The 52,961-nt window shown below is 59.4% G+C and carries 51 protein-coding genes; 20 read left to right on the top strand and 31 right to left on the bottom strand.

Annotated features, from left to right (window positions below; genetic code table 11):
* Positions 1-261: 261 nt before the first annotated feature.
* Positions 262-1,887, top strand: a complete 1,626-nt coding sequence (locus AC07N8_RS27155) for a methyl-accepting chemotaxis protein (RefSeq protein ID WP_493146732.1) — start codon at positions 262-264, stop codon at positions 1,885-1,887.
* A 62-nt stretch (positions 1,888-1,949) separates the two neighbouring features.
* Here the strand turns inward: AC07N8_RS27155 and AC07N8_RS27160 are convergent, their stop codons facing one another.
* The 5 genes from AC07N8_RS27160 to AC07N8_RS27180 all read right to left on the bottom strand — a co-directional run bounded on the left by AC07N8_RS27160 (position 1,950) and on the right by AC07N8_RS27180 (position 5,402).
* On the bottom strand, positions 1,950-2,348 hold the full coding sequence (locus tag AC07N8_RS27160; protein WP_027924177.1) for an HvfA family oxazolone/thioamide-modified RiPP metallophore: 399 nt from the start codon (positions 2,346-2,348) through the stop codon (positions 1,950-1,952).
* 320 nt (positions 2,349-2,668) lie between these two features.
* Positions 2,669-3,967: an NAD(P)/FAD-dependent oxidoreductase gene (locus AC07N8_RS27165; RefSeq protein WP_483842956.1), complete on the bottom strand. Its 1,299-nt coding sequence runs from the start codon at positions 3,965-3,967 to the stop codon at positions 2,669-2,671.
* Positions 3,968-4,027: 60 nt separating this feature from the next.
* Positions 4,028-4,201, bottom strand: a complete 174-nt coding sequence (locus AC07N8_RS27170) for a DUF3094 domain-containing protein (RefSeq protein ID WP_032833555.1) — start codon at positions 4,199-4,201, stop codon at positions 4,028-4,030.
* Positions 4,202-4,251: 50 nt separating this feature from the next.
* Positions 4,252-4,779: an MOSC domain-containing protein gene (locus tag AC07N8_RS27175; protein WP_493146734.1), complete on the bottom strand. Its 528-nt coding sequence runs from the start codon at positions 4,777-4,779 to the stop codon at positions 4,252-4,254.
* A complete protein-coding gene (locus AC07N8_RS27180) occupies positions 4,776-5,402 on the bottom strand; it encodes a DUF1780 domain-containing protein (protein WP_007942303.1) in 627 nt (208 codons plus the stop codon). Before AC07N8_RS27180 ends, AC07N8_RS27175 begins: the two co-directional genes overlap by 4 nt.
* Positions 5,403-5,540: 138 nt before the next feature.
* Here AC07N8_RS27180 and AC07N8_RS27185 point away from each other — a divergent pair, with 138 nt between their 5' ends.
* On the top strand, positions 5,541-6,230 hold the full coding sequence (locus AC07N8_RS27185; RefSeq protein ID WP_483842954.1) for an energy-coupling factor ABC transporter permease: 690 nt from the start codon (positions 5,541-5,543) through the stop codon (positions 6,228-6,230).
* A 63-nt stretch (positions 6,231-6,293) separates the two neighbouring features.
* Positions 6,294-6,509, top strand: coding sequence for a hypothetical protein (locus AC07N8_RS27190; protein WP_027924171.1), 216 nt, complete (start codon positions 6,294-6,296; stop codon positions 6,507-6,509).
* A 3-nt stretch (positions 6,510-6,512) separates the two neighbouring features.
* On the opposite strand, the gene yacG is transcribed toward AC07N8_RS27190, so the two are convergent.
* The 5 genes from yacG to pilB are packed head-to-tail and all read right to left on the bottom strand — an operon-like array spanning position 6,513 to position 11,124.
* Positions 6,513-6,713 carry a DNA gyrase inhibitor YacG gene (yacG, locus tag AC07N8_RS27195; protein ID WP_094470598.1) on the bottom strand — a complete coding sequence of 67 codons (201 nt, stop codon included), beginning with the start codon at positions 6,711-6,713 and terminating at the stop codon, positions 6,513-6,515.
* A complete protein-coding gene (coaE, locus tag AC07N8_RS27200) occupies positions 6,710-7,333 on the bottom strand; it encodes a dephospho-CoA kinase (RefSeq protein ID WP_493146737.1) in 624 nt (207 codons plus the stop codon). The genes yacG and coaE overlap by 4 nt, the downstream gene beginning before the upstream one ends.
* A complete protein-coding gene (locus AC07N8_RS27205) occupies positions 7,330-8,202 on the bottom strand; it encodes a prepilin peptidase (RefSeq protein WP_493146739.1) in 873 nt (290 codons plus the stop codon). The genes coaE and AC07N8_RS27205 overlap by 4 nt, the downstream gene beginning before the upstream one ends.
* 1 nt (position 8,203) lies before the next feature.
* Positions 8,204-9,421 carry a type II secretion system F family protein gene (locus AC07N8_RS27210; RefSeq protein WP_483842951.1) on the bottom strand — a complete coding sequence of 406 codons (1,218 nt, stop codon included), beginning with the start codon at positions 9,419-9,421 and terminating at the stop codon, positions 8,204-8,206.
* A 2-nt stretch (positions 9,422-9,423) separates the two neighbouring features.
* Positions 9,424-11,124: a type IV-A pilus assembly ATPase PilB gene (gene pilB / locus AC07N8_RS27215; protein WP_483842950.1), complete on the bottom strand. Its 1,701-nt coding sequence runs from the start codon at positions 11,122-11,124 to the stop codon at positions 9,424-9,426.
* Positions 11,125-11,349: 225 nt separating this feature from the next.
* Between pilB and AC07N8_RS27220 the strand changes: the two genes are divergently transcribed.
* Positions 11,350-11,772: a pilin gene (locus AC07N8_RS27220; RefSeq protein WP_483842949.1), complete on the top strand. Its 423-nt coding sequence runs from the start codon at positions 11,350-11,352 to the stop codon at positions 11,770-11,772.
* Positions 11,773-12,085: 313 nt separating this feature from the next.
* Complete coding sequence (locus AC07N8_RS27225; protein WP_483842948.1) at positions 12,086-12,439, top strand: BON domain-containing protein; 354 nt, start codon at positions 12,086-12,088, stop codon at positions 12,437-12,439.
* 290 nt (positions 12,440-12,729) lie between these two features.
* On the opposite strand, the gene AC07N8_RS27230 is transcribed toward AC07N8_RS27225, so the two are convergent.
* The 16 genes from AC07N8_RS27230 to dksA all read right to left on the bottom strand — a co-directional run bounded on the left by AC07N8_RS27230 (position 12,730) and on the right by dksA (position 33,539).
* Positions 12,730-13,026: a DUF2845 domain-containing protein gene (locus tag AC07N8_RS27230; RefSeq protein WP_493146774.1), complete on the bottom strand. Its 297-nt coding sequence runs from the start codon at positions 13,024-13,026 to the stop codon at positions 12,730-12,732.
* A complete protein-coding gene (locus AC07N8_RS27235; protein ID WP_493146743.1) occupies positions 13,026-15,977 on the bottom strand; it encodes a DUF748 domain-containing protein in 2,952 nt (983 codons plus the stop codon). The genes AC07N8_RS27230 and AC07N8_RS27235 overlap by 1 nt, the downstream gene beginning before the upstream one ends.
* Before the next feature lie 93 nt (positions 15,978-16,070).
* Entirely contained in the window at positions 16,071-17,087 is a 1,017-nt protein-coding gene (locus AC07N8_RS27240) for a class I SAM-dependent rRNA methyltransferase (protein ID WP_493146745.1), read from the bottom strand.
* Positions 17,088-17,229: 142 nt separating this feature from the next.
* Entirely contained in the window at positions 17,230-18,102 is an 873-nt protein-coding gene (locus AC07N8_RS27245) for an oxygenase MpaB family protein (RefSeq protein WP_483842945.1), read from the bottom strand.
* Between the two features lie 50 nt (positions 18,103-18,152).
* On the bottom strand, positions 18,153-20,090 hold the full coding sequence (acs, locus tag AC07N8_RS27250; protein WP_483842944.1) for an acetate--CoA ligase: 1,938 nt from the start codon (positions 20,088-20,090) through the stop codon (positions 18,153-18,155).
* A gap of 170 nt (positions 20,091-20,260) precedes the next feature.
* Positions 20,261-21,925 (bottom strand): glucose-6-phosphate isomerase, encoded by a 1,665-nt coding sequence (gene pgi / locus AC07N8_RS27255; protein ID WP_493146748.1) that lies wholly within the window; start codon positions 21,923-21,925, stop codon positions 20,261-20,263.
* Positions 21,926-22,155: 230 nt separating this feature from the next.
* The gene (gene panD / locus AC07N8_RS27260; protein ID WP_003228271.1) at positions 22,156-22,536 is read right to left on the bottom strand and encodes an aspartate 1-decarboxylase; all 381 of its coding nucleotides are present in this window, start codon (positions 22,534-22,536) and stop codon (positions 22,156-22,158) included.
* 194 nt (positions 22,537-22,730) lie between these two features.
* Positions 22,731-23,591: a pantoate--beta-alanine ligase gene (gene panC / locus AC07N8_RS27265; RefSeq protein ID WP_493146750.1), complete on the bottom strand. Its 861-nt coding sequence runs from the start codon at positions 23,589-23,591 to the stop codon at positions 22,731-22,733.
* On the bottom strand, positions 23,588-24,388 hold the full coding sequence (panB, locus tag AC07N8_RS27270; protein WP_483842941.1) for a 3-methyl-2-oxobutanoate hydroxymethyltransferase: 801 nt from the start codon (positions 24,386-24,388) through the stop codon (positions 23,588-23,590). The genes panC and panB overlap by 4 nt, the downstream gene beginning before the upstream one ends.
* Before the next feature lie 363 nt (positions 24,389-24,751).
* Positions 24,752-25,237 (bottom strand): 2-amino-4-hydroxy-6-hydroxymethyldihydropteridine diphosphokinase, encoded by a 486-nt coding sequence (folK, locus tag AC07N8_RS27275; protein WP_493146752.1) that lies wholly within the window; start codon positions 25,235-25,237, stop codon positions 24,752-24,754.
* Between the two features lie 3 nt (positions 25,238-25,240).
* Complete coding sequence (locus AC07N8_RS27280; protein WP_170219149.1) at positions 25,241-26,641, bottom strand: polynucleotide adenylyltransferase PcnB; 1,401 nt, start codon at positions 26,639-26,641, stop codon at positions 25,241-25,243.
* Positions 26,642-27,352: 711 nt separating this feature from the next.
* Complete coding sequence (locus AC07N8_RS27285; protein ID WP_493146754.1) at positions 27,353-28,789, bottom strand: sigma-54-dependent transcriptional regulator; 1,437 nt, start codon at positions 28,787-28,789, stop codon at positions 27,353-27,355.
* Between the two features lie 22 nt (positions 28,790-28,811).
* Positions 28,812-31,766 carry a sensor histidine kinase gene (locus AC07N8_RS27290; protein WP_027924152.1) on the bottom strand — a complete coding sequence of 985 codons (2,955 nt, stop codon included), beginning with the start codon at positions 31,764-31,766 and terminating at the stop codon, positions 28,812-28,814.
* Complete coding sequence (locus AC07N8_RS27295) at positions 31,750-31,926, bottom strand: hypothetical protein (RefSeq protein WP_003176118.1); 177 nt, start codon at positions 31,924-31,926, stop codon at positions 31,750-31,752. The genes AC07N8_RS27290 and AC07N8_RS27295 overlap by 17 nt, the downstream gene beginning before the upstream one ends.
* Before the next feature lie 77 nt (positions 31,927-32,003).
* Positions 32,004-32,900 carry a tRNA glutamyl-Q(34) synthetase GluQRS gene (gene gluQRS / locus AC07N8_RS27300; protein ID WP_493146756.1) on the bottom strand — a complete coding sequence of 299 codons (897 nt, stop codon included), beginning with the start codon at positions 32,898-32,900 and terminating at the stop codon, positions 32,004-32,006.
* A gap of 198 nt (positions 32,901-33,098) precedes the next feature.
* Positions 33,099-33,539: an RNA polymerase-binding protein DksA gene (gene dksA / locus AC07N8_RS27305; RefSeq protein WP_027924150.1), complete on the bottom strand. Its 441-nt coding sequence runs from the start codon at positions 33,537-33,539 to the stop codon at positions 33,099-33,101.
* 332 nt (positions 33,540-33,871) lie between these two features.
* Between dksA and AC07N8_RS27310 the strand changes: the two genes are divergently transcribed.
* Positions 33,872-35,044: a pyridoxal phosphate-dependent aminotransferase gene (locus tag AC07N8_RS27310; RefSeq protein WP_483842937.1), complete on the top strand. Its 1,173-nt coding sequence runs from the start codon at positions 33,872-33,874 to the stop codon at positions 35,042-35,044.
* Positions 35,044-35,757, top strand: a complete 714-nt coding sequence (gene sfsA / locus AC07N8_RS27315; RefSeq protein WP_483842936.1) for a DNA/RNA nuclease SfsA — start codon at positions 35,044-35,046, stop codon at positions 35,755-35,757. Before AC07N8_RS27310 ends, sfsA begins: the two co-directional genes overlap by 1 nt.
* On the opposite strand, the gene AC07N8_RS27320 is transcribed toward sfsA, so the two are convergent.
* Positions 35,754-36,071 carry a Rieske (2Fe-2S) protein gene (locus AC07N8_RS27320; protein WP_194940741.1) on the bottom strand — a complete coding sequence of 106 codons (318 nt, stop codon included), beginning with the start codon at positions 36,069-36,071 and terminating at the stop codon, positions 35,754-35,756. The genes sfsA and AC07N8_RS27320 overlap by 4 nt on opposite strands.
* A 165-nt stretch (positions 36,072-36,236) precedes the next feature.
* On the opposite strand from AC07N8_RS27320, the gene AC07N8_RS27325 reads away from it, so the two are divergent.
* From AC07N8_RS27325 to AC07N8_RS27340, 4 genes are read left to right on the top strand one after another with little or no spacing between them, the layout of a single operon-like run.
* A complete protein-coding gene (locus tag AC07N8_RS27325; protein ID WP_483842935.1) occupies positions 36,237-37,109 on the top strand; it encodes a heme/hemin ABC transporter substrate-binding protein in 873 nt (290 codons plus the stop codon).
* A 50-nt stretch (positions 37,110-37,159) separates the two neighbouring features.
* Complete coding sequence (locus AC07N8_RS27330) at positions 37,160-38,143, top strand: FecCD family ABC transporter permease (RefSeq protein ID WP_483843064.1); 984 nt, start codon at positions 37,160-37,162, stop codon at positions 38,141-38,143.
* On the top strand, positions 38,143-38,910 hold the full coding sequence (locus AC07N8_RS27335) for a heme ABC transporter ATP-binding protein (protein WP_493146759.1): 768 nt from the start codon (positions 38,143-38,145) through the stop codon (positions 38,908-38,910). Before AC07N8_RS27330 ends, AC07N8_RS27335 begins: the two co-directional genes overlap by 1 nt.
* Before the next feature lie 19 nt (positions 38,911-38,929).
* Positions 38,930-39,781, top strand: coding sequence for a ChaN family lipoprotein (locus AC07N8_RS27340; RefSeq protein WP_493146761.1), 852 nt, complete (start codon positions 38,930-38,932; stop codon positions 39,779-39,781).
* Between the two features lie 238 nt (positions 39,782-40,019).
* On the opposite strand, the gene AC07N8_RS27345 is transcribed toward AC07N8_RS27340, so the two are convergent.
* The 3 genes from AC07N8_RS27345 to AC07N8_RS27355 all read right to left on the bottom strand — a co-directional run bounded on the left by AC07N8_RS27345 (position 40,020) and on the right by AC07N8_RS27355 (position 42,505).
* Complete coding sequence (locus AC07N8_RS27345; RefSeq protein ID WP_007948654.1) at positions 40,020-40,292, bottom strand: TfoX/Sxy family protein; 273 nt, start codon at positions 40,290-40,292, stop codon at positions 40,020-40,022.
* A 221-nt stretch (positions 40,293-40,513) separates the two neighbouring features.
* Complete coding sequence (locus AC07N8_RS27350; RefSeq protein WP_493146763.1) at positions 40,514-40,858, bottom strand: pentapeptide repeat-containing protein; 345 nt, start codon at positions 40,856-40,858, stop codon at positions 40,514-40,516.
* Between the two features lie 90 nt (positions 40,859-40,948).
* Complete coding sequence (locus AC07N8_RS27355; RefSeq protein WP_493146765.1) at positions 40,949-42,505, bottom strand: bifunctional aminoglycoside phosphotransferase/ATP-binding protein; 1,557 nt, start codon at positions 42,503-42,505, stop codon at positions 40,949-40,951.
* A gap of 118 nt (positions 42,506-42,623) precedes the next feature.
* On the opposite strand from AC07N8_RS27355, the gene mrcB reads away from it, so the two are divergent.
* From mrcB to AC07N8_RS27370, 3 genes are read left to right on the top strand one after another with little or no spacing between them, the layout of a single operon-like run.
* The gene (gene mrcB, locus AC07N8_RS27360) at positions 42,624-44,948 is read left to right on the top strand and encodes a penicillin-binding protein 1B (protein ID WP_493146767.1); all 2,325 of its coding nucleotides are present in this window, start codon (positions 42,624-42,626) and stop codon (positions 44,946-44,948) included.
* A gap of 16 nt (positions 44,949-44,964) precedes the next feature.
* Positions 44,965-45,705: a tetratricopeptide repeat protein gene (locus tag AC07N8_RS27365; protein WP_483842929.1), complete on the top strand. Its 741-nt coding sequence runs from the start codon at positions 44,965-44,967 to the stop codon at positions 45,703-45,705.
* Complete coding sequence (locus AC07N8_RS27370) at positions 45,705-46,040, top strand: YqcC family protein (RefSeq protein ID WP_493146769.1); 336 nt, start codon at positions 45,705-45,707, stop codon at positions 46,038-46,040. Before AC07N8_RS27365 ends, AC07N8_RS27370 begins: the two co-directional genes overlap by 1 nt.
* 18 nt (positions 46,041-46,058) lie before the next feature.
* Here the strand turns inward: AC07N8_RS27370 and AC07N8_RS27375 are convergent, their stop codons facing one another.
* Positions 46,059-46,475: a DUF4124 domain-containing protein gene (locus AC07N8_RS27375; protein ID WP_483842927.1), complete on the bottom strand. Its 417-nt coding sequence runs from the start codon at positions 46,473-46,475 to the stop codon at positions 46,059-46,061.
* A gap of 400 nt (positions 46,476-46,875) precedes the next feature.
* Between AC07N8_RS27375 and AC07N8_RS27380 the strand changes: the two genes are divergently transcribed.
* The 6 genes from AC07N8_RS27380 to msrQ all read left to right on the top strand — a co-directional run bounded on the left by AC07N8_RS27380 (position 46,876) and on the right by msrQ (position 52,859).
* On the top strand, positions 46,876-48,600 hold the full coding sequence (locus AC07N8_RS27380; protein WP_483842926.1) for an acetolactate synthase 3 large subunit: 1,725 nt from the start codon (positions 46,876-46,878) through the stop codon (positions 48,598-48,600).
* 2 nt (positions 48,601-48,602) lie between these two features.
* Complete coding sequence (gene ilvN / locus AC07N8_RS27385; RefSeq protein WP_003176102.1) at positions 48,603-49,094, top strand: acetolactate synthase small subunit; 492 nt, start codon at positions 48,603-48,605, stop codon at positions 49,092-49,094.
* A gap of 48 nt (positions 49,095-49,142) precedes the next feature.
* Positions 49,143-50,159 carry a ketol-acid reductoisomerase gene (ilvC, locus tag AC07N8_RS27390; RefSeq protein WP_007948647.1) on the top strand — a complete coding sequence of 339 codons (1,017 nt, stop codon included), beginning with the start codon at positions 49,143-49,145 and terminating at the stop codon, positions 50,157-50,159.
* A gap of 145 nt (positions 50,160-50,304) precedes the next feature.
* On the top strand, positions 50,305-51,162 hold the full coding sequence (gene pssA, locus AC07N8_RS27395; RefSeq protein ID WP_007948646.1) for a CDP-diacylglycerol--serine O-phosphatidyltransferase: 858 nt from the start codon (positions 50,305-50,307) through the stop codon (positions 51,160-51,162).
* Between the two features lie 63 nt (positions 51,163-51,225).
* Positions 51,226-52,239 carry a protein-methionine-sulfoxide reductase catalytic subunit MsrP gene (msrP, locus tag AC07N8_RS27400; protein WP_493146771.1) on the top strand — a complete coding sequence of 338 codons (1,014 nt, stop codon included), beginning with the start codon at positions 51,226-51,228 and terminating at the stop codon, positions 52,237-52,239.
* Positions 52,239-52,859 carry a protein-methionine-sulfoxide reductase heme-binding subunit MsrQ gene (gene msrQ / locus AC07N8_RS27405; protein ID WP_493146773.1) on the top strand — a complete coding sequence of 207 codons (621 nt, stop codon included), beginning with the start codon at positions 52,239-52,241 and terminating at the stop codon, positions 52,857-52,859. The genes msrP and msrQ overlap by 1 nt, the downstream gene beginning before the upstream one ends.
* Positions 52,860-52,961 lie beyond the last annotated feature (102 nt).

A 52,961-nucleotide genomic window follows, 5' to 3' on the forward strand; every position in this document is an offset into this window, starting at 1 on the left:
GGGGTATAGCGCAGTCCGGTAGCGCGCCTGCTTTGGGAGCAGGATGTCAGGAGTTCGAATCCCCTTACCCCGACCATATTAAAAATCCTCGTATCGAAAGATACGGGGATTTTTTTTGTCTGCCGCTTTTTATCTACCGCTTTTTGTTTACCGAAAATGCGATTCCCTTCAAGTCATCGTACAACTTGCCGATAGCGAAGCGACGGGGTTCTGCCGACACACGCCCCTTATCCAGGCCATTACAAGAAAAGGGCGTTCGTTATGTTGCTTCGTCAGTTGAATATTGCTCCTCGGGCGGCCTTGGGGTTTGCCCTGATTGCCGTGTTGGTCGCCTTGCTCGGCGTGTTTGCGCTGGGGCAGATGTCTAGCATTCGCGAGAGTGAGGTGGCGGTGGAGAAGCAATGGTTGCCGAGCATTCGCGGTGGCGACGAGATCCGCGAGCTCATGCTGCGCATCCGCACCATTTCCCTGCGCATGGCCCTGGATCAGGACCCCAAGAACATTCCTCAATACCGCAGCCAGATGGATACCCGGGACAAGGAACTCAGCGATCGGATCGCCGCGTACGACAAGCTTGTAAACACTGCCGAAGGCAAGGCGTTGTATGACCAGTTCAAAACCACCTTCGCGGCTTACCGTTCCGGTATTGCCCAATCGTTTTCCCTCGCGGAACAAGGTCGCCGTGACGAGCTGACCAAACTGCTGCTGATCGACATGAAAACCGTGGTCGATGGCTCCGGCAAACAACTTACTGACCTGGCGGACCTGTTCGCCAGGCAAGTCGCCGCCGAAAGCGAGAAATCTGCTGCGCATTACGATACCTCGCGAATGATCGTCAGCTTGTTCATCGCGTTGGCGGCACTGGCCACCGTCGGCCTGGCCATGTTGCTGACCCGCAGCATCGTCAAACCCTTGAGCGAAGCGTTGCAGGCTGCGGAAAACGTGGCCCGTGGCAACCTCACGCGTCCGATCGAAACCCATGGCAACGACGAAGTCAGCCGCTTGCTCAAGGCGCTGGCGACCATGCAGCAGAACCTGCGCGAAACCTTGCAAGGCATCAGCGGCTCGGCGGCGCAACTGGCCACGGCAGCGGACGAGTTGAACGCGGTCACCCTCGACAGCACGCAAAACCTGCAGCAGCAGAACAATGAGATCGAACAGGCCGCCACCGCCGTCAACGAAATGACCACGGCAGTGGAGGAGGTTGCTCGCAATGCGGTGTCGACGTCCGACGCTACCCGCCAATCCAGCGAATCCGCCCATGCCGGTCAGGCGCGCGTCAGCGAAACGGTCACGGCCATCGGTGCGCTGGCCAGTGATGTGCAAGTGACGGGAGGTCTGGTGCAGTCCTTGGCCAACCAGTCGCAAGACATTGGCAAGGTGCTGGATGTGATTCGCGCGATTGCCGAGCAGACCAATCTGCTGGCACTTAATGCGGCCATCGAAGCGGCACGCGCCGGGGAAAGCGGTCGAGGATTTGCGGTGGTGGCTGATGAAGTTCGCGCACTGGCTTATCGCACGCAGCAATCGACCCAGGAAATCGAACAAATGGTGCAAGGCATGCGCAGTGGCTCGACCCAGGCGCTGGATTCGATGCAGGCGAGCTCAACTCGCGCAGCGACGACTCTGGCCCTGGCCGAGCGTGCAGGCGAGGCGTTGCAGACGATCACGGACTCGGTTCACCAGATCCATGAACGCAATCTGGTGATCGCCAGCGCGGCTGAAGAACAAGCCCAGGTGGCGCGAGAAGTGGACCGCAATCTGGTGAACATTCGCGACCTGTCCGTGCGCTCCGCTGCCGGGGCGAATCAGACCAGTGCCTCCAGCCATGAGCTCTCACGCCTGGCCAATTCGTTGAGCACCATGGTGCAGCGCTTCCAGGTGTAAATTCGCCAGACGAAAAAAGCCCCGCTTCTCGGTGGAGAAAGCGGGGCGTGGTGCTCAGAGGCTTAGGCGCCGTCTTGGTCTTTCAGGTGTTCGAACAAACCTTTTGGCATTTTCTTGCCGTTGGCTTCGTAGTTGGCTTTCACGTTATCGAACGCTTCTTGCTCGTCGATGAAGCCATCGTGGTTGGTGTCGATCTTGTCGAAGTTGGACTTCGGCGCGACAGCCTGGAATTCAGCGCGGGAGACCTTGCCGTCGCCATCAGTGTCGGTCTTGGCCATCGACGCATCGCCACACTTGCCTTCGCCACATTTGCCTTCAGGGGTTTTCACCACCTGTTCAGCCGAGGCCAGCAGATAACCTTGAGTCAGCGGCTGCGAAGCGAATACAGAGCCGGTCAACATCATGCCGCCTGCCAGAACAGCGCCAAGCAGACCGATAGTGTTTTTGGTAGTACGGGACATTTCAATTCTCCTGGGTTGCACGACACAACCACTTGATAAAGGGTTGCCACGTAAGTGCGGCGACAACCGAAGCGGGCGGGTTGCCTTGCTCGGGTGTGGCCATTTAGCGGGATGGGTGTATCGCTACTGTGTCGCGCAAGGGGGGAGTTTGTAAGCGAAGGGGCGAAACGCGGGGCGGGATACAGTGAGACACAGATTTACAGGGCACTGAATAACAAATGTGGGAGCGAGCCTGCTCGCGAAAGCGGTGTAACAGTCAACATAGAGGTTGAATGTAATGGCCTCTTCGCGAGCAGGCTCGCTCCCACAGGGGATGTGTATCAGTGCAATTTGAGTCGCGGCTCAGTCCCGCGCCCGATTTTGCTGCCCAGCATCAGCATCGCCGTACGGAACGCGCCATACAGCGCCATCTGGTGCATGCGGTACAGCGACACGTAAAACATCCGTGCCAGCCAGCCTTCCAGCATCACGCTGCCCGTCAGGTTACCCATCAAGTTACCCACAGCCGAAAAACGCGACAGCGAGATCAACGAGCCGTAATCGGTGTACTTGTACTCCGGCAACGCCTTGCCTTCGATCCGCAGCTTCAGCGATTTGGCCAGCAACGACGCCTGCTGATGCGCCGCCTGAGCGCGCGGCGGCACATTGCGATCGGTACCCGGTTGCGGGCAGGCCGCGCAATCGCCGAACGCGAAGATGTTCTCGTCGCGGGTGGTTTGCAGGGTCGGCAGCACTTGTAGCTGGTTGATGCGGTTGGTTTCCAGGCCATCGATATCCTTGAGGAAGCCCGGTGCACGAATCCCCGCAGCCCAGACCTTCAGGCTAGCGTTGATCACTTGGCCATCGGCGGTGATCAGGCTGTCGGCCGTCACTTCACTGACCGCCGCATTGGTCATGACGTTGACCCCGAGTTTCTCCAGGGTTTTATGCACAGGCCCGCCAATACGTTCCGGCAGGGCCGGCAATACCCGAGGACCGGCTTCGATCAAGGTAATGTGCATGTTTTCCGGTTTGATCCGGTCAAGACCGTAAGCGGCCAATTCATGCGCCGCGTTGTGCAGCTCGGCAGCGAGTTCGACACCAGTGGCACCGGCGCCGACGATGGCCACGCTGATCTGTTCGACCTTGTCGGTCTGCCCGGCATGGGCACGCAGATAATGGTTGAGCAGTTGCTGGTGGAAACGCTCGGCCTGTTTGCGGGTGTCGAGGAACAGGCAATGCTGCGCCGCGCCCTGGGTGCCGAAATCGTTGGTGGTGCTGCCGACCGAGATCACCAGCGAGTCGTAACCCACTTCACGGGCGGGCACCAATTCCAGGCCTGCTTCGTCGTAAGTGGCGGCCAGCTGGATTTTTTTCTGCGTGCGATCGAGCCCGCTCATGCGCCCCAGCTGGAACTCGAAGTGGTTCCATTTGGCTTGGGCAACATAGTTGAGTTCGTCTTCGGAAGAGTTCAGCGACCCGGCCGCCACTTCGTGCAGCAGCGGTTTCCAGATGTGGGTCAGGTTCGCGTCGACCAGCATCACACTGGCCGTGCCACGCTTGCCCAGAGTCTTACCCAGACGGGTAGCCAACTCCAGACCGCCGGCGCCGCCGCCGACAATAACAATACGATGGGACATGGGGATAACTCGCAAGGCTAAAAGAAATCGGTACGGTTATCCGAGCGAGCGCAAGGCAGCTCATAGCGTCAGATAACTGATAAATCGGCTCAACAGGCCCAGGCCTATGGTCACTGCCAACACCACCACCAGGAGCATCCACGGCCGGAAAGGCCGGCGCTCGACTTGGTGCTGGGACAAGTGCAGGTACTCTTCGACATGCTTTTGGTCGTCGGGGTTCAGGCGGCTGGTCATAAAGGCCTCGTCAGTAGACGTTGCTGAATGTGTAGAAGCTACAGGCGGATTTAACGCACGTTGAACGGAGCATAGCCGCTGTCCGGGATGGGCTCGACGCTCACCGTGTCGTCCAGTCGAATGATTCCACTTTGTATCACCCGGGCGGTGATTCCGCCATGGCCGCGCACAGCCTGAAAAGTCCCGGGGCCGAGGTTGTTCTGCAGGCGCGCGCAAGGCTGGCACCAACCGGTGGTTTCGAAAATCGCCTGGCCGATCCGGAAGCGCCGGCCCTTGAGGCTGAACAGGTTGATACCGCTGATAACGAGGTTGCGCCGCAATTCATTAGGTAAAACCGGTTGATCGTCCGGGCGGCCCATCAGCGAACTGATGACGGCCAAGTGTTCCCATTGAATCAATGTCACCTGCCGTGCATTACGCACGCCGGGACGGGCTCGATCGCCAGTCAAACCGGCCTCGAGTCGTGCTTCCACGGCATCCAGCTCGATCATCGGTATGTGAGGTTCGGGGCGCACACCGATCCAGCGGACACGGCCGGTTTGCGGGACGTGTGCGATCAATTCCTGCAATGGGCTCACAGGCTGATACCGACATCGAAGACGATGCTGCGCCCCAGGTTACTGCGCAGGAAATCCGGGGCATCCGGGTGCGCGAACAGCACTCGGGCGAATGTCGGGCCGACCAGCGACAACGAACGCCAGCCCTGGCGCAAATATTCGGTGGGCGGCGGAAAGTGACTGTTGAGGTCCAGCACTTCGCGCTTGAGGCTGGCGAAGGCGATGATGTCGAGCTCCCCCAGGTCCATGCCGCGTTCTTTGTAGTTGTGCGCTTTTTTGCGCAAGGTCGGCGCCAGTCGCAGCAAAAACTCATTAGCGGGAATGCGTTTGGGTTTGGCTTCGCGTCGCACCAACTGGCTCAGGGAAAACGCGCTGCGCCGACGTTGTAGCTCGTCGCGCCATTCGTCGTTCAGGCGCCGGCCCTCATCGAGCACGAAGAACACTTCGAAATTCGCCTCGCGAAACAACACGTCCGGCGGCTCGCCGGCCGGGGCGAATTCGTCGGCGCGGTAGGGAATGTTCAGGCCTTGCAGCAGGCGCTGGCACACCCAACGCTCACGCTCCCATTTGCGGGCATTGGAGAGGAACGCGTTGGCTTGCTCGGCCGCGATGGTCAGCAGGCGTAAGTAATCTGAGTCATCCATAGGCCCAAGCTTAGCGTTCAAATGCGACAAGCAGAAAGCTTTGCATCGGCTAGAGCGACTTTTGTGCCGGTGTAGACTGCTGGGCACAGAGCCGTTATCACACAAGGAGTCTGCGGTGGAGTTCAAGGGGTTGTCCACATGATTGGCGCAGAGTTGCTGTCACCCGAAACGCTGACGGTCGGCTGGCTGATCTATGCGCCCGTGCTGCTCTGGGCGATCTGGCGTGCGCCATGGGTTGAGTTGTTCACCGACAGTCGGCGCCAGCATTTGCTGTTCGGCACGGTGTTCGCGCTGTTCATGCTGTGGCTAGTGCGGCGGGATTTCGATACTGGCGTGTCTTATCACTTCATCGGCATGACCGCCGTGACCTTGCTGCTGGACTGGCCGCTGGCAATCGTCGGCGGCTTGATAGCGCAGCTCGGGCTGGTGCTGCTCGGACGTCAGGACCTGATCGCCGTGGGGGTGAACGGGGCGCTGCTGATCTTGTTGCCAGTGCTGGTCACCGAGTGCGTCGCCATCCTGGTAGAGCGCGCGCAACCGCGAAATCCCTTTGTGTATATCTTCTGTTCGGGCTTTTTTGCCGCCGCGCTGTCGGCGTTGTTGTGCCTGCTGCTGGCGCTGTGGGTGCTGTGGTACGACGAAATTTTTGTCATGCCGTATTGGCTGGAAGATTTTATCGGCTATCTGTGGCTGCTGATTTTTCCGGAAGCGTTCATCAACGGCATGATCGTCAGCGCGCTGGTGGTGTTTTGCCCGGAATGGCTGGAGACGTTCAATCGCACACGCTACCTGTCGGCCCCCTGGAAAGACGACGATCCGAAGTCTTGATCCACATCAAATCGACTAAACGCCGGCGAACTCATGCTCGAGCAAACCTTGAGGAGCATGGGCATGAGTGTGTACGAATGGGCAAGACAGGAGCTGCGTCAGAGTCTGGATGGGGCGCAGGAGGTGGGGTTTGACCCGGGGTTGAGCCTGCGCGCCTTGCTCAGCGCAGTGGTGCAACAAAGCAAGGCGGTGCGCAGTATCGAGGACCTGGCCGACGAGTTGCGCTTTCTCGCGGAAAACCTCGATGACGACCAGGACTACGGTTTTATGCGGCCCTGAACCTCAGTGGCGCGGTTCGAAGTCTTCGCTGAACATTTCGTCTTCAGCGTCCGGGCTGACCGGAATCTTGTGTTCTTCCGATGCCCAGGCGCCCAGGTCGATCAGTTTGCAGCGATCCGAGCAGAACGGCCGGAAGGTGCTGTCGGCACTCCATTCAACAGGGGCGCCACAGGTTGGGCAATTGACGGTTGGGGTCTGGCTCATGACTGGCCTCCACGCAAAGTAAGGTAAAAGTGATGCAGGCGTTCGACCTCGCTATGCAGCCAGGCGAGGTCGCGGTCGTTGACCACCACATCGTCGGCATGGCTCACGCGATCCTCGCGGCTGGACTGGGCCTTGAGGATCGCCTGGACCTGTTGCTCGCTGGTCTGGTCACGCTGCAAGGTGCGTTCGATTTGTAACTGTTGCGGGGCATCGATCACCAAAACCCGATGGGTCATGGCGTACTGCCCGGACTCGATCAGCAGTGGCGAAACCAGAATCGCGTAAGGCGATTGTGCCTTCGCCAGATTGTGTGCGATTTCTTCACCGATCAACGGATGCAGCAGGCCTTCGAGCCACAGGCGTTCCTGCGGCACTTCAAAAATCAATTTTCGAAGAGCGGCGCGGTCCAGTTGCCCATCGGCTTGCAACACGCCGGGTCCGAAGTGCTCGGCGATGGCGGCCAGCGCCGGGCGCCCCGGTTCCACCACCCAGCGCGCCGCGTGATCAGCGTCGACGACGTGAATGCCGAGGTCGATGAAGTGTTGGGCCGCCGCGCTTTTGCCGCTGCCGATGCCGCCGGTCAGGCCGAGAATCCAGGGTTTTTCCACAGGGGTATTCATTTCAAACCGACAAACTGCCAATAGAAGTCGGTTATTTGACCACCCCAGAGCAAGGCAATCCAGCCGGCAATCGCCAGATAGGGGCCAAAGGGGATTGGCGACGAGGTTTTCGCGTCGCGCATGCGCAACAAAATCACCCCGAGAATGGCGCCTACCAGCGATGACAGCAGGATCGTCAGGGGCAAAATCTGCCAGCCGCCCCAGGCACCGAGCATGGCCAATAATTTGAAATCACCGTGGCCGATCCCGTCTTTGCCGGTGATCAACTTGAACAGCCAGTACACCGACCACAACGCCATGTACCCGGCCACAGCCCCCCAGAGCGCTTCATGCAGTGAGACGAAAACGCCGAAGCTGTTGATGATCAAACCCAACCACAGCAGCGGTAATACCAGCACATCTGGCAGCAGTTGGTGCTCGGCGTCGATCAGGCTCATCGCCAGCAAACCCCAGGTCAGGATCAACACCGTGCATGCCGGCCAACCAAAACCGAAATGCCAGGCGATAAACCCCGAGAGCAGGCCGCAGGCCAGCTCGGTCAGCGGATAGCGCTTGCTGATCGGTGCGGCGCAGCTGGAGCAGCGACCGCGTAAAAACAGGTAACTGAGCACCGGGATGTTTTCCCACGCGCGTATTCGATGGTCGCAGTGCGGGCAGTGGGAGTGGGGCAGCATCAAGTTGTAGGTCGGGCCCGGCACTTCGGGCGGCACGCCCAGCACGTCATGGGCTTGCAGCCGCCATTCGCGCTGGAGCATTTTCGGCAGGCGCCAGACCACCACATTGAGAAAACTGCCCACCACCAGGCCCACTGCCAAGGCGATGACCACGAAGAACGCCGGGTAAACCGTGAGGATTTCAGTCAATGGCATGTCAGATCGCTGAGCCGAGTTGGAAGATGGGCAGGTACATCGCAACCACAAGGCCTCCGACGATAACACCGAGCACGACCATGATGAATGGCTCCATCAGGCTGGTGAGGTTATCGACCATGTTGTCCACTTCGTCTTCGTAGAAACTCGCGACCTTGTCGAGCATGTCGTCCAGCGCGCCGGACTCTTCGCCAATGGCCGTCATCTGAATCGCCATGTTGGGAAAGATGCCGGAGGTGCGCATGGAGAAATTCAGCTGCATGCCGGTCGACACGTCCTGCTTGATACGCAGCACCGCACGCTTGAACACGATGTTGCCAGTGGCGCCGGCCACTGAATCCAGCGCTTCGACCAGAGGCACGCCGGCGGCGAAGGTGGTCGACAGCGTGCGGGCGTAGCGGGCCACGGCAGACTTGTACATCAGCGTGCCAATCAGCGGCAGTTTCAACAGCCAGGTGTCGAGCCAGTCGCGAAACCCCGGGGATGTCCTGAAGGCGTGACGCACGCCGAAAATGCCCGCGAACAACCCGCCGAGCATTGCCCACCACCACTGCTGCATGAATTCCGACAGGCCGATGACCATCACCGTAAACGCCGGCAGTTCAGCACCAAAGCCCTTGAACACCGACTCGAACTGCGGCACGACCTTGACCAGCAAAATCCCGGTGACAATGATCGCGACGAAGACCACGGCCAGCGGGTAGGTCATGGCTTTCTTGATCTTGGCCTTGAGGCTTTCACTCTTTTCCTTGTAGGTCGCGACCCGTTCCAACAGGGTATCGAGGGCACCGGCCTGCTCGCCGGCGTCCACCAGGTTGCAGTAGAGCTCATCGAAATACTGCGGCTTCTTGCGCAGGGACGCGGCGAAGCTGTTACCCGCCGCGACTTCCTGTTTCACCTCGTCCACCAGCTTGCGCATGGCCGGGTTATCGAAGCCTTCGCCGATGATGTCGAACGACTGCAGCAGCGGTACGCCGGCTTTCATCATGGTCGCCATCTGCCGGGTGAACAGGGCAATGTCCTGAGCCTTGATGCGTTTGCCGAGGTTGAAAAACGACGCGGATTTCTTGCGCACCTTGCCGGGGTTGATGCCTTGCTTGCGCAGTTGGGCCTTGATCAACGCCGGGTTCTGGCCGCTCAACTCGCCGGTCATTTTCGTGCCTTTGCGATCTGTGCCTTCCCAGGCATAGACGCTGATTTTTGCTGCTTTGACCGCCATGTTCAGTCCTTGGTGACCCGGTTGATTTCTTCAAGGCTGGTGAGGCCGTGCATGGCCTTGATCAGGCCCGAGGTGCGCAAGTCGTTGAAACCGTCCTTGCGCATCTGGCTGTCGATTTCCAGCGAATTGCCTTCGGCCATGATCAGCCGTTGCAGGTCCGGTGTGTTCTTCACCACTTCATAAATCCCGACTCGCCCTTTGTAGCCGCCGTTGCACTGATCGCAACCGACCGGTTCATAGATCGTGAATGTGCCAATGCGTTCCTCGGGGAAGCCTTCCTTGAGCAGCGTTTCGCGGGGGATCTCGATGGGTCGCTTGCAATGGCTGCACAATTTACGCGCCAGGCGCTGGGCGATGATCAGGGTGACCGAGGTGGCGATGTTGAAGCCCTGAATGCCCATGTTGTGCAAACGGGTCAGGGTTTCGGCGGCGCTGTTGGTGTGCAGGGTGGACAGCACCAGGTGTCCGGTCTGGGCGGCCTTGATGGCGATTTCGGCAGTTTCGAGGTCGCGGATTTCGCCGACCATGATCACGTCCGGGTCCTGGCGCAGGAACGAACGCAGTGCCTGGGCGAAATCCAGCCCTTGCTTGGGATTGACGTTGACCTGGTTGATGCCTTCCATGTTGATCTCCACCGGATCTTCGGCGGTGGAAATGTTGATGTCCACGGTGTTGAGAATATTCAGGCCAGTGTAGAGCGACACAGTCTTGCCCGAGCCGGTGGGCCCGGTGACCAGAATCATCCCCTGTGGCTGCTTCAGGGCGGCCATGTACAGGTCTTTCTGGTCAGGCTCGTAACCAAGCGCGTCGATGCCCATTTGCGCGCTGGCCGGGTCGAGGATGCGGATCACCACTTTCTCGCCCCACAAGGTCGGCAGGGTATTGACCCGAAAGTCGATGGACTTGCTTTTGGACAGGCGCATCTTGATCCGCCCATCCTGAGGTTTGCGTCGCTCGGAGATGTCCAGGCTGGCCATGACTTTAAGCCGCGCCGCAATGCGGCTGGCCAACTGGATAGGGGGCTTGGCCACTTCGCGCAACATGCCGTCGGTGCGCATCCGCACGCGGTAGGTTTTTTCGTAGGGCTCGAAATGCAGGTCGGACGAGCCGCTCTTGATCGCGTCGAGCAGCATTTTGTGGACGAACCGCACCACGGGCGCGTCATCGGCATCCTGCCCGGCGATGGCGTCATTTTTACTGTCGTCGACCGACTCGATGTCCAACCCATCGAGGTCAACGTCCGCCATGTCTTCCAGGCCGCTGGCGTGGCTGTCGAAGAACTTCTCGATGGCCTCGCTGAGTTTGTCGTCCTCCACCAGAATGGCTTCGGTGTTCAGCCCGGTGCTGAACTGGATGTCATTGATCGCCTGATGATTGGTCGGGTCGGAAATACCTACGAACAACTTGTTGCCGCGCCGCCAGAGGGGCAGGGCGTGGTGCTGGCGGATCAGTTTTTCGCTGACCAGTCCCTTGGGCTGGGTTTCCTTGTCCAGGCCATTGAGGTCGAGCAGCGCCATGCCGAAATGCTCCGAGGCGATCTCGGCGATCTGGCGACTCTTCACCAGTTTGTTCTGCACCAGGTAACTGACCAGGGAGATTTTATTGCGTTGGGCTTGCTGATACGCCTGTTGCGCGCTTTTGTCAGTGAGCAGCTCGGCCAGGACCAATTGCTTGGCCAGACCGCTAAGGGCGATGTCATTCATTGGGATACCGGACGCAGACAGTTCATGACTTATAGCCTAGTCAAGGACCCGAGCCCAACCAGCGGCGTTGAGGTGACAAAAAGCGTCAGATAGTGCAGTTGCTGGGTGTAGGAAAGGTCTTTTGATCGCCCCGGCGCCCCGCCAGCGGGGGCTGTAGCGCTTGGCACGGGCTGTGCTGGAGCTCTTTCAGATCATGAGATTCCGACTCATGCATGGAGCTTGTCTATGAAGACTCAGAAAGGTTTTACCCTGATCGAACTGCTGATCGTGGTGGCGATCATCGGGATTCTGGCGACGTTTGCGTTGCCGATGTATTCCAAATATCAGGCGCGGGCGAAAGTGACGGCAGGTTTGGCCGAGATTTCCGCGATGAAGGTGCCATATGAAGATGTGATCAACCAAGGCACTGCGCCGACGGTTGCCAACGTGGCGCCGGCCGGTAATGCCACGACCAGCAATTGCACGGTCGCAGTGACCGGCACGGCGTCCACAGGCGCGGGCACGATTGTGTGCACGATTCTGAATGCACCGGCGCCAGTGCTGAGCAAGACCATTACGTTGACCCGCGATGCGACCACTGGTTGGTCGTGCGCCAGCACCGCTCAACAGGACTACGTGCCTAAAGGTTGCACGGGTTCCGCTACTTAATAAAGGCTGACTTCCAGCGCAGCCCCGTGTCCAAAGGACGCGGGGCTTTTTTTTGCTTGCGAATGTCTTCCAGACACAGAAAAAAAGCCAAAAAATTCAGCGTGTTAGGAACTTTGTGAAAACCCGCATGTTGCATGCAGAGATTTCCCGGGTCATGCATTTTGCATGATTTCGAAAATGAGCTGAATTTATAAGTTGTTGTTTTATAACGATTTACTGGTTGTCTCAAAGTTGGCACAGCGTTCGCACTATACCCAGTAACCCTGCTGAAAAGACAACCAGCAGACTTTCTAGAAAAACAGGAGTTACTCGTATGAAGAAGTTCGCTATCGCTGCCGCTACTGCTACCGCGCTGACCCTGACCATGGCCAACGTAGCATTCGCACAGACCACCACCACTCAAGCGCCGATGACCTTGGCTGCTGGTGAAGTGACCAAGGCTGAGGAAGCTACTTCCGACACCTGGATCACCACCAAAGTCAAAAGTGATCTGCTGACTGAAAAAGGCATTCCTGGTACCGACATCAAAGTCGAAACCAACAAAGGTGTTGTGTCGCTGTCGTCCACTGTTGCAGTGACTGATTCCCAGAAAGCCACCGCCGTGGCGATCACCAAGAAAATCAAAGGCGTCAAAGCGGTCTCCGCTGACGGCCTGAAAGCCGAGTAAGGCAGGACTTCTCGCCTGGACCGGGAGAAGGTGTGGCAGACGGGCTGAGCAATACGCCTGCCGCTTCTTAGGAGTTCATGCGAACGGCCATAAGGATGTGGCCATTACAGGCCTCCGACATTCGTGTCGGGGGCCTGTTCTATTTGGAACAGCAACAAAGATCAAATGTGGGAGCGGGCTTGCTCGCGAATGCGGTGGTTCAGTCAATACAGATGCTGAATGAGAGACCGCATTCGCGAGCAAGCCCGCTCCCACATTTTTGATTGTGGCCGTTTGAGACTGTGGTGAGTTCAGTTACCGCGTTTGCTGGTGATCTGCGTCAGGCGATTCCCTTCAAACCGCAGGAACTGGAACATCCCGCCATTGGGACCGTACGTCCATTCCTCCACCTGAAACTCTTCGCGTCGGTTGGCGCTGCGTTTGTAGCCCAGCACATCGCGGCTGACCGGTTCTCCGCATTTCTGCAGCACTTCGCTGGACCTGTCCCCAACGCTGATCAATTGACTGCCGCAGCGCAGCGTATCGGCCGCCGAGGCCTGGCTGACAACGATCACCAGGCCCAGACCAATCAGCAATCGTCCCACGATCACTCCGCGTCCAGATGCAGCGGCGTCACCACCCGGCCATCGCTTTCTGCTTCACCCAGGTTGGCGTCGACGAAGTACACGCGGTCATCGGCCAACTGACCCTTATCCACCAGATAATCCTTGATGCTGCTGGCGCGCTCCTGCCCCAACTGACGCAACAACACGTCGCTGGTGCTCCAGAACTTGATCACGTCGGCGCGCATTTTCGCGGTCCGTTCTTCCTTGCCCAGGTCCTTCCATTCGGCCGGCGGCTGGGTCTTCAGACGTGTTCGGTAGATGCCTTCCAGCAGCGGGCCTTTCTCGTTCTCCGGGACCTGCAGCAATGAAGCCTGGGCCGGCACCTTGTCACCGCGACGCTGGAGCATTTTGTAGTAGTTGTACTGGTATTCACGTTCCAGGCGTTGCTCGGCAATCAGCGGGCCGTCACTGCTGGCGGCGGCCGTGCCTTCGATTTCCAGGCGCAGGGCCGGACGTTCCTTCAGGGCCTGAGACAGTTTGACCAGTGCGCCTTCGGCGTCTTTGCTCAAGTCGCTTGAACCCGGCGCGAACGACACGGTGCCCAAGTCTTCGGAGCCGCCGCCACTCACCAGTCCGCCAATCAGTTTGAACGGCGCAGCGGCCGCTTTGACGATCAGGTTGCGCAGGGTTTGCCAGACAATCGGCATGATGCTGAATTGCGGATTATTGAGGTCGCCGGTGACCGGCAACTCAATGGAAATCTTGCCATCGACATCCTTGAGCAAGGCAATCGCCAGTTTCAGCGGCAGGCTCACGGCATCCGGGCTGTCGACCTTTTCACCGAGTTGCAATTGCTCGATCACCACTTTGTTTTCGGCCTTGAGCTGGCCTTTGGTGATCAGGTAATGCACATCGAGATTGAGCCGGCCCTTGCGGATGCGATACCCGGCGAACTTGCCGGAGTAGGGCGTGAGCGTGGTCAGTTCCACCCGTTTGAAACTGGTGGCGATGTCGAGGCTGGCCATCGGGTCGAACGGATTGACCGCGCCCTTGATGGTCACCGGCGCATAACGGTCAACCTTGCCTTTGACGTCCACGCTGGCCGGTTTCGCCTGGCGGCTGTCGATGGTACCGATCTGCCCGTTGAGCTGTTGGATGGCGGTGGCGAAGTTCGGTGTCAGGCTGAAGTCGGCGAAGTTCGCCGAACCGTCATTGATGGCTACTCCGCCAATGTGAATGCCCAGTGGTTTGTCTTTGCTCGCCGGTTTGGCCGCGGTGGTTTTGGCGCCGCTATCGGGCGGTTGCGGGATCAGCAGGTCATCGATGTTGGTGGTGCGATCATCATTGATCATGAAGCGCGCATAGGGCTGGAACAGATTGACCTTGTCGATCGACAGGCTGTCACCGTGCTGATAATTCAGGCCTTCGAGCACCAATTGTTGCCACTTGAGGAAGTCGCGGGTTTTAAGGGTGTCGAGGGTGTGCAACTGATCGACCTGGGCACGACCGGTGACGCTGAATGCCAATGGCTCGGTGCTTTTCAGATCGACCGCCAGATCACTGCCGAGCATGCCGCTGCGAAGTTCCAGGCGAATGAACGGGGTGATGTAGGACTGTGCGACACGCAGGTCGATGTCTTTGGTCTGCACCTTCAGTTTGGCGCTGATCGGGGCGAGATTGACCACGCCATCGGCCATGATCTTGCCCTGTTTGCCCACGCCGGTGTCGAGCTTGAGATTAAAAGGCGAACCATTGAGGCTGTCGAAGTTCTGCAAGTCCAGGTTCAACGGGCCGACTTCCAGCGCTACGGCGGGTTGTGCCTTGCGGTCGGCCAGGTGCACCTGGTAATCGCGCAGTTGCACGTCTTTGAGCAACACCTGCCACGGTTTGCTCGGTGGCGCTGGTTCAGGTTTGGGTGAGTCGGCGGCTGCTGGTGTACTGGCGGGTTCGGCCTTGGCTTTGGCAGCGGGTTTGGACGGCTGGCTGGCGAACAGCTTTTGCCAGTCGAGTTGCCCATCGGCTTCGAGGGCGGCCCAGGTTTCGAGTTTCTGGCTGCGAATCTTGCCGACTACCACTTGCTGCTTGGCCAAGTCGACCGTGGTTTCACTGATGTCCAGTCGTTCCAGCTTCGCCAGCGCTCGGCCGTCAGGGGCCTTGATCGCAAAAGGCGCGATGCTGGCCGCGAGGTTGCTCAGCAGCAGTTCGGTTTCTTTGGACAGGTTGAGTTTGTAGTCGGTACTGAGGCTCATGATGCCGCTTTCGAGGTCCAGGGGCACGGCGTCGCGCACATAGGGCCAGAAGGCTTTCATCTTGCCATCGGTGATTTTCAGCTTACCTTCGGAGGCGAGCGGGATCAGGCTGAAGTTGCCGGTCCAGTCGACCTGTCCGCCGTTGGGGCCGATGGCTACCAGGGTCATGTCGGCGCTGTCGTCGGGCAGGGTGCTGAGGTTTTTCAGCTCGAAGTCGAGTTTGTCGTAGAGAAACTCAATGGGTTCGCTGGGGCGCGAGTCCTGGAAGTGCACCGCGCCGCCAGCGAGATTGATCCGGTCCACGCGCAGCGGAAACGGCTTGGCGTTCGGGTCGGCAGGTGTCGGCTCGCTCGCGGGCAGTTTGAACAGCCCAAGCAGGTTGAGCTGCCCATCCTTGCCGAAGAGGATTTCAGTCTTGGGTTTGTCCAGTTCGATGTCGGACAGATGCACGGCCTTGGTCCAGAGACTGTCGACTTGCACGTTGGCGTACAGGCGTTCGAAGCCGACCTGCTCCTTGCCCGGCTCGCCGATGATCAGCCCCCAAAGGGTGACTTCAAGGCTGAACGGGTTGAGTTCGATCCGTTGAAGGTGGGCGGGCACCGTGGCGTAGTTGGCCAATTGCTGGTTGGCAACCCGCAACGCGATGCCCGGCAAAATCAGAAACCCCAGCAAGCTGTAGAGAGCCAGAGCAGTCAACAAGGCGCCGATAGCGCGAATCAATCCTTTGGGCATGTGCGGCTTCATCTGTCTGAATCGGAGTGCCTTGGAGTATGGCACGCGATTGCAGTTCCGAAGTGACCGGCCTTTGCAGGACTTATCTGAAAGTCAGGGGGAATATCAGAGCTGCAGGATCAGCGTTTTCAGCGGAGGTTGCTGATCCATCGACGGAAAATCCCCACCCGGCTTCATCACGGTCCACTCGCGCACCGGTCGCCCGGCCTTCTCTGCGCAGCGCAACACCTGTTCGCGCCAGTCGTCCATGCTGACCTTTGCCAGGTTGTTGCAGCAGATCAGCACGCCGTTGTCGGCGGTGGTCAGCAGTGCGGGTTTGAGCAGGCTCTGGTAGTCGCGCAGCAGGTCGACGGTGCCGAAAGCGCTCTTGGCCCAGGCGGGTGGGTCGAGCAGCACCAGGTCGTACTGACGCTGTTCCAAACGCTGGTAGCTCGGCAGTTTCTGCCCGCGCCGCTGACTGATCGGCAGGCCCGCCAACTGGCGGATCGCCGGGAAGTAATCGGACTGGATGAACTCCATGGCAGGCAATTGTGGATTGAGCAGTCCGTTCTCACGGCCGACCGCCAGGTTGCCCTCGGCGAAGTCCAGGTTGCACACCTCACGGGCGCCACCGGCCGCAGCACTCAGGCCGACGCCACAGGTGTAGGCAAACAGGTTGATCACGCTTTTGTCTTGGCTGTGCGCCTTGACCCAGCCGCGGGTGTTGCGCAGGTCGAGGAACAGCAGCGGGTCTTGACCGGCATGACGCCCGCGAACCCGATAGTTCAGGCCCCATTCGTGGCCGACCAGATCCGCCAGCGCGGCTTCATCGGCACGGTAGACCGTGTCTTCGCGGTCGATGCGCGAATTGCCCCGGGAGCGGTCGTTGTAGACCAGCAGGGTGTCGAGGCCCAGATGCTGATTGATTGCCTCGTGCAATTGCAGCAGCGCATCGCGTTCCAGCGCCTGGTGAAAGCTTTGCACCAGCAGTTGCGGACCGTAGCGGTCGACGGTCAGGCCGCCGGCGCCTTCCTGGCTGCCGTGGAACAGGCGATAGCAATCGGTGCCTTGCTGATGCAGTTCGGCAAGCAGGTCCTGGCGATGTTCTAGGGCGGCGCGCAGCGCCTGATTCAAGGAAGACATGCTGGGCGCCTTGCAGGAGGGAATTTGGCGCGGGAGTTTAACAGCTTGGCGCCATACCGAGGTGCTGCCTTCGCGAGCAGGGATTTTGTGTTCGACACCGATCAAAGGTGGGAGCGAGCCTGCTCGCGAAGCTTTTAGCTTTTCAGGTGAGCAACCCCATCCGCCGCTTAGCCCGCTGCACCGAGCCATTACGCACTGCCCAGCGCAGCATCGGCGCACTGCGATTGACGCTGGCGCGGATCAGTTTGCGTTGCAACGGGTTCTGGCTGACGCCCAGCATGTCACTGGCCCAGTCCGGCAACAGATCGATCCCGGCCTGCATCATCAGCCCACCAAAAGGCTTGGCCAGACGGCTGGGCGATGGTGCATTCAACAACAGTCGCAAGACTTCGCGGCTGCGCTCGTCGCACAGCAACTGTGGGCGAATGCGCTCAAGGTAATCAGCGATTTGTTGTCGCGAGCGGGGCACGTCACGGGCGCCCAGTCGTTCGGCGATCATTGCGATTTCTTCGTAGTAACGGTCCTGGTCGGCCAGTGACAGATGCGGATTGCGATAACGCAAATGCGCGGCGAGGAAGTTGCTGACCTCGGCCACGTGCACCCAGGTCAGAAGGTCCGGATCGCTGGCCGCATAGGGGCGCCCGTCCGGCGCGGTGCCGGTCACTTGCAGATGGATGGTGCGGACTTTCTCGATCAGCCAGTCGGCGTCTTTTCGTGAGCCAAACGTGGTGCCGGAGATGAACTGCCCGGTGCGGCGCAGTCGGCCGAGCATGTCCTCGCGGAAATTCGAATGGTCCCAGACACCGGCCAGGGCCAGCGGATGCAAGGCTTGCAGCATCAGGGCACTGATGCCGCCGATGAGCATGCTGCTGAAGTCGCCATGCACTTGCCAGCTCACCGAGTCGGGGCCGAACAGGCCCGGGTCGCCCTTGGGGTTTTCCAGGTCGAGCTTGCCGAGGGACAGACCGGTCAGGCTCATGACTTGGGTTTCGATGCGGGTGCGGATAAATTCCATGGCGACTCAGTGGCGAAAATGAAACGCGGCCATGGCTGGCCGCGTCGGGCTTATTGGTTCAGGCGTTTATCGACCAGGTCCTGAACAACGCTCGGGTCGGCCAGGGTCGACGTGTCACCCAGGGTGTCCAGTTCGTTGCAGGCGATCTTGCGCAGGATACGCCGCATGATCTTGCCCGAGCGGGTTTTCGGCAAGGCCGGGGCCCATTGGATCAAGTCCGGTTTGGCGAAGCTGCCGATTTCCTTGCTGACGTGGGCCAGCAGTTCTTTCTTCAACTCGTCGTTGGGCTCGGTGCCGTTCATGGGCGTGACGAAGGCGTAGATGCCCTGGCCCTTGAGATCGTGGGGGTAACCGACCACGGCGGCTTCGGCAATGCTGTCATGCAGCACCAGGGCACTTTCCACTTCGGCGGTGCCGATGCGGTGTCCGGAGACGTTGATCACGTCGTCGATGCGCCCGGTGATCCAGTAGTCGCCGTCCTCATCGCGTCGCGCGCCGTCGCCGGTGAAGTAATAACCGGGGTAGGGTTTGAAGTAGGTGTCGACCATCCGTTGCGGGTCGCCGTAGACGCTGCGGATCTGCGCTGGCCAGCTGGATTTGATCGCCAGCACGCCGCTGCCTGCGCCTTTGATTTCCTTGCCCGTCTCATCGAGCAACACCGGTTGCACACCGAACATGGGTTGCGTGGCGCAGCCCGGTTTGATCCGTTGTGCGCTGACCAGCGGGCTGAGCATGATGCCGCCGGTTTCAGTCTGCCACCAGGTATCGACAATCGGGCAACGCTGTTCGCCGACCGCATTGAAGTACCAATCCCACGCTTCCGGGTTGATCGGCTCACCGACGCTGCCGAGTAATCTGAGGCTGGCGCGGGACGTTTCCTTCAACGGTTCCGGGCCTTCGCGCATCAGCGAACGCAACGCTGTTGGTGCGGTGTAGAAAATGTTCACGTGGTGCTTGTCGATGACCTGCCAGAACCGCGAGCTGGTCGGGTAACTCGGCACGCCTTCAAAGATCAGCGTGGTCGCGCCATTGGCCAGCGGGCCGTAGACGATGTAGCTGTGGCCGGTGACCCAGCCGACATCGGCGGTGCACCAGAACACTTCGTTTTCACGGTAGTCGAGCACGTACTTGAAGGTCATCGCCGCTTGCAGCAGATAACCGCCGGTGGTGTGCAACACGCCTTTGGGCTTGCCGGTGCTGCCTGAGGTGTAGAGGATGAACAGCGGGTCTTCGGCGTCCATCGGCTCCGGCGGGCAATCGTCGCTGACGTCGCGCAACGCCTGGTGATACCAGAGGTCGCGGCCTTCAACCCAATTCACTTTGCCTTGCGTGCGCTCGACCACGATGACGGTGCTGACATTCGGACAACTCTCCAGCGCTTTGTCGACTTTCTCTTTGAGCGGTACGAATTTGCCACCGCGCACGCCTTCATCGGCGGTGATCACGGTGCGGCAATCGGCATCGAGAATCCGGTCGCGCACCGAGTCCGGGGAAAAACCGCCGAAGACCACCGAATGCACCGCGCCGATTCGCGTGCAGGCGAGCATGGCGTAAGCGGCTTCAGGGATCATCGGCATGTAGATGCAGACGCGGTCGCCTTTCTTCACGCCACGGCTTTTGAGCACGTTGGCCAGGCGACAGACGTTGTGGTGGAGTTTTTTGTAGGTGATCTGTGCGGATTCGGCGGGATCGTCGCCTTCCCAGATAATTGCGATTTGATCGCCGCGCTGTTCCAGATGACGGTCGATGCAGTTGTAACTGACGTTCAGCTTGCCGCCGGCAAACCAGCTGGCTTCACCGGTTTTCAGGTTATAGCGCTGAACGGTGTCCCACGGCGTGCTCCAGTCGAGAAAGCGCGAGGCTTGTTCGGCCCAGAAAGTGGTGGGGTGCTCGATGGATTCGCGGTACAGGCGGTGATAGTCGTCTTGACTCAAATGCGCAGCCCGGCGGACGGCATCGGCTTTGGGGAACGTGCTGATATCGAACATGACGGTTCCTTATTCTTGTTTTGTGACAAGAGGGGAGGTGCGCGACCCTCGTAGGAGCCGGCTTGCTGGCGAAAGCAGCGTATCAGTCGACAAAAATGTTGAATGACACACCGCTTTCGCCAGCAAGCCGGCTCCTACAAGGTTAGTACCCCCGCAGGAATTGCGTCAGATCAACCGCGGTGACGGCCGCGGAAGTAGTTGATCAAGCCTTGGGTCGAAGCATCGTCAGCCGGGGTTTCTTCGCTGCCGACCAGACGGTTGTAGACGCCTTTGCCCAGCTCTTTGCCCAGCTCCACGCCCCACTGATCGAAGGCGTTGATGCCCCAGATCACGCTTTGCACGAAGACTTTGTGTTCGTACATCGCCACCAGTGCGCCGAGGCGACGCGGGCTGATGCGTTCGACCACCAGTGTGTTGCTCGGACGGTTGCCCGGGATCACCTTGTGCGGCGCAAGTTTGTGCACGTCTTCTTCGCTCATGCCTTTGTCACGCAGTTCGGCTTCAGCTTCGGCAAGGGTCTTGCCGAGCATCAGCGCCTGACTCTGCGACAGGCAGTTGGCGTACAGCCACTGGTGGTGGTCGGACACCGGGTTGAAGCTGACGATCGGCACGATGAAGTCGGCCGGGATCAGTTGGGTGCCCTGGTGCAGCAACTGGTGATAGGCGTGTTGACCGTTGCAACCGACGCCGCCCCAGATCACGGGACCTGTGTCGGTGGACACCGGGGTGCCGTCCTGACGCACGCTCTTGCCGTTGGATTCCATGTCCAGCTGTTGCAAGTGCTTGGTGATGTTGCGCAGGTAGTGGTCGTACGGCAGGATCGCGTGGCTTTGCGCGCCCCAGAAGTTGCCGTACCACACGCCGAGCAGGGCCAGCAGCACTGGCATGTTCTGTTCGAACGGCGCGGTCTGGAAATGCTGGTCCATGGTGTAGGCACCGGACAGCAGTTCCTTGAAGTTCGACATGCCGATGGCCAGGGCAATCGGCAAACCGATGGCCGACCACAGCGAGTAACGACCGCCGACCCAGTCCCACATCGGGAAGATGTTTTCTTCACGAATGCCGAACGCCACGGCTGCCGCGTTGTTGCTCGATACGGCGATGAAGTGACGATACAGCTCGGCTTCCGAACCGCCCTGAGCCAGGTACCAGGCGCGAGCGGCCTGGGCATTCTTCAGGGTTTCGAGGGTGTTGAAAGACTTCGACGACACGATGAACAGCGTGGTTTCAGCGCGCAACTTCTGGGTCAGCTCGTGGAACTCGCTGCCGTCGATGTTCGCCAGGTAGTGGCAGCGCACGCCTTTCTGGGCGTAGGACAGCAGCGCTTCGGACACCAGTTCCGGGCCGAGGAACGAGCCACCGATGCCGATGTTCACCACGTCGGTGATCGGCTTCTCGGTGTAACCGCGCCACAAACCGTCGTGGATGCGGCCCACGAGGTCGGTGATCTGGTTCAGCACTTTGTGTACTTCCGGCATCACGTTGACACCGTTGACCGACAGCTTGTCGCCCACCGGGCGGCGCAGTGCGGTGTGCAGGGCCGGACGGCCTTCGGAGGCGTTGACGATTTCGCCTTCGAACAGCGACTTGATCGCGCCCTTGAGGTCGACTTCATTGGCCAGGCCCACCAGCAGGTTGCGGGTCTCGGCGTTGATCAGGTTCTTCGAGTAATCAAGAAACAGCCCGCAGCTGCTCAGGGTGAATTGGGTAAAGCGCTGCGGGTCGGCATTAAAGGCTTCGCGCATGCTGAAATCCTGCATGGCTTGGCGGTGATCATTCAACGCCTGCCAGGCGGGCAGGGCGGTCACGTCGTGAGGAGTGCGGTAGTACGCCATCGCTGCGGGTTTCCTTTTTACTTGAACGGCTTTTTGATCACTAAAAAATCCCGGAGCGCTGCGGGTCGGCGTCCGGTCAACTGCGTCGACACGATTTCATGGCGCAGGGCGAATACAGTAAACCCCGCGCCTTGATCTGTCTTGACTTTGTCTGACCTGTTTCCGGTACTTTTTTAACATCAAAGTCAGAAGCGGCCGACAAACGGAACAAAGACAGGACTGCGGCTCGATCAGGCGACCTGGACCGGGATGGCATTGCTGGTGTGGCTCAATTCATTGCCCGGTGCCATGTAGAGCATGCGCGGCTTGAAGTTGAGCAGCTCGGCTTCGCTGTAATGAGCGTAAGCGCAGATGATCACGCGGTCACCGACCTTGGCCTTGTGGGCGGCGGCGCCGTTGACCGAGATCATGCGCGAGCCTTCTTCGCCACGGATGGCGTAGGTGGTGAAGCGTTCGCCGTTGTCGACGTTATAGATCTGGATTTGCTCGTATTCGCGGATGCCGGACAAGTCCAGCCATTCGCCGTCGATGGCGCAGGAACCTTCGTAATCAAGTACAGCGTGGGTAACTTCGGCGCGATGCAGCTTGGCCTTGAGCATGATGGCGTGCATGAGTGTTTCCCCAGGTCGGAATCGAACGGCGGGCAGTTTGCCCGAAGGCTTTGGAGGCAGCAATACAGCGTGTGGCCACTGTTTAACCACTGTGGGAGCGAGCCTGCTCGCGAAAGCGGATCAACATTCAACATTGATGTTGGCTGATCCACCGCAATCGCGAGCAGGCTCGCTCCCACAGGGTTTGGTGGTGTTTATGCGAGCGCGTCGAGGTTCAGGTGCAGGTTGTCGATCAACCGCGTAGTGCCCAGGAATGCCGCGACCAGAATCACCAGGTCACGATCTTCCGGTGTCGCCGGGCGCAAGGTCAGCGCATGGCGAATTTCCAGGTAGTCGGTGCGTAATCCTGCCGCTTCGAGCTGCTTGATCTGCGCGTCGATCAGCGCCGGGAAGTCCCGGTCACCCAGTTTGATCGCGTCGGCAATTGAACTCAGGGTGCGATAGACCACCGGTGCCACGGCACGCTGTTCTTCGCTGAGGAAGCCATTGCGCGACGACAGCGCCAGGCCATCGGCCGCACGGACGGTCGGTTCGCCAATGATCTGGACCGGCATGTTCAGGTCATGCACCAGGGACTTGATCACCGCCAGTTGCTGGAAGTCTTTCTGGCCGAAGATCGCCAGGTCCGGCTGGACCATGTTGAACAACTTGCTGACCACCGTCGCCACGCCTTCAAAATGCCCAGGACGGCTGGCGCCGCACAGGCCTTCAGACAGCTGCGGAACGCTGACACGCGTCTGGCCGGCCATGCCGTCCGGATACATTTCTTCAACGGTCGGCGCAAACAGCAGGTGGCAACCGGCCTGGAGCAGTTTCTCCTGGTCGGCGGCGAGGGTGCGCGGGTACTTGTCGAGGTCTTCGCCGGCGCCGAATTGCAGCGGGTTGACGAAAATGCTCGCGACCACGAAATCCACCCGTTGGGTGGCTTTGGTAATCAGCGCAACATGGCCGCTGTGCAGGTTGCCCATGGTCGGCACGAAGCCGATGCGCTTGCCTTCGCTGCGGGCACGGGCCACGGCTGCCCGCAGTTCGCGTACGGTTTTTACGGTGTTCATGCAGAGAATCCGTGTTCGATACCTGGGAAAGTCGCCGCTTTGACTTCAGTCACGTAAGCACTCAGGGCTGCTTGAATGGTGTGCTGGTCGGTCATGAAATTCTTCACGAATTTTGGCACGCGACCGGTAATCGACAAGCCCAGCATGTCGTGCAGGACCAGCACCTGGCCGTCGGTGTCACTGCCGGCGCCAATTCCGATCACCGGAATGCCCACCGCCTGGGTAATTTCCTGAGCCAGTTCGCTTGGCACGCACTCAAGCAGCAACATGGCGGCCCCGGCTTGCTCCAGCGCGATGGCGTCAGCGCGCATTTGTCGTGCCTGGTTCTCGCTGCGACCCTGGACCTTGTAACCGCCCAGAATGTTCACCGATTGCGGCGTCAGGCCCATGTGCGCGCACACCGGGATGCCGCGCTCGGCCAGCAGCCGAATCGAGTCTGCCAGCCACAGTGCGCCTTCAACCTTGACCATGTGCGCACCGGCCTGCATCAACAGGGCGCTGTTGGTCATGGCTTGTTCAGTGGTGGCGTAGGCCATGAACGGCAGGTCGGCAAGGATGAGCGCATCAGTGTTGCCGCGTTTGACGGCTGCGACGTGATAAGCCATTTCGGCCGTCGTCACGGGCAGGGTGCTGTCGTGACCTTGCAAAACCATGCCGAGGGAGTCGCCCACCAGCAGCACTTCGACGCCAGCCTCATTACAGGCGTGGGCGAAGGTCGCGTCATAGCAGGTCAGCATGGTGATTTTTTCACCTTTTTGCTTCAGACCTTGCAGAGTGGTCAGGGTGATGGCTGGCATGAAAAGATCCTCATTCAGGCGCTGTGGAAACTACTGCGAGTAACGCGCGTGATTCTTCGTTAAATACAGGCGCACGGTCTGTTGTCGTGCTTTTACGGCCTGGATTGCGCCCTTCAATGCCGTGTTGGCGGCAGCGGGACGCCTATAGTCGTGAGGAGAACTCGGGAAGTCAATTGCATGTGTTACCGCATTGTTACGACAGGGGTGTTACCGGGGTAACTGATGCGATTCAGCAGCGGATTTTGTGTTCGACACAAAAACAATGTGGGAGCGAGCCTGCTCGCGAATGCGGTGGATCAGTCAACTTTAAGTTCAATGACACACCGCATTCGCGAGCAGGCTCGCTCCCACAGGGGATTTGCGTCAACTTTTGGGGAGGCGTTCCAGGCCGACGAACGGGCAGGCTGCGACTAGATCCTTCAGATTGCGGCCATCGGTCAGGCGCAAATCCGCAGGCGCCAGTTCGGCCAGTGGATACAGGACAAAGGCCCGTTCCTGCAGGTGGTAATGCGGAACCTTGAGGCGCGGCTCATCGATCAGCCGATCGCCAAACAGCACGATGTCCAGATCCAGCGTACGAGGGCCCCAACGCTCAAGGCGCTCGCGACCCTGGCCATTCTCAATGGCTTGCAGCGCATCGAGCAGGTCCAGCGGGGCGAGTGTGCTGTCGAGGGCGGCGACCGCGTTGGTGTAACGCGGTTGGCCGGGTAGCAGTGAATCGCTTTGATAGAAAGCGGACACCCCGACCAGCTCGGTCTGTGGTAATCGCGCCAGCGCTTCGACGGCGCTGCGCAATTGTTCGGCGGGGTCAGCCAGATTGCTGCCCATGCCGATGTAGATGCGTTCCATGGATTACTCGCCCGAGACACTCGGTGCGCCGGCGGCGCGTTTACGCTTGGCGCCACCGCTGCGGCGACGTTTGCGCGGTGCGCCGGTGCCGTCTTCCTTGCCGCTGAGGTCGCGGATCATGTCGCGACGTTCGCTGTCGTTGGCGTCCTGATAATCCGTCCACCATTCGCCCAGGCCATCGGTCTGCTCACCGGCGCTTTCGCGCAGCAGCAGGAAGTCGTAACCGGCACGGAACCGCGGATTCTCCAGCAACAGATCAGCGCGCTTGCCGCTACGGCGTGGCAGACGCTCCTGCATGTCCCAGATTTCGCGGATCGGCATGGTGAAGCGTTTCGGGATGGCGATGCGTTGGCACTGTTCGGCAATCAGCTCGTGAGCCGCTTCCTGCATGGCCGGTATCGGCGGCATGCCGCGTTCTTGCAGGCGCAGCACGCGAGCCGGCAGGGCAGGCCACAACAGGGCGGCAAACAGGAACGCCGGGGTTACCGGTTTGTTCTGCTTGATGCGCAGGTCTGTGTTGACCAGCGCATCGCTGATCAGGGTGTGGGTGTACGTCGGGTTGTATTCCAGCGCCTCGGCACTGGCCGGGAACAGTGGATCGAACAGCTGCAAGTCGACCAGCATCTCGAAGGTGTCCGCGGCGTGGCCGGAGAGGAACAGCTTGAGCACTTCTTCGAACAGGCGGGCCGACGGGATCTCACGCAGCATCGGTGCCAGCTCGCGGATCGGCGCGGCGCTGTGTTTTTCGATACCGAAATTCAGCTTGGCGGCAAAACGCACGGCCCGCAGCATCCGCACCGGGTCTTCCTGGTAGCGCTGTTTCGGGTCGCCAATCAGGCGGATCAGGTGATTGCGGATGTCGTGTACGCCATTGGCGTAATCGAGAATGCGTTCGCTGACCGGATCGTAATACAGGGCATTGATGGTGAAGTCGCGGCGTTGCGCGTCTTCTTCCAAGGTGCCGTAGACGTTATCGCGCAGGATACGCCCGCTTTCATTACGTGAAGACTGGTTGCTGTCTTCTTCCTCGTCGTTTTGCGGGTGATTGGCGCGGAAGGTCGCCACTTCGATGATTTCGCGACCGAAGTGAATATGCACCAGTTTGAATCGGCGACCGATGATCCGCGCATTGCGGAATTCGGCACGCACTTGTTCAGGTGTGGCACTGGTGGCGACGTCGAAATCTTTCGGCGTGATGCCGAGCAGCATGTCACGCACGCAGCCGCCGACCAGGTAAGCCTGGTAACCGGCGTTCTGCAGGCGTTCGACGATATTCACCGCGTAACGGCTGAATTGGGCCTTTTGCAGCGAGTGTTGGCCGCTGTTGAGCACTTCAGGCGTACTGCGAATGTGTTGCGTATGACGCTTGGGAGAACGGAATGACTGGAACAGCTTCTTCAGCATGGGATGCACTGTTTGAAGGAATGTTCGGCCATAACAGAAGAATGACCGCATGATGGGCGGGGATTCTAGCATTTAGTCGAGGGATGGTGTAGGAAGCTGCGCAAGCAGCTGAAGGGGATATCTCTGGCAGGGCTAAACGCCAGAAACTACAAGGGGAGCCGAAGCTCCCCAAGAAGTAGTTGCATGCTCTATTTTTATTATTGGTTTCGGGCTTTTTGTTTTTGTTAAGTGCCCTCGTCATGAAGCTTTTCCTTCATGACCCTCCCAATCGGGAGCCAAGAGCAAACGGATTGCTTTGGTCGCTGTGCTGCAGTGATCTTGCGATCCAACCAGTTCAGGCACTGTCTTAGGACAGTTTTTTATTATTCTCGGCCTGGTCGTGGGGCAAGCCCCAAATACAACGCCTCTCCAAAAGAATCAGTTAGCTGCGCCTCTCGCCGTCTTGTTTTTATTGTGCGTGAGTCGATTCGTCTTATTTTTATTATGTTATGCATTGCTTGTTATTGTTCTTGTACCAAACATATAGCAGGGTGCGTGCCAACTTTTGCGAACCCCAGTAAAACAAGGGGTTAGGTCGGTCGACGGGGTTTTTCCAGGCCCAAAAAAACCGGGGCTTCGTTACCGTAAGCCCCGGCTTCTGTTACGTGAAAAATCTGGGGTAACAGTTTTTTCACGATGTCACGTGTTACCCACACCTCGGACAGGTGACATTCAGCTTTCGCTGGCGACCCCGGTCTTGCGCCGTGGGATGCCCAAGCGCTGACGACGCTCCCACAGGCATTTGCGGCTGACCCCGAGTTTGCGCGCCAGCTCGGTTTCGGTCATGTGGTCCTGATGCTCGAGGACGAAATGCTGGAAGTAGTCTTCCAGTGACAAGTCTTCGGTCGGCTCATGGCTGGAGTTACTGCCATTGCTGCCCTGTTGCGGTGCCAGGCCGATGAACTCGTCCTCTTCCAGGCCGCTCAACTCGATGTCGATACCCAGCAGCTCGGCAGAAATCTCCGGGCTCTCGCACAGGATGACCGCGCGCTCGACAGCGTTTTCCAGCTCGCGAACGTTACCGGGCCAGGAGTAATGACGAATCGCCTGCTCGGCATCCGGGGCGAATTTCAGATCGGTGCGGTTGACCCGCGCGCTCTGTCGCGCCAGGAAGGCATTGGCGATTTCGTTGACGTCAGCACCACGTTCACGCAAGGCCGGCAGTTTCAGGGCGATTACATGGAGGCGGTAATACAAGTCTTCACGGAACTGGCCGATTTTTGCCAGGCTCTTGAGGTCCCGGTGCGTCGCGGCGATCAACCGAACGTCGACCTTCTGCGATTGCACCGAACCCACCCGGCGAATTTCGCCTTCCTGCAATACGCGCAGCAAACGGGCCTGGGCTTCCAGAGGCAGTTCGCCGATCTCGTCAAGGAACAGGGTGCCACCGTCCGCTGCTTCCACCAGACCGGCACGCCCGGCGCTGGCGCCGGTGAACGCGCCTTTTTCGTGACCGAACAGCTCGGACTCGATCAGGCTTTCCGGAATGGCCGCGCAGTTCACCGAAATCATCGGCGCCTTGGCGCGCTTGGACAGGTTGTGAAGGGCACGCGCCACCAGTTCTTTACCGGTGCCGGATTCGCCCTGGATCAACACGTTGGAATCGGTCGGCGCGACTTTACGGATTTTGCTGTAAAGGTCCTGCATCGGCGGGCACGAACCGATGATGCCGATTTCGCCGTTGCTGTTATCGACGCCCGCTTTCGCAGCGCCGTTGGTGGCTTTGCCTACAGGCGCTTCGCCACCGGCCGGCAACGATTGCCGATCACGCAGGATACGGGCGACAGCCTGGAGCATTTCATCGTGATCGAAAGGCTTGGCGATGTAATCCACCGCGCCCATCTTCATCGAGTCGACCGCCGAACGCAGGCTGGCGTAGCTGGTCATGATCAGCACCGGCGTGCCCTGGCCGAGTTTGATCAACTCGGTGCCCGGAGCGCCCGGCAGACGCAGGTCACTGACGATCAGGTCGAACGTGGGAATGGTGAAGCGTTCTTGTGCTTCCTGCACTGAACCGGCTTCGCTGACCTGGTACTGGTTACGTTCCAGCAGGCGGCGCAAGGCGGAGCGGATAATTGTTTCGTCTTCGACGATCAAAATGTGCGGCATTGATTCGATACTCTCGACGGTCTCAGTTCACAGCGGACGTCGCTTCGACATGACGCGGCAAGGTCACCCTGATACGGGTGCCGCGTTGGCTTTGAACATCAGCCGGGCTGTCGATGGTGATTTGTCCATAATGCTCTTCAACGATGGAATAGACCAGTGCAAGGCCCAGACCGGTGCCTTCGCCAGGATCCTTGGTGGTGAAGAAAGGTTCGAACAATCGGTCCATGATGTTCTTCGGAATACCGCTGCCTTCGTCTTCCACGATCAGATCGACCGTGTGTTCGCCGGCTTCGCTTTTCACGCGCACTGCGCTGCCTGGAGGCGAGGCGTCACGGGCGTTTGAGAGCAGGTTGATCAGTACTTGGGCGAGTCGCTGCGGATCGCCTTCGACCCAGTGATCGGGGTCGCACAGATTATAGAACTGCACTTCGAAATTGCGTCGGTTCAGGGCCAGCAAACCGATGGCATCCTGCGCCACTTCGGCCAGACAGACGGGCTCATCGCTGTGCTGGTGACTGCCGGCGTGGGCGAAGCTCATCAGCGACTGGACGATGCGCGATACGCGCTTGGTCTGCTCGAGAATCTGCCCGCTGATTTCCTTCAACTCGCCATCGTCTTCGCGTTCTTCGCGCAGGTTCTGCGCCAGGCAGGCGATGCCGGTGATCGGGTTGCCGATTTCATGGGCCACACCTGCCGCGAGTCGACCGATGCTGGCCAGACGCTCGGAGTGCACCAGTTTGTCTTCGAGCATCTGGGTTTCGGTCAGGTCTTCCACCAGTAACACCAGGCCGCTGTTACCCGGTGCGAGCGGTTCATCGATCGCCGCTTTGTGCAGGTTCAGCCAGCGGGTCTGGCCGTCGAGGGCCAGGTGCTGTTTGTGCAAATGCTCATCCGGCAGATTGATAAAGCCTTGCAGCAGTTCTTTCCACGGATCGGCAATGGTGCTCAGGCGCGAACCCACAACACGTTGCGCGGCAATCCCGGTCAACTCCTCCATGGCTTTGTTCCACATGAGGATTTCCTGATCCTTGGCCAGTGAGCAGACGCCCATTGGCAGTTCCTGCAAGGTCTGGCGGTGATAGCGGCGCAGGGCATCGAGTTCGGCGGCCAGGCCGGTCAGGCGCGAGTGGTAATCCTCAAGGCGACTTTCGATGAAGTGAATGTCTTCAGTGACATAGTTTTCGCCGCCGGCCTTATAGGGCAGGAAGGTTTCGACCATGTCCTGCGCCACACTCGGGCCCATCAGGCCTGACAGGTTGGCTTCGATGCGGTCCCGCAAACGGCGCAAGGCGTAAGGCCGGCGCTCGTCGAAGGGCAGATAGAGATCACGCAGAGCCTGTTCGACTTCTTTCTGTGCTGCCTTGGCGCCCAAGGGCTTTGCCAGTTGCGTGGCGAATTCCTGAGGCGACGCGGCGTGCAATTCGCGACGTTGCGGGCGACGCACGTTGTCCACGGCACAGGCTTCGGCGGCACTGGCTTCTTCCGGGCTGGCGTTGGTGAACAGCGAGATCAGGGTGAACATCAGCACGTTGGCGGCCAGCGAGGCAATCGCCGCCATGTGCCAACTGGTGTCGTCCAACACGTAGATCATGTTCAACAGCGGGATGTAGAAACCCTGCAGATTGCCAACCAGCGGCAGCAACATCGTTACCAGCCACACCAGGATCCCGGCGAGCAAACCGGCAATGAAGCCGCGGCGGTTGGCGGTCGGCCAGTACAGGACCGAGAGGACACCCGGCAGGAACTGCAGCGTGGCAACAAATGCGACGATGCCCAGATTTGCCAGATCCTGCTCCGCGCCCAGCAGCAGGTAGAAGCCGTAGCCAGCCATGATGATCGCGACGATCAGTGCCCGACGGGTCCACTTCAGCCAGCGGTAGATATTGCCTTCGGCCGGTGGCTGATAGAGCGGCAGCACCAGGTGGTTCAGGGCCATCCCGGACAGTGCCAGGGTGGTGACGATGATCAGGCCACTCGCCGCCGACAGGCCGCCGACGTATGCCAGCAGCGCCAAGGCCTTGCTATTGGCGGCGATGCCGATGCCGAGCGTGAAGTATTCAGGATTGGTGGTAGCACCGAGTTTCAGGCCAGCCCAGAGAATCAGCGGCACCGCCAGGCTCATCAGCAGCAGGAACAGCGGCAGGCCCCAGCTCGCGCTGACCAGCGAGCGCGGGTTGAGGTTTTCGGTAAAGGTCATGTGATACATGTGCGGCATCACAATCGCAGAAGCGAAGAACACCAGCAGCAACGTCCGCCACGGCCCTTCTTGCAGCGGCGTGTGCAGGGCGGCGAGGGCGGTCTGGTTTTGCAGCAGCCACAGTTCCAGCTGTTGCGGGCCGTCGAACACGCCGTACAAGGCATACAGGCCGACGCCGCCGATGGCGATCAGCTTGATCACCGACTCGAAGGCAATGGCGAACACCAGGCCTTCATGTTTCTCGCGGGTCGCGATGTGGCGCGAGCCAAAGAAGATGGTGAACAGGGTTATCAGTGCGCAGAAGCTCAAGGCGACCCGATGCTGCACCGGTTCGCGGGTGAGGATGCCGATGGAGTCGGCGACCGCTTGAATCTGCAAGGCCAGCAGGGGCAGCACACCGATCAGCATGAAAATCGTGGTCAGCGCGCCGGCCCATGTGCTGCGGAACCGGAACGCGAACAGGTCGGCCAGCGACGACAGTTGATAGGTGCGGGTAATTTTCAGGATCGGGTACAGCAACACCGGCGCCAGCAAGAATGCGCCGGAGACCCCGAGGTAGCTGGACAAGAAGCCGTAGCCGTACTGATAGGCCAGGCCCACCGTGCCGTAAAACGCCCAGGCACTGGCGTAAACGCCCAATGACAGGGTGTAGGTCAACGGGTGGCGAATGATCGCCCGGGGAATCATGCCCCGTTCACTGACCCAGGCCACGCCGAACAGCACCGCCAGGTAGGCGGCGCTGATCAGGATCATCTGGGTCAGGCTAAAGCTCATCGGCATCTTTTTGGCTCTGCAGGATGAAGGTCACGACGATCAGAATCAGCCAGAGCAGATAAGGGCGATACCAGGCGCCTGTGGCGTCGATCCACCAATCCATGATGGCCGGGGAAAACAGATAAATCCCCACTACCAGGAGCAGGACCAAGCGATAGATGTACATCCCGGCCTCTCTTTTTTATGCGCGTGCCCGAAAACGTGCGGCGATGGTAACGGATGGGCGCGCCACTGCAAGTGCGATCACTGCAGTTGCGCCTCGGGCAGGTTCAGTGTGCGCGGGATAAGCGACGCATCCCAGTGGGCAATGCCCCAGTTCAACACTTCCCGCGGGCTGGCGTAAGCCAGTTCGGTGCCGGGTTTTTGCCCGAGCGCGCGCAATGCCCGCAGCAACAAAGGCGTCGCCTGATCTTCGGTCAGCGGTGGCGAGCGGTAGGACTTGCCGAGTTTGTTGCCATCGGGCTGGGTAATCAGCGGGATGTGCAGGTAACGCGGTTGCCGCAGGCCGAGCAATTCTTGCAGATAGAGCTGTCGTGGCGTGGAGTCCAGCAGGTCGGCACCGCGCACGATGTCGGTGATGCCTTGCCAGGCATCGTCCAGCACCACGGCCAGTTGATAAGCGTAGAGCCCGTCGCGACGACGAATCACGAAATCGCCGACCTCACGACCCAGATGTTGGCGGTATTCGCCTTGCACGCGGTCGATGAAGTGGTATTCCAGTTCGGGTACGCGCAGGCGAATGGCCGCGTCTTCGGTGTCATGGCCGGCATTGCGGCACAGTCCCGGATAAATACCGTGATACGGCTCCAATTGCTTGCGTGAACACGTGCAGGCGTAAGCGAGGCCGTGATTGAACAGGCGATTGAGCACTTCGGCGTACGCCTCGTGGCGGTCGCTCTGGCGAACCATTTCACCGTCCCACTCGAAACCGTAGCTCTCCAGTGCCTTGAGAATCGCTGCCTGGGCGCCGGGTTCTTCCCGTGGCGGGTCGAGGTCTTCCATGCGCATCAGCCAGCGACCACCCACCGAGCGAGCGTCGAGGTACGAGGCCAGCGCGGCGACCAGCGAACCGAAATGCAAGTGGCCGCTGGGCGTGGGGGCGAAGCGCCCGATGTAGGAGGTGGAAGTCGTGGCGGTCATGGACGATGTTTCATCTCTGGTCGTGCGCGAGCTCCTGTGGGAGCGAGCCTGCTCGCGAAAGCGGTGGGTCAGCCAGTATCAATATTGGACCTGAAGGCCCCATCGCGAGCAGGCTCGCTCCCACAGTTTTTCTGCCGAGGCGAAATTCAGAAACAAAAACGGAGCGTTCGCACGCTCCGTTTTTCGTTCAAGTCGCTGTTACTTGCCGACTTGCTTTTCCTTGATTTCCGCCAGGGTCTTGCAGTCAACGCACATGTCGGCGGTAGGGCGGGCTTCCAGTCGCTTGACGCCGATTTCGACGCCGCAGGACTCGCACCAGCCATATTCTTCGTCTTCGATCAGCTGAAGCGTCTTGTCGATCTTCTTGATCAGCTTGCGCTCGCGGTCGCGGGCACGCAGCTCGAGGCTGAACTCTTCTTCCTGGCTGGCACGGTCTGCCGGGTCCGGGAAGTTGGCCGCTTCGTCCTTCATGTGATCAACCGTACGGTCGACTTCCTGCATCAAGTCCTGTTTCCACTTGTTCAGGATCTTGGTGAAGTGAGCGCGCATGGGCTTGCCCATGTACTCCTCGCCCTTGACTTCTTTGTAGGGTTCGAAGCCGCTGATCGTCGTGGTTTGCTGCTTTGCTTGGGTGGACATGAAATAGACCGCCTCTACTCTTGTAATCCATTGCGCAGGATTGCTCCATCACCGACACCTGCCGGCCCTGCGGCTGCAAGCGGGCGAACTTACCAGATCAAATCGGGGCGCGCTACTCCCGGATGTCGAGGTAGTGGCCCGCGGAGCTTGCAAATCGTTGCAAAGCCTTGCCTGGTGGTGTTGGAGGCCTGATCAAATATTGATTTTAGTCAAACCTGGGGTACTCGTTCGAGTCGTTTATGGCCAGGGTTCTTAGGGGTGTGACCGCTTTAGGTTCTCGCTCGTTCCTGCGCTTGGGTAGAATCGGTTCTTTTCCCGTCGAAGGAAGGCTAATGGCCCAGTCCTACAGTGCTCGCAGTCGTGCGATCGAACCTTTCCATGTCATGGCGCTGCTGGCGCGGGCCAATGAATTGCAGGCCGCTGGCCACGACGTGATCCACCTGGAAATCGGCGAGCCGGACTTCACCACCGCCGAGCCGATCATCCAGGCCGGCCAGGCCGCTTTGACGGCGGGGAAGACCCGTTACACCGCCGCACGGGGCATTCCCGAGTTGCGCGAGGCGATTTCCAGGTTCTATCAGCAACGGTACGGGTTGAACATTGACCCCCAGCGAATCCTCATCACCCCCGGCGGTTCGGGCGCCTTGTTGCTGGCCAGCGCCTTGTTGGTGGACCCGGGCAAACACTGGCTGTTGGCGGATCCGGGCTATCCGTGCAACCGACACTTCCTGCGCCTGGTGGAAGGCGCGGCGCAACTGGTTCCTGTCGGTCCGGACGTGCGTTATCAACTGACCCCTGATCTGGTCGCCCGGCATTGGGACCACGACAGCGTCGGTGCATTGGTGGCGTCCCCGGCCAATCCGACCGGGACGATCCTGACCCGCGACGAACTGGCGGGGCTGTCTGCGGCTATCAAGATTCGTCACGGCCATCTGGTGGTGGACGAGATCTATCACGGCCTGACCTACGGCACCGATGCCGCCAGCGTGCTGGAAGTCGATGACAGTGCGTTCGTGCTGAATAGCTTTTCCAAGTATTTCGGCATGACCGGTTGGCGTCTCGGCTGGCTGGTGGCGCCGGAAGCGGCCGTCGGTGAACTGGAAAAACTTGCGCAAAACCTCTACATCAGCGCGCCGAGTATGGCTCAGCACGCTGCTCTGGCCTGCTTTGAGCCAGCGACCATCAGCATTCTCGAGGAGCGCCGTGCCGAATTTGGTCGTCGTCGCGATTTCCTCCTGCCGGCCCTGCGCGAGTTGGGTTTCGGGATTGCCGTGGAACCGGAAGGCGCATTCTATTTGTACGCCGATATCAGCAAGTTCGGCGGAGATGCCTTCGCGTTCTGCCGGCATTTCCTCGAAACCGAACACGTGGCCATTACCCCTGGGCTGGATTTCGGGCGCTATCAGGCCGGGCACCACGTCCGTTTTGCCTACACCCAAAGCCTGCCGCGCTTGCAGGAAGCGGTCGAGCGCATTGCTCGCGGACTGAAGAGCTGGCAAGGCTGATGCGTTTTCATCCTCCCCTCGAAGAAGGTCGCCTGATCCGTCGTTACAAGCGTTTTCTTGCCGATATCGAAACCGTTAGCGGCGAGTTGCTGACCATTCATTGTCCCAACACCGGCTCGATGCTTAATTGCCAGGTCGAAGGTGGGCAAGTCTGGTTCAGTCGCTCAAACGACCCCAAGCGCAAGTTGCCCGGCACTTGGGAGGTCGGCGAAACCCCGCAAGGGCGCTTGTTTTGCGTGAACACCGCCCGCGCCAACGGGTTGATTGAAGAGGCGCTGCGTGCCGGTGTCATCAGCGAACTGAACGGTTTTACTGAACTGAAGCGCGAAGTTGCCTACGGGCAGGAAAGTAGCCGCATAGACTTTCGCCTGGAATACCCCAGCGGCCCGGCTTATATAGAGGTCAAAAGCGTCACCCTGGGCTTCGACGGGTCGTCGGTGGCCGCGTTTCCCGATGCAGTGACTCAGCGCGGGGCCAAGCATTTGCGCGAGTTGGCGCACCTGGCCCGGGACGGGATTCGTGCGGTGCAGTTGTATTGCGTCAACCTGACCGGCATCGATGCTGTGCGTCCTGCAGAAGAAATCGATTCGGCCTACGCGGCAGCCTTGCGTGAGGCGGTGGCGTGCGGGGTCGAGGTGCTGGCTTATGGCGTGCGTTTGAGCCATGAAGAGATGGTCGTCGACCGACGTCTGGACGTGTTGCTCAACGGTTAAAGGCTGACCCAGAGGCCTTGCGCATCTTCGCGGCAGGGCACGGCGGTCAGGGATTGACCGGCGCAGGGGCCCGAAACGCACTCGCCGTCTTCGATCAGAAACAGTGCGCCGTGGGTGGCGCACTGGATCAGGCTGTTGCTGGGGTCGAGAAAGCTGTCCGGTGTCCATTCCAGGCCGACGCCACGGTGCGGGCAGCGATTGATGTAGACGTAGACCTGGCCGCCCCGGCGTACGGCGAAGAGCTTCTGCCCGTCGATGTCGAAACCGCGACTGCTGGCGTCAGCCAATTCGGCACCTGTACAAAGAAACTTCATGTCTATCCTCTAGTCCTGCGTCTCGTGACCAGATATGTCCGAGCTTGACGTTCAAATGCAAACAATTATCAAATGGCCGCCTTGCCCGTCGGGTGCAGGTGCCAGGCGCCGAGGATACTTGGCCTGTCATCTCGATGCCTGGGAAAACTATTAAGGAAGCTGTTTATGCGCCTGAGTACCCGCGTTGCTGCGCTCTGTGTCGGACTCCTCGTCAGTCACCACGCTGCAGCGGCCGAGTTGCTGCAACGTTGGGTCAGTGCCGGTGGCGCGTTGTCCGAGTGGGTGAGCGCACTGGGCGGCGAATCGAAACTGGTCGGCGTCGACACTACCAGTCAGCACCCTGAAAGCCTCAAGGCGCTGCCCAGCATTGGCTATCAGCGGCAATTGTCGGCGGAAGGCATCTTGAGCTTACGCCCGCAGATCCTGATCGGCACCGAAGAAATGGGCCCGCCGCCCGTGCTCTCGCAGATTCGTAACGCGGGGGTGCAGGTCGAGCTGTTCTCGGCACAGCCGGATCTGCCGACGTTGCAGGGCAACTTGCAGCATCTGGGCAAGCTGCTGGGCGCTGAAGAGCAAGCTGTTCAGGCATACCAGCGTTACCAGGAGCAACTCGAGCAGCAAAAAGTCCGCGTGACCAAGGCGCAGCTGACGCAACCATCGCCGGGTGTGCTGTTGCTGCTCGGACACGCGGGTGGCAAGCCGCTCATTGCTGGCAAGGACACCGCCGCCGATTGGATGCTGCGCCAGGCCGGCGGCCACAACCTGGCTACGCATACCGGCTACAAACCGTTTTCTGTCGAGTCTCTGATCAGTCTCGATCCCGAGGTGCTGGTGTTTGCCGACCGGGCGCTGACGGGAGAGGCGGCGCGCGCCGCGTTGTTCAAGGAAAACCCGATGCTGTCCTCGACGCGTGCGGCGAAGGATGGACGGGTCATGGAGCTGGATCCGACGTTGTTGGTGGGCGGGCTCGGTCCTCGGTTGCCGGACAGCCTGAAAAAGCTGTCTGACGGATTCTTTCCTGGCACAGCCGGCCAATGACCGTCCTGGTTAAGCCTCGTACGTTGTTCATTGGCCTGAGCCTTCTGTGTGTGCTGGCGATATGGCTGTCGCTGGCGCTGGGGCCGGTCAGTTTGCCGTTGCTCGACACCTTGCACGCCGCATTGCGCCTGGCCGGGTTGCCGATTGCGCCGCACGGGCTGGAGCAAGCCGAATTGATCGTCGGGCAAATTCGCCTGCCGCGCACCTTGCTGGGTTTGGCGGTGGGTGGCGTGCTGGCGCTGTCCGGTGTGGCGATGCAGGGCCTGTTTCGTAACCCGCTGGCCGACCCGGGGTTGGTAGGGGTGTCCAGCGGTGCGGCATTGGGTGCCGCTATCGCGATTGTTGGCGGCTCGGCGTTTGGCGGTTTGCCAGAGTCCTTTGGGCCTTATCTGTTATCGGTGTGCGCGTTTCTGGGTGGGCTCGGCGTCACGGCGCTGGTGTATCGACTGGGTCGACGCAACGGTCAGACCAACGTCGCGACGATGCTGTTGGCCGGTATCGCATTGACCGCGCTGGCAGGCTCGGCGGTGGGGTTGTTCACTTATCTGGCTGACGACGCGACCCTGCGGACGCTGACGTTCTGGAATCTGGGCAGCCTCAATGGCGCGAGTTACGCGCGGCTGTGGCCGTTGCTGCTGGTCAGCGCGGGTGTGGCGCTCTGGTTGCCGCGTCGGGCCAAGGCCCTGAATGCGTTGTTGCTGGGGGAATCGGAGGCGGGTCATCTGGGCATCGACGTCGAAGGGCTCAAGCGCGAATTGGTGTTCTGTACGGCGCTGGGGGTTGGCGCGGCGGTGGCGGCGGCGGGGATGATCGGATTTGTCGGTCTGGTGGTGCCGCACCTCGTGCGCTTGCTCGCGGGTCCTGATCACCGAGTGTTATTGCCCGCTTCGGTACTCGCCGGTGCCAGTCTTCTGTTGTTTGCCGATCTGGTGGCGCGACTGGCCCTGGCACCGGCCGAACTGCCGATCGGCATTGTTACAGCCTTTATCGGTGCGCCGTTTTTTCTGTTCTTGTTGCTCCGGAGGCGCGCCTGATGTTGCGCACGCAGAACCTGCATATCCGTCGAGGCACCAAGACTGTGCTGTCGGACATCACGCTTGAGCTCCGACCGGGCGAAGTGCTGGGCGTGCTCGGCCCCAATGGCGCCGGCAAAAGTACCTTGCTCGGTGCCTTGTGCGGCGAATTGCACGGTGACCATGGAAGCGTCTGGCTCGATGATCGCGAATTGCGTCACTGGGCCGCACCGCTGCGCGCGCAGCGACTGGCGGTGCTGCCGCAGGTGTCGACCCTGGACTTTGCCTTTCGCGTCGAAGAAGTGGTGGGGATGGGGCGTTTGCCCCATCAAAGCGGGAGAGTGCGCGATGACGAGATTATCGCCGCCGCGTTGCACGCCGCCGATGCCGGCCACCTGAGTGGTCGCAGCTACCTGGCCTTGTCCGGTGGCGAGCGTCAGCGGGTGCATCTGGCCCGGGTGCTGGCGCAGCTCTGGCCGGGTGAGGCGGGGCAGACGCTATTACTCGATGAGCCGACCTCGATGCTCGACCCGCTGCATCAGCACACCACCCTGCAAGCGGTGCGCGAGTTTGCCGATCGCGGCGCTGCTGTATTGGTCATCCTGCATGATCTGAATCTGGCGGCGCGTTATTGTGATCGTCTGTTGCTTCTTGAGGGCGGGCGTCCGGTGGCATTGGACACACCACAGCAGGTCCTGAAACCCGAGCCGCTCAAAGCGGTGTTCGGGCTGGAAGTGTTAGTCCAGCAACACCCGGAGCGTGGGCATCCGCTGATCATCGCCCGCTGAGACTGTCATCGAGGTGAACATGCGTGGGATTTTGCTGCTGGCCGTACTGCTCTTGAGTGCCTGCCAACATGTTTTGGTGCCGCCCCCGGTCAACGGTGAAATCCGCGACCTGCAAAACGGTCAGGTCCTGACGGCGCAGGAGCTGCTTGAGCGACTGGCCAAGCCTTCTCGGCTCATTGTTGGCGAGCAGCATGACAATCGCGATCACCATCAGCTGGAACTGTGGTTGTTGCAGTCATTGGGTGAGCAACGGCCACAAGGCAGTTTGCTCCTGGAAATGCTCACGCCGGATCAACAGCCACGGGTTGATGATGTTCGCCATGCGCCGACCCCTCCGTCCAACTTGCCGACGGCTTTGGCTTGGCAGGAAGGGTGGGACTGGGCGCTTTACGGGCCGATCGTGCGTTTTGCGCTGACTCAGCCCTATCCGCTGCTGGCGGCCAATCTGGACAACCTCGATGTTCGTGCGGTCTACGCCAAACCGCCGGCATTGAGCGGCTCGCGCTCCAATGCGGCTTCGGTCAAGGATGAGTTGCTGGCAGAGATCAACGACTCCCATTGCGGCTTGCTGCCCACTTCACAAATGCCCGCCATGCTGGCAGTCCAGCAGCAACGAGACCGGCGAATGGCCGAGCTTTTGCTGGCGGCTCCGACGCCTTCATTGCTGTTTGCCGGTGCCTACCACGCGCGCAAGGACGTTGGTGTGCCAATCCATGTGCTGGATCTGAGGCAGGCGCAAGCGCCGACGGTGTTGCTGCTGGCAGAGCAGGGGGCCGAGGTGACAGCGGCAATGGCCGATTACGTCTGGTACACGAAGGCTTCACCGCCTCAGGATTACTGCGAACAGATGCGTAAGCAATTCGGCAAGTAACGACTGGCGCTTTCATAGGCAAAAACTCACAGGCAAAAAAAGACCCGGCAAGAGCCGGGTCAAATAACCGTGATTAGCCTGATGAGGAGATATCTGAGAGTCCGAACCAAGGGCTTTTCAAATATCGACCAGTCTCGCGACCAGTTGGTGGTAATCATAGCGATTCTCATTACCATGTCAACCGCTGTTTTTCAGTTTCTTTGAGATGCCTCGTCAATTCGGTTCAAAGCCAATGATTTCAAGCCTTGTGGCGCGAGGAAATCGCCTCCAGCTGTTTGTTCAAGGCTTCTTTACGCTCGGCTGGAATGTCGTTCCAGTGCACATCCATCAGTGCACCTTCGATCGCATACAACAACACCTTTGACGCCCGAAACCCGCGCGTACGCACGGCCCGATAAGCATCCACCGCCCCGAGGCGACGCAAATCCGAGGCGCTGTGGATGCCCACGGCATGCAGCCACTGCGCCGACGTCTTGCCAAGATTCTTCAGGTGTTGCAGTTCATCATTCATCAAGCCTCCTTGCGACGGCCGAACGGTGCGTGGGCGAGCTTCTCAGGAGTGTAGCCATCAGTAGGAAAAGCGTGATTGTTTGGTCGGTTTCGACGCAAAAGCTTCTAAGAGGACGAGGCAACGACAGGTCGGGAGGGGGGCGCCAGAAGCAGTTTTCGGGCGATCACACGGCATCCAGCGCAAAGCGGGGGCGCTGGACGTGTCAGGGTGAAGCGTCGTTTTTAGCGAGTGCGGTAACGCAGGCGCGTGCCGAAGTTCATCGACATCAGGATCTCGTCCGCGCTCAGCTCTGCCGGGAAGTAGGCGCCGGAGATCTGTGCGTGAGCCAGGCTGGCGCCTTCCAGCGATGCGCTGCGGAAATCGATGCCGCGCAAATCGGCGGAGCGGAAATAAGCATCGGTGAAGTCGACGCCATCGGCATTCAGTTCACGCAAGTCCAAGCCCCGGAAATCACCACCAACCATATCGATAGGTCCGTCTTTGGGCCGCTCATTGTTGAATCCTGCGATGTCGTCTTTGTGCAGCAAGGCATACAGCGGGGTGTCGAGAAGTTTGGGCTGGCTCATGTCGCATCACCTGATGGTTTTATGACGCCAGTATAGTGCCACTATTTGACAGCCGTGAAGCCAGGGAAGGCTTCACGGCTGAAATAGTTTTTACAGGCTTGGCATGCGTTGGCGGATTTGCGCAACGACGGTGTCGAGGGTCCCGCTTTCGTTGGTCTGGACGCGTTTGCTGCACAGAATCTCGGCTGGCGTCAGCGCTTCACGATTGGCTTGCTGGGCTTCGATAACGGCCAGGTTGGCGTCGGACGGATCCTTTTTGTCTGCCTGACGCAGGGCCAGCCAGCTCTCGATAACGGCTTGCGGCGCATGGCAATCGAGGATCAGGAACGGCGCACCGGTGGCCTCGGCGATTTTCGCCGCGCCGTCTCGCTGGTCGCGCTTGAGGTAAGTGGCGTCGATCACCACCGGGAAACCGGCTCGCAGGATGATCCCGGCGATTTCATGCAGGCGGCTGTAGGTGGCGGCAGTGGCGTCCGCGTTATAAATGCCGGCCTGCGGATCATTCGCGACGGTTTGTTCACCGAACAGACGTTTGCGTTCGACATCCGAGCGCAGGCGAATGGCGCCCAGTGCTTCGACCAGACGCATGGCCACGTGGCTTTTACCAACAGCGGACACGCCGTGGGTGATCGCCATGAAGCGCGAAGGAATGGTGCTGTAGCTTTCCGCCAGGTTGGCGTAGTTGCGGTACTGGCGCAGGGTCGTGGCGCGCTGCACCGGATCGGCTTCGGCGGGCATGCTGAACAGGCTGACCTTGGCGCGAACCAGTGCGCGGTAGGCTTTGTAGAAGTTCAGCAGTTCAAGGCCTTGATAGTCGCCGGTCAGCTCCAGGTATTGGCTGACGAAGCGGCGCGCGAGGCATTTCAAACCGCGGTCTTCCAGGTCCATCGCCAGGAAACCGGTATCGGCATAGACGTCGGTGAAACGGAACGGTTCGTTGAATTCGATGCAGTCGAAGATCACGACCTTGCCATCGATCACGGTAGCGTTACCCAAGTGGATATCACCGTGGCATTCACGAATGAAGCCTTCGGCCTTGCGCTGGGCGAACAGTGGCTTGAGGCGTTCGAAGCTGCTTTCGGCCCAGGCTTGCAGGGCGTCGAGTTGCACAAGATCGGCCTTGTCACTGAGGAACGGGCGGATCTGCTCAAAGTTCTGGCGTACCGGCGCCATCACGCTGTCCGGGGTGCCGGCTTCGTGTTCGGCTGGCACTTTCGGTGCGGTGAGATGGAATTGAGCGATCTGCGCGGCCATCTCGTCAATGTGCGCGGTAGTCAGTTCGCCATTGGCCTGCAAGGTGCTGAGCAATTGGCTTTGTGGGAATTGACGCATTTTCAGGGCGAAATCGACGACCGGGCCATCGCCACCGAATTGAGGGGCTTCGGCGCTGCCGGTGATTGGCAACACTTCCAGATACAAATCGTTGGTCAGGCGCTGGTTCAAGCGCAGTTCTTCGCCGCAGAAGTGCTCGCGGGCGTCGAGGCTGGTGAAGTCGAGGAAGCCGAAATTCACCGGCTTCTTCACTTTATAAGCAAAGGGACCTGTGAGGATGACCCAGGAAATATGGGTTTCGATGACCTGGAACCCGTCTACCGGATGCGGGTAGAGGGCCGGGTTTTGCAGAGCGGCGATCAGGGACTGGCTCACAGGCGATCCTTCAAAGACTGGGAAAAATTCAAGGCCGCCATTATGGCCGCAAGTCCGCCTGACGCAAACCTCGGAGGGCGCCTGTTGAGTATGAATAAAGTGCGTATAATCCGCCGCCATGACTCGTACTCGATCCCCCCGCACTCCAAAAAAACCACCTTCCAGGGGCTTGCACCCTTGGCTGGGCTGGGCCCTTAAACTCAGTCTGGTCGGCCTCGTGGTGCTCGCCGGATTCGCGGTTTACCTCGACGCTATCGTCCAGGAAAAATTCTCCGGCAAGCGCTGGACGATCCCGGCCAAGGTGTATGCGCGCCCGCTGGAGCTGTTTACCGGCCAGAAGCTGAGCAAGGATGACTTCCTCACCGAGCTCGACGCCTTGGGCTACCGACGCGAAAGCGTAAGTAACGGCCCCGGCGCTGCGTCGGTCAACGGCAACACCGTTGATTTGAATACCCGTGGCTTCCAGTTTTATGAAGGCCTGGAAAAGCCCCAGCCTGTGCGCGTGCGTTTCTCCGGCGACTATGTCGCCGAGCTTTCGGCGACCAACGGTTCGAAGCTGTCGGTGGTGCGCCTTGAGCCGATGCTGATCGGCGGGATTTACCCGAAAAATCTTGAAGACCGCATCCTGATCAAAATCGATCAGGTGCCGCCGTATCTGCTGGAGACCCTGGTCGCTGTGGAAGACCGGGATTTCTATAGCCACTGGGGTGTGTCGCCGAAGTCGATTGCCCGTGCGGTCTACGTCAACACCTCTGGCGGCAAGATGACCCAGGGCGGCAGTACGCTGACGCAACAGTTGGTCAAGAACTTCTACCTGACCAGCGAACGCAGCCTGACCCGCAAACTCACCGAAGCCATGATGGCAATGTTGCTTGAGCTGCATTACGACAAGCGGGAAATTCTTGAGGCTTACCTCAACGAAGTGTTCGTCGGTCAGGACGGCCAGCGCGCGGTGCACGGTTTCGGTCTGGCCAGCCAGTTCTTCTTCGCGCAGCCATTGTCCGAACTGAAATTGCATCAGGTTGCCTTGCTGGTGGGGATGGTCAAAGGGCCGTCCTACTACAACCCGCGCCGCAATCCCGAGCGGGCGCTTGAGCGACGCAACCTGGTGCTCGATGTCCTTGAGCAGCAGGGCGTCGCCACCGCCGAGCAAGTTGCCGCGGCGAAGAAAATGCCACTGGGTGTGACGACGCGCGGGAAATTGGCCGACAGCTCGTTCCCGGGTTTCCTCGATCTGGTTAAACGCCAGTTGCGCGAAGACTACCGTGACGAAGACTTGACCGAAGAAGGCCTGCGGATCTTCACCAGCTTCGACCCGATTTTGCAGATGAAAGCCGAAGCTTCCGTCAACGACACCTTCAAGCGCCTGTCGGGTCGAAAGGGTTCCGATGATGTTGAGGCGGCCATGGTCGTGACCAACCCGGAAACCGGTGAGGTCCAGGCCATGATCGGCAGTCGCCAGGCGAGTTTCGCCGGCTTCAACCGTGCGCTGGATGCGGTACGCCCCATCGGTTCGTTGATCAAGCCGGCGGTTTATCTGACGGCGCTTGAGAAACCGAGTCAGTACACCTTGACCAGTTGGCTGTCGGACGAAGCCTTCTCGATCAAAGGCGCTGACGGTCAGGTCTGGAAACCGCAGAACTACGATCGCCGTTCCCACGGTACGGTGTTCCTGTATCAGGGGCTGGCGCATTCCTACAACCTGTCGACCTCGCGTCTCGGCTTGGCATTGGGTGTACCGAATGTCCTCAAGACCCTGGCTCGCCTGGGCGTGACTCGTGAATTCCCGGCGTTCCCATCGATGTTGCTGGGCGCAGGCGGCATGACGCCGATTGAAGTGGCGACCATGTACCAGACGCTGGCCAACGGTGGTTTCAACACGCCGATGCGCGGGATTCGTAGCGTTTTGACCGCCGAGGGCGAGCCGCTCAAGCGTTATCCGTTCCAGATCGAGCAGCGTTTTGATCCTGCCTCGATTTACCTGATCCAGAGCGCCATGCAACGGGTCATGCGTGAAGGTACCGGCAGCTCGGTTTACAACGTGTTGCCGAAAACCCTGACCCTGGCCGGCAAGACCGGTACCAGTAACGATTCCCGAGACAGCTGGTTCGCCGGTTTCAGTCAGGACTTGCTGGCGGTGGTGTGGCTGGGTCGCGATGACAACGGCAAGACGCCGTTCACCGGCGCTACCGGTGCGTTGCAGGTCTGGACCAGCTTCATGCGCAAAGCCGATCCGCTGCCGCTGGACATGCCACAGCCGGATAATGTTGTTCAGGCCTGGGTCGATTCGCGTACCGGACAAGGCTCCGACGCCAACTGCCCAGGCGCCGTACAGATGCCGTATATTCGCGGCAGCGAACCACCTCCCGGTGCGGCTTGCGGTGGCGAAAGCCCTGCTTCCGGCGAAACCGTGATGGATTGGGTCAAGGGCTGGATGAATTAAGCAAAGAGGGATTTACGTGAACAAGTGGTTGATTCCAGCGGTTGCCGCCGTGGCGTTGCTCAGCGGTTGCTCCACCGTACAACGCGGTTCGATTCCGGTTGAAGATTCCGGCACGGCTGTGTCCAACAGTGAGCGGATTTCGGCGAATGGCGGTTTCCGCAAGTCGACCGTGAAGCGTCCTGCGCAAGCTCAATCGCAAACCCAGGCGATCCCGCAAGGCGATACCGGTGTGGTGGTGATGGTTCCGGGTGGTGGCGCTGTCGCCTCGGCACCGATCAGCACCTCGCCGATCACACCAGGCCCGATCACACCGGGGCCGATCGATACCTCGCCGGTCCAGTCGGCACCGATCAATCAGGGCAGCTACAGCATGCCGTCGACGCCGAGCGGGATTCCATCGGCCAACGCCGGCGGTCTGTCCGCCGACGAGCAACTGGATGGTCCGGTGCTGGCGCTGTTGACCACGGCTCAACAGCAACAGGCGAGCGGCGACCTCAACGGTGCTTCGTCCAGCCTGGAACGCGCTCAGCGCGTTGCACCGCGTGAGCCGCAAGTGCTTTATCGTCTGGCTCAAGTGCGTATGGCCCAAGGCGATGCACCGCAGGCTGAACAATTCGCTCGTCGGGGCCTGACGTTCGCCAATGGCCGTCCGGACCTTCAGGCCAGCCTGTGGGAATTGATTGCCCAGGCACGCGAGAAGCAAGGTGATTCTGCCGGCGCAGCATTGGCCCGTCAGAAGGCCAAGGTTTCGCTGTGATGGACGCGCGCTTCCCGAAGATTGCCGAGCAGTTGTTGCTGATTGAACGTGAACTGCGGGTTCAGGGGTGGTGGGATGAAGTCTCGCCCTCCGCTGAAGCGCTTTCCAGCGTCGAGCCGTTTTCGGTCGACACGCTGGATTTCGAGCAGTGGCTGCAATGGATCTTCCTGCCCCGGATGAAGCTGATCCTCGAGCAGGACCTGCCGTTGCCCGCCGTCTCCGGGATTCAGGAGATGGCCGAAATGGTCTTCGCCGGCCGTGATGTCCAGGGCCGGGATCGTCAGCTGCAAGTGCTGCTCAAAGAGTTCGATCTGCTGATCACCGCCTCCCGCTGAATCGGAAACTGCCAGTGCCTACTGGCAGTTCTGCGCAATCTGTTTCTGCGTTTCGCTGATGCGTTCCTGACGTTGTTGATCGGTCAGGCGACGCATTTCGCCCTCCACATCCTCCCGAAGTCGCGGATTGTTCTGCAATTGCGCCAGATTCGTGCGCGCCTGCACGCAAAATGCCTTGAGCTGAGCCTGCTGCTCGGCGACCTGCTTTTTCACCGTGTTGTCGATGTCCTGCTGATTGCCGATGGTTTTACTGCCGGGCAACGGGGCCGGTTGGCTCACAGAAGAGGAGGGCGTCACCACGGTGGTGGCTTGCTGGCCTTGGGGTGGTTGTGCGTCGAAGTGAGTCACGCCCTGGGCATCGACCCATTTGTAGATCTGGGCGGCCGTGCACAAAGGGCTGATCAGCAGGCTGACCATGAAGAAGATCGTTCGCATGCCATTTCCTTGTCATGAGTTGCGCAATCGAAGCTAACACAGTCGCGGTTTGGCGATTTTTTCTTGCTTTCTCATGTGCTTACTTCAATAAAGCACATAGACGACTTGACTTGCAGGGGACGAAACAGAAGAATCCAAAGTCCGCTGTAGAGGGACTGCCAGAAGCAGACCCACTCAGCAGATCATGAGGCGCACATCCGCGCCGACCTGTTACACCCGCAACGCGTTACCTCGCGCTGGGTGGGAAAGGCCCGCAACACTTGGGACGATCCCAATACTTGCTCAGTCAGTGCTGACGTAGTCGGCGACCACCGTCGCTCATGCTCTGCTGAGAAGTAAACCTATTAAGACCCGTCCCCGTTTATGTGGGCGGTATTCTGGCGTTTTAGAGGTGAACAACGTGGAGCTTTTATCTGGCGGTGAGATGCTCGTCCGCTTCTTGCGTGACGAAGGCGTCAAATATATCTACGGGTACCCGGGTGGTGCTCTTCTTCATGTTTACGATGCCCTGTTCAAAGAACCGGAAGTGACCCACATCCTGGTTCGTCACGAACAAGCGGCTACCCATATGGCTGACGGCTATGCCCGTGCCACCGGTAAAGCCGGTGTGGTACTGGTGACTTCCGGTCCTGGCGCAACAAACGCCATCACCGGTATTGCCACCGCCTACATGGACTCGATTCCGATGGTGGTCATTTCCGGCCAGGTGCCTAGCAGCATGGTCGGCACCGATGCGTTCCAGGAAACCGACATGATCGGTATCTCCCGGCCGATCGTGAAGCACAGCTTCATGATCAAGCACGCGTCGGAAATCCCGGAAGTCATGAAGAAAGCGTTCTACCTGGCGCAATCCGGTCGTCCGGGCCCGGTCGTTGTCGATATCCCGAAAGACATGACCAACCCGGCCGAGAAGTACGAATACATCTTCCCGAAAAAAGCCAAGCTGCGTTCTTACAGCCCGGCCGTTCGCGGTCACTCCGGGCAAATCCGCAAGGCGGCAGAAATGCTCCTGGCGGCCAAGCGTCCGGTGATGTACGCCGGCGGCGGCGTGATTCTGGGTGGTGGCTCCGCGCCGCTGACCGAATTGGCGAAGATGCTCAACCTGCCAGTGACCAATACCCTGATGGGCCTGGGTGCCTACCCTGGCACCGACCGTCAGTTCATCGGCATGCTCGGCATGCACGGCAGCTACACCGCAAACCTGGCGATGCACCACGCCGACGTGATCCTTGCGGTCGGCGCGCGTTTCGATGACCGTGTGATCAACGGCCCGGCGAAGTTCTGCCCGAATGCCAAGATCATTCACATCGACATCGATCCGGCTTCGATCTCCAAGACCATCAAGGCAGACGTACCTATCGTCGGCCCGGTCGAGAGCGTCCTGACCGAAATGGTCGCGATCCTCAAGGAAATCGGCGAGACCCCGAACAAGGAGTCCGTTGCCAGCTGGTGGAAGCAAGTTGATGAGTGGCGCGGTGATCGTGGCCTGTTCCCTTACGACAAGGGCGACGGCAGCGTCATCAAACCGCAGACGGTGATTGAAACCCTGTGCGAAGTCACCAAGGGCGATGCTTATGTCGCTTCGGACGTGGGCCAGCACCAGATGTTCGCCGCGCAGTACTACAAGTTCAACAAGCCTAATCGCTGGATCAACTCCGGTGGCCTGGGCACCATGGGCTTCGGTTTTCCGGCGGCCATGGGCATCAAGTTGAGCTTCCCGGATGCCGACGTCGTCTGCGTGACGGGCGAGGGCAGCATCCAGATGAACATTCAGGAACTGTCCACCTGTCTGCAATATGGCTTGCCGGTCAAAATCGTCATCCTGAACAACGGTGTTCTGGGTATGGTTCGCCAGTGGCAAGACATGAGTTACGGCAGCCGTCACTCGCACTCGTACATGGAATCGCTGCCTGACTTCGTCAAGCTGGCTGAAGCCTATGGTCACGTTGGCGTGCGCATCACCGACTCGAAAGACTTGAAGTCGCAGATGGAAGAAGCGTTCGCCATGAAGGATCGTTTGGTGATCATCGATGTTTCGGTCGACACCAGTGAGCACGTCTATCCGATGCAGATCAAAGACGGCTCCATGCGCGATATGTGGCTGAGCAAGACGGAGCGTACTTAATCATGCGACACATTATTTCCTTGCTTCTGGAAAACGAACCGGGCGCTCTGTCTCGTGTAGTCGGCCTGTTCTCGCAGCGCAACTACAACATCGAAAGCCTGACCGTGGCGCCAACCGAGGACCCGACCCTGTCGCGTCTGACGCTGACCACGGTTGGCCATGATGAAGTGATCGAGCAGATCACCAAGAACCTGAACAAGTTGATCGAAGTGGTCAAACTGGTCGACCTGTCGGAGAGTGCTCACATCGAGCGCGAACTGATGCTGGTCAAGGTCAAGGCCACCGGCGCCCAGCGCGCCGAGATCAAACGCACCACCGATATTTACCGTGGGCAGATCGTCGATGTCAGCGCTAGCGTGTATACCGTTCAACTGACCGGTACCAGCGACAAGCTCGACAGCTTCATTCAGTCCATTGGCACTGCGTCGATTCTGGAAACCGTCCGTAGCGGCGTAACCGGTATTGCACGCGGCGACAAAGTACTCAGCATCTAAACCAAATTAGTGAATGGCCTGAACGGCCTGGATATATAGGGGAATTTCATGAAAGTTTATTACGAAAAAGACTGCGACCTGTCCATCATCCAGGGCAAGAAAGTTGCCATCATCGGTTACGGTTCCCAGGGTCACGCTCAAGCGTGCAACCTGAAAGACTCCGGCGTTGACGTTACCGTTGGCCTGCGTAAAGGTTCGGCTACCGTTGCCAAAGCCGAAGCTCACGGCCTGAAAGTGACCGACGTTGCTTCCGCTGTTGCAGCTGCCGACCTGGTCATGATCCTGACCCCGGACGAGTTCCAGTCTGCCCTGTACAAGAACGAAATCGAGCCGAACATCAAGAAAGGCGCCACCCTGGCCTTCTCCCACGGCTTCGCGATCCACTACAACCAGGTTGTTCCGCGCGCTGACCTCGACGTGATCATGATCGCGCCGAAAGCACCGGGCCACACCGTGCGTTCCGAGTTCGTCAAAGGCGGCGGTATCCCTGACCTGATCGCTATCTACCAGGATGCTTCCGGCAACGCCAAAAACGTTGCACTGTCCTACGCCGCTGGCGTTGGTGGCGGTCGTACCGGCATCATCGAAACCACCTTCAAGGACGAGACCGAAACCGACCTGTTCGGCGAACAAGCCGTTCTGTGCGGCGGTACCGTTGAACTGGTCAAAGCCGGTTTCGAAACCCTGGTTGAAGCTGGCTACGCGCCAGAAATGGCCTACTTCGAGTGCCTGCACGAACTGAAACTGATCGTTGACCTCATGTACGAAGGCGGTATCGCCAACATGAACTACTCGATCTCCAACAACGCTGAGTACGGCGAGTACGTGACCGGTCCGGAAGTGATCAACGCCGAATCCCGTCAGGCCATGCGCAACGCCCTGAAACGTATTCAGGACGGCGAATACGCCAAGATGTTCATCAGCGAAGGTGCAACCGGCTATCCTTCGATGACCGCCAAGCGTCGTAACAACGCCGCTCACGGTATCGAGATCATCGGCGAGCAACTGCGCTCCATGATGCCGTGGATCGGTGCCAACAAGATCGTCGACAAAGCCAAAAACTAAGTCACGTCCTTGTACGGAAAACGCGGCCTAGGCCGCGTTTTTTCGTTTGGAACGCCGCTTCTGGTATAAAGCTGCATCGTTTGTGGCCGAACCGTCGTCCCAGACACCTGTCGAAAACTTTCCATCCTGTTGCAAGGTAATGTCCATGAGCGAACGCCCCGAAGAGCCAAACCAGGCTTCTGACGCCGAAAGCCTGCTGCCCATCGATGAACACATCGAGGAAGGGCATGACGCCGAAGGCCGCAAAGTCCGGCATCGTGGTATCTATCTTCTGCCGAATCTGTTCACCACTGCGAACCTGTTCGCAGGGTTTTATTCCATCATCAACTCGATGAGTGCCCAGGCGGCCTTGAGTGCTGGTGATTCGGTCAATGCGAGCAAGTACTTTGCTTTCGCCGCGATCGCGATCTTCGTAGCAATGGTGCTCGACGGTCTCGATGGCCGCGTGGCGCGCATGACCAATACCCAAAGCGCTTTTGGTGCCGAGTACGACTCGTTGTCGGACATGGTCGCCTTTGGTGTCGCGCCGGCATTGTTGGCGTTTGGCTGGGCCTTGGGTGATATGGGCAAGGTCGGCTGGATGGTCGCCTTCATCTATGTGGCTGGCGCTGCGCTGCGTCTGGCGCGCTTCAACACTCAGGTTGGCACCGCAGACAAACGCTACTTCATCGGCCTGGCCAGTCCGGCAGCGGCGGGTGTGGTCGCGGGGATCGTCTGGGCGTTCAGCGACTACGGAATCCAGGGATCGAAGATGTCTTTCCTGGTCGCACTGATGGTGGCGGCGGCCGGCATGCTGATGGTCAGCAACATCAAGTACAACAGCTTCAAGGAGCTGGACTTGAAAGGGCGCGTACCTTTCGTGGCGATTCTTGCGGTGGTGCTGGTGTTTGCCGTGGTCTTCAGTGATCCGCCACGCATTCTGCTGCTGGTTTTCCTCGCCTATGCGGCCTCCGGCCCGGTGCAATACCTGTTGCGTCTTCGTCGGCACAAAAACGCCGAGTGATGTAATTTCCCTCATACTCCGCAGTCTATTGGTGCAACTGTTCTCCAATGCTGCGGAGTTGCCATGCTGATCAAAGTCCCCCAAGCGTCTGACTGCCATGAGTCGGACATCACGCCTGAATCCTTCTATCTATCCCGTCGTAGTGTTCTCGGCGCTGCCGTTGCTGGTTTGGCTGTCAGTAGCCTGCCGCGCTGGGCCAGTGCCGAAGAAGCTGCGCGCTATGCCGATGTCGAGCCTGGCAAGGCGCCTTCCTGGTTTTCCGAAAAGCTTCCTTCTACTAAATGGGGGGCGGTCAACGTCAAGGACGAAGCGATCACGCCGTTCAAGGACGCAACCCACTACAACAACTTCTATGAGTTCGGCACTGATAAAGGCGACCCTGCTGCCAACGCAAGCGCGCTAAAGACCGAACCGTGGAGCGTGGTAGTGGATGGCGAGGTGGGTAAGCCGGGGCGATATGCGCTGGAAGACTTCATGAAGCCTTATCAGCTGGAGGAGCGGATCTATCGTCTCCGCTGTGTTGAGGCCTGGTCGATGGTCATTCCGTGGATCGGCTTTCCTATCTCGGCGTTGCTCAAGGAAGTCGAGCCGACCTCGAAGGCAAAGTACATTCGTTTCGAAACCCTGGAAGATCCCAAGAGTATGCCGGGGCAGCGTTCCGGGTTCGCCTTGATCGACTGGCCATATGTAGAAGGGCTGCGTCTGGATGAAGCGATGAATCCTTTGGCGATTCTTGCGGTGGGCATGTACGGGCGTGAACTGCCTAATCAGAATGGCGCTCCGCTGCGTCTGGTGGTGCCCTGGAAGTACGGCTTCAAGAGCATCAAATCCATTGTGCGCATCAGCCTGGTCAGCGAGCAGCCGAAGACCACCTGGCAGAGCATTGCTGCAGATGAGTATGGTTTTTATGCGAACGTGAATCCTACGGTAGATCACCCGCGCTGGACTCAGGCGCGGGAGCGTCGATTGCCAAGTGGTCTGTTCAAGCCCAATGTGCGGGACACGCAGATGTTCAATGGCTACTCCGATGAAGTTGCCTCTCTCTATACAGGGCTCGATCTGCGGAAGAACTACTGATGCGATTTCCGGTTTGGCGTATTGGCGTCTTCATCGTGATAGCGGTGTGGCCGCTGCTTTGGTTGTATCAGGCCTGGGCAGATGTGTTGGGACCTGATCCGGGCAAGGTGCTGGTCGATCGATTGGGGTTGGGTACTCTTGTTCTACTACTCATCACACTCAGCATGACGCCTTTGCAAAAGCTCACCGGGTGGGCGGGATGGATTGCTGTGCGCAGGCAGTTGGGGTTGTGGTGCTTCGCGTATGTGGTTCTGCATTTAAGTGGCTATACGGCGTTCATTCTCGGGTTTGACTGGTCGCAGCTGGGAGTTGAGTTGCGCAAGCGGCCGTACATTATTGTCGGCACATTGGGCTTTCTATGTTTGCTGGCGTTGGCGGTGACTTCCAATCGCTACAGTCAGCGGCGTTTGGGGGCGCGCTGGAAGAAGCTGCATCGCCTGGTGTATGTGATTCTCGGGCTTGGGTTGCTGCATATGTTGTGGATCGTTCGCGCCGATCTGAAGGAGTGGGCGGTGTATGCCTCTATAGGGGCGTTGCTATTAGTGACGCGTATACCGGCGGTTGCCCGTCGAATCCCGCGTTTAGTGGCTAAAAAGGCACCATCTGTACGAAAGGCGTAATTAAAGGTTGACGGCAGATTCTGGGTGTCTATAATTCGCCCCACTTCCGGCGCAGTCGAAACGGAAAACTCCTTGGTAAACAAAGAGTTATGCAGGTTTCGA

Source organism: Pseudomonas sp. GW821-FHT10C09, from assembly GCF_059415465.1.

Coding starts and splice junctions, on each gene's coding strand:
- AC07N8_RS27160 (WP_027924177.1), bottom strand. CDS start 2,348: ATGTCCCGTACTACCAAAAACACTATCGGTCTGCTTGGCGCTGTTCTG.
- pssA (WP_007948646.1), top strand. CDS start 50,305: ATGAGCGAACGCCCCGAAGAGCCAAACCAGGCTTCTGACGCCGAAAGC.
- AC07N8_RS27280 (WP_170219149.1), bottom strand. CDS start 26,641: ATGCTGAAGAAGCTGTTCCAGTCATTCCGTTCTCCCAAGCGTCATACG.
- AC07N8_RS27245 (WP_483842945.1), bottom strand. CDS start 18,102: ATGGAATTTATCCGCACCCGCATCGAAACCCAAGTCATGAGCCTGACC.
- AC07N8_RS27235 (WP_493146743.1), bottom strand. CDS start 15,977: ATGAAGCCGCACATGCCCAAAGGATTGATTCGCGCTATCGGCGCCTTG.
- AC07N8_RS27350 (WP_493146763.1), bottom strand. CDS start 40,858: ATGAGCCAGCCCAAACTTCTCGACACCCCGCTGTATGCCTTGCTGCAC.
- AC07N8_RS27375 (WP_483842927.1), bottom strand. CDS start 46,475: ATGCGAACGATCTTCTTCATGGTCAGCCTGCTGATCAGCCCTTTGTGC.
- AC07N8_RS27155 (WP_493146732.1), top strand. CDS start 262: ATGTTGCTTCGTCAGTTGAATATTGCTCCTCGGGCGGCCTTGGGGTTT.
- AC07N8_RS27320 (WP_194940741.1), bottom strand. CDS start 36,071: ATGAAGTTTCTTTGTACAGGTGCCGAATTGGCTGACGCCAGCAGTCGC.
- AC07N8_RS27295 (WP_003176118.1), bottom strand. CDS start 31,926: ATGTACATCTATCGCTTGGTCCTGCTCCTGGTAGTGGGGATTTATCTG.
- dksA (WP_027924150.1), bottom strand. CDS start 33,539: ATGTCCACCCAAGCAAAGCAGCAAACCACGACGATCAGCGGCTTCGAA.
- AC07N8_RS27210 (WP_483842951.1), bottom strand. CDS start 9,421: ATGGCGGTCAAAGCAGCAAAAATCAGCGTCTATGCCTGGGAAGGCACA.
- gluQRS (WP_493146756.1), bottom strand. CDS start 32,900: ATGACCGCCACGACTTCCACCTCCTACATCGGGCGCTTCGCCCCCACG.
- AC07N8_RS27220 (WP_483842949.1), top strand. CDS start 11,350: ATGAAGACTCAGAAAGGTTTTACCCTGATCGAACTGCTGATCGTGGTG.
- AC07N8_RS27190 (WP_027924171.1), top strand. CDS start 6,294: ATGAGTGTGTACGAATGGGCAAGACAGGAGCTGCGTCAGAGTCTGGAT.
- AC07N8_RS27180 (WP_007942303.1), bottom strand. CDS start 5,402: ATGGATGACTCAGATTACTTACGCCTGCTGACCATCGCGGCCGAGCAA.
- AC07N8_RS27170 (WP_032833555.1), bottom strand. CDS start 4,201: ATGACCAGCCGCCTGAACCCCGACGACCAAAAGCATGTCGAAGAGTAC.
- folK (WP_493146752.1), bottom strand. CDS start 25,237: ATGGAACGCATCTACATCGGCATGGGCAGCAATCTGGCTGACCCCGCC.
- msrP (WP_493146771.1), top strand. CDS start 51,226: ATGCTGATCAAAGTCCCCCAAGCGTCTGACTGCCATGAGTCGGACATC.
- AC07N8_RS27205 (WP_493146739.1), bottom strand. CDS start 8,202: ATGCCATTGACTGAAATCCTCACGGTTTACCCGGCGTTCTTCGTGGTC.
- panC (WP_493146750.1), bottom strand. CDS start 23,591: ATGAACACCGTAAAAACCGTACGCGAACTGCGGGCAGCCGTGGCCCGT.
- AC07N8_RS27310 (WP_483842937.1), top strand. CDS start 33,872: ATGGCCCAGTCCTACAGTGCTCGCAGTCGTGCGATCGAACCTTTCCAT.
- AC07N8_RS27225 (WP_483842948.1), top strand. CDS start 12,086: ATGAAGAAGTTCGCTATCGCTGCCGCTACTGCTACCGCGCTGACCCTG.
- AC07N8_RS27335 (WP_493146759.1), top strand. CDS start 38,143: ATGTTGCGCACGCAGAACCTGCATATCCGTCGAGGCACCAAGACTGTG.
- AC07N8_RS27185 (WP_483842954.1), top strand. CDS start 5,541: ATGATTGGCGCAGAGTTGCTGTCACCCGAAACGCTGACGGTCGGCTGG.
- yacG (WP_094470598.1), bottom strand. CDS start 6,713: ATGAGCCAGACCCCAACCGTCAATTGCCCAACCTGTGGCGCCCCTGTT.
- acs (WP_483842944.1), bottom strand. CDS start 20,090: ATGTTCGATATCAGCACGTTCCCCAAAGCCGATGCCGTCCGCCGGGCT.
- panD (WP_003228271.1), bottom strand. CDS start 22,536: ATGCACGCCATCATGCTCAAGGCCAAGCTGCATCGCGCCGAAGTTACC.
- ilvN (WP_003176102.1), top strand. CDS start 48,603: ATGCGACACATTATTTCCTTGCTTCTGGAAAACGAACCGGGCGCTCTG.
- AC07N8_RS27370 (WP_493146769.1), top strand. CDS start 45,705: ATGGACGCGCGCTTCCCGAAGATTGCCGAGCAGTTGTTGCTGATTGAA.
- AC07N8_RS27325 (WP_483842935.1), top strand. CDS start 36,237: ATGCGCCTGAGTACCCGCGTTGCTGCGCTCTGTGTCGGACTCCTCGTC.
- pgi (WP_493146748.1), bottom strand. CDS start 21,925: ATGGCGTACTACCGCACTCCTCACGACGTGACCGCCCTGCCCGCCTGG.
- pilB (WP_483842950.1), bottom strand. CDS start 11,124: ATGAATGACATCGCCCTTAGCGGTCTGGCCAAGCAATTGGTCCTGGCC.
- msrQ (WP_493146773.1), top strand. CDS start 52,239: ATGCGATTTCCGGTTTGGCGTATTGGCGTCTTCATCGTGATAGCGGTG.
- AC07N8_RS27345 (WP_007948654.1), bottom strand. CDS start 40,292: ATGAATGATGAACTGCAACACCTGAAGAATCTTGGCAAGACGTCGGCG.
- mrcB (WP_493146767.1), top strand. CDS start 42,624: ATGACTCGTACTCGATCCCCCCGCACTCCAAAAAAACCACCTTCCAGG.
- AC07N8_RS27240 (WP_493146745.1), bottom strand. CDS start 17,087: ATGTCTTCCTTGAATCAGGCGCTGCGCGCCGCCCTAGAACATCGCCAG.
- coaE (WP_493146737.1), bottom strand. CDS start 7,333: ATGAATACCCCTGTGGAAAAACCCTGGATTCTCGGCCTGACCGGCGGC.
- AC07N8_RS27285 (WP_493146754.1), bottom strand. CDS start 28,789: ATGCCGCACATTTTGATCGTCGAAGACGAAACAATTATCCGCTCCGCC.
- sfsA (WP_483842936.1), top strand. CDS start 35,044: ATGCGTTTTCATCCTCCCCTCGAAGAAGGTCGCCTGATCCGTCGTTAC.
- panB (WP_483842941.1), bottom strand. CDS start 24,388: ATGCCAGCCATCACCCTGACCACTCTGCAAGGTCTGAAGCAAAAAGGT.
- AC07N8_RS27340 (WP_493146761.1), top strand. CDS start 38,930: ATGCGTGGGATTTTGCTGCTGGCCGTACTGCTCTTGAGTGCCTGCCAA.
- ilvC (WP_007948647.1), top strand. CDS start 49,143: ATGAAAGTTTATTACGAAAAAGACTGCGACCTGTCCATCATCCAGGGC.
- AC07N8_RS27165 (WP_483842956.1), bottom strand. CDS start 3,967: ATGTCCCATCGTATTGTTATTGTCGGCGGCGGCGCCGGCGGTCTGGAG.
- AC07N8_RS27290 (WP_027924152.1), bottom strand. CDS start 31,766: ATGCCGATGAGCTTTAGCCTGACCCAGATGATCCTGATCAGCGCCGCC.